This window comes from Leptospira koniambonensis (assembly GCF_004769555.1).
GTDB classification, from domain to species: Bacteria; Spirochaetota; Leptospiria; order Leptospirales; family Leptospiraceae; genus Leptospira_B; species Leptospira_B koniambonensis.
In genome coordinates, this window is the sequence record NZ_RQFY01000004.1 from 1,787,528 (window position 1) to 1,845,198 (window position 57,671).

The 57,671-nt window shown below is 40.0% G+C and carries 52 protein-coding genes (2 of these 52 running past the window's edge); 35 read left to right on the forward strand and 17 right to left on the reverse strand.

Going from position 1 to position 57,671, the window contains the following annotated elements; translation table 11 throughout:
• The 9 genes from EHQ52_RS12440 to EHQ52_RS12480 all read left to right on the forward strand — a co-directional run.
• On the forward strand, window positions 1-2,495 hold the 3' portion of the coding sequence (locus EHQ52_RS12440; RefSeq protein ID WP_135615453.1) for a TAT-variant-translocated molybdopterin oxidoreductase. The gene continues 568 nt to the left of window position 1, outside the view; the window shows 2,495 of its 3,063 coding nt (coding positions 569-3,063); its start codon lies beyond the left edge, outside the window; its stop codon occupies window positions 2,493-2,495.
• Between the two features lie 26 nt (window positions 2,496-2,521).
• Window positions 2,522-3,889, forward strand: coding sequence for an NrfD/PsrC family molybdoenzyme membrane anchor subunit (nrfD, locus tag EHQ52_RS12445; protein ID WP_024863936.1), 1,368 nt, complete (start codon window positions 2,522-2,524; stop codon window positions 3,887-3,889).
• On the forward strand, window positions 3,889-4,440 hold the full coding sequence (locus EHQ52_RS12450; RefSeq protein ID WP_135615454.1) for a DUF3341 domain-containing protein: 552 nt from the start codon (window positions 3,889-3,891) through the stop codon (window positions 4,438-4,440). Before nrfD ends, EHQ52_RS12450 begins: the two co-directional genes overlap by 1 nt.
• Before the next feature lie 10 nt (window positions 4,441-4,450).
• Entirely contained in the window at window positions 4,451-5,047 is a 597-nt protein-coding gene (locus EHQ52_RS12455) for a c-type cytochrome (RefSeq protein ID WP_135615455.1), read from the forward strand.
• On the forward strand, window positions 5,047-6,270 hold the full coding sequence (locus tag EHQ52_RS12460; RefSeq protein WP_135615456.1) for a hypothetical protein: 1,224 nt from the start codon (window positions 5,047-5,049) through the stop codon (window positions 6,268-6,270). Before EHQ52_RS12455 ends, EHQ52_RS12460 begins: the two co-directional genes overlap by 1 nt.
• 11 nt (window positions 6,271-6,281) lie before the next feature.
• Window positions 6,282-6,803 (forward strand): Lsa16 family lipoprotein adhesin, encoded by a 522-nt coding sequence (locus tag EHQ52_RS12465; RefSeq protein WP_135615457.1) that lies wholly within the window; start codon window positions 6,282-6,284, stop codon window positions 6,801-6,803.
• Between the two features lie 97 nt (window positions 6,804-6,900).
• Entirely contained in the window at window positions 6,901-7,320 is a 420-nt protein-coding gene (locus EHQ52_RS12470; protein WP_135615458.1) for a hypothetical protein, read from the forward strand.
• Window positions 7,321-7,375: 55 nt separating this feature from the next.
• Window positions 7,376-8,188 (forward strand): Lp29 family lipoprotein, encoded by an 813-nt coding sequence (locus EHQ52_RS12475; protein WP_135615459.1) that lies wholly within the window; start codon window positions 7,376-7,378, stop codon window positions 8,186-8,188.
• Between the two features lie 70 nt (window positions 8,189-8,258).
• Window positions 8,259-9,071 carry an Lp29 family lipoprotein gene (locus EHQ52_RS12480; protein ID WP_135615460.1) on the forward strand — a complete coding sequence of 271 codons (813 nt, stop codon included), beginning with the start codon at window positions 8,259-8,261 and terminating at the stop codon, window positions 9,069-9,071.
• Between the two features lie 40 nt (window positions 9,072-9,111).
• On the opposite strand, the gene EHQ52_RS12485 is transcribed toward EHQ52_RS12480, so the two are convergent.
• Window positions 9,112-9,411 (reverse strand): hypothetical protein, encoded by a 300-nt coding sequence (locus tag EHQ52_RS12485; RefSeq protein ID WP_135615461.1) that lies wholly within the window; start codon window positions 9,409-9,411, stop codon window positions 9,112-9,114.
• Between the two features lie 371 nt (window positions 9,412-9,782).
• Here EHQ52_RS12485 and EHQ52_RS12490 point away from each other — a divergent pair, with 371 nt between their 5' ends.
• A complete protein-coding gene (locus tag EHQ52_RS12490; RefSeq protein WP_135615462.1) occupies window positions 9,783-10,928 on the forward strand; it encodes a DUF1577 domain-containing protein in 1,146 nt (381 codons plus the stop codon).
• 1 nt (window position 10,929) lies between these two features.
• Here EHQ52_RS12490 and EHQ52_RS12495 read toward each other — a convergent pair whose 3' ends face one another.
• The 3 genes from EHQ52_RS12495 to EHQ52_RS12505 are packed head-to-tail and all read right to left on the reverse strand — an operon-like array spanning window position 10,930 to window position 14,124.
• A complete protein-coding gene (locus tag EHQ52_RS12495) occupies window positions 10,930-13,227 on the reverse strand; it encodes a DNA polymerase domain-containing protein (protein WP_135615463.1) in 2,298 nt (765 codons plus the stop codon).
• Window positions 13,224-13,484, reverse strand: a complete 261-nt coding sequence (locus tag EHQ52_RS12500) for a DUF8156 family protein (RefSeq protein WP_135615464.1) — start codon at window positions 13,482-13,484, stop codon at window positions 13,224-13,226. The genes EHQ52_RS12495 and EHQ52_RS12500 overlap by 4 nt, the downstream gene beginning before the upstream one ends.
• On the reverse strand, window positions 13,477-14,124 hold the full coding sequence (locus tag EHQ52_RS12505) for a hypothetical protein (protein ID WP_135615465.1): 648 nt from the start codon (window positions 14,122-14,124) through the stop codon (window positions 13,477-13,479). Before EHQ52_RS12505 ends, EHQ52_RS12500 begins: the two co-directional genes overlap by 8 nt.
• A gap of 132 nt (window positions 14,125-14,256) precedes the next feature.
• On the opposite strand from EHQ52_RS12505, the gene EHQ52_RS12510 reads away from it, so the two are divergent.
• Entirely contained in the window at window positions 14,257-14,778 is a 522-nt protein-coding gene (locus EHQ52_RS12510) for a Pycsar system effector family protein (RefSeq protein WP_244244858.1), read from the forward strand.
• 12 nt (window positions 14,779-14,790) lie between these two features.
• Window positions 14,791-15,306, forward strand: a complete 516-nt coding sequence (locus tag EHQ52_RS12515) for a GNAT family N-acetyltransferase (protein ID WP_135615467.1) — start codon at window positions 14,791-14,793, stop codon at window positions 15,304-15,306.
• 14 nt (window positions 15,307-15,320) lie between these two features.
• Here EHQ52_RS12515 and EHQ52_RS12520 read toward each other — a convergent pair whose 3' ends face one another.
• The 4 genes from EHQ52_RS12520 to EHQ52_RS12535 all read right to left on the reverse strand — a co-directional run bounded on the left by EHQ52_RS12520 (window position 15,321) and on the right by EHQ52_RS12535 (window position 20,828).
• The gene (locus EHQ52_RS12520) at window positions 15,321-16,490 is read right to left on the reverse strand and encodes an acyltransferase family protein (protein WP_135615468.1); all 1,170 of its coding nucleotides are present in this window, start codon (window positions 16,488-16,490) and stop codon (window positions 15,321-15,323) included.
• A 132-nt stretch (window positions 16,491-16,622) separates the two neighbouring features.
• Window positions 16,623-18,596, reverse strand: a complete 1,974-nt coding sequence (locus tag EHQ52_RS12525) for a hypothetical protein (RefSeq protein ID WP_135615469.1) — start codon at window positions 18,594-18,596, stop codon at window positions 16,623-16,625.
• A 125-nt stretch (window positions 18,597-18,721) separates the two neighbouring features.
• Entirely contained in the window at window positions 18,722-19,969 is a 1,248-nt protein-coding gene (gene glyA / locus EHQ52_RS12530) for a serine hydroxymethyltransferase (RefSeq protein WP_135615470.1), read from the reverse strand.
• Between the two features lie 25 nt (window positions 19,970-19,994).
• On the reverse strand, window positions 19,995-20,828 hold the full coding sequence (locus EHQ52_RS12535; protein WP_135615471.1) for a lipoate--protein ligase family protein: 834 nt from the start codon (window positions 20,826-20,828) through the stop codon (window positions 19,995-19,997).
• 393 nt (window positions 20,829-21,221) lie between these two features.
• On the opposite strand from EHQ52_RS12535, the gene EHQ52_RS12540 reads away from it, so the two are divergent.
• Both EHQ52_RS12540 and EHQ52_RS12545 read left to right on the forward strand, forming a co-directional pair.
• Window positions 21,222-21,809, forward strand: a complete 588-nt coding sequence (locus EHQ52_RS12540; protein ID WP_244244859.1) for an SGNH/GDSL hydrolase family protein — start codon at window positions 21,222-21,224, stop codon at window positions 21,807-21,809.
• Window positions 21,806-22,600, forward strand: a complete 795-nt coding sequence (locus EHQ52_RS12545) for a hypothetical protein (RefSeq protein ID WP_135615473.1) — start codon at window positions 21,806-21,808, stop codon at window positions 22,598-22,600. Before EHQ52_RS12540 ends, EHQ52_RS12545 begins: the two co-directional genes overlap by 4 nt.
• Before the next feature lie 12 nt (window positions 22,601-22,612).
• Here the strand turns inward: EHQ52_RS12545 and EHQ52_RS12550 are convergent, their stop codons facing one another.
• On the reverse strand, window positions 22,613-23,443 hold the full coding sequence (locus EHQ52_RS12550) for a rhomboid family intramembrane serine protease (RefSeq protein WP_135615474.1): 831 nt from the start codon (window positions 23,441-23,443) through the stop codon (window positions 22,613-22,615).
• A gap of 97 nt (window positions 23,444-23,540) precedes the next feature.
• On the opposite strand from EHQ52_RS12550, the gene EHQ52_RS12555 reads away from it, so the two are divergent.
• The 10 genes from EHQ52_RS12555 to EHQ52_RS12600 all read left to right on the forward strand — a co-directional run bounded on the left by EHQ52_RS12555 (window position 23,541) and on the right by EHQ52_RS12600 (window position 39,537).
• Entirely contained in the window at window positions 23,541-24,494 is a 954-nt protein-coding gene (locus EHQ52_RS12555) for an MBL fold metallo-hydrolase (RefSeq protein WP_135615475.1), read from the forward strand.
• Window positions 24,491-26,947, forward strand: coding sequence for a penicillin-binding protein 1A (locus EHQ52_RS12560; protein ID WP_135615476.1), 2,457 nt, complete (start codon window positions 24,491-24,493; stop codon window positions 26,945-26,947). The genes EHQ52_RS12555 and EHQ52_RS12560 overlap by 4 nt, the downstream gene beginning before the upstream one ends.
• Before the next feature lie 139 nt (window positions 26,948-27,086).
• Window positions 27,087-28,334, forward strand: a complete 1,248-nt coding sequence (odhB, locus tag EHQ52_RS12565) for a 2-oxoglutarate dehydrogenase complex dihydrolipoyllysine-residue succinyltransferase (RefSeq protein ID WP_135615477.1) — start codon at window positions 27,087-27,089, stop codon at window positions 28,332-28,334.
• A gap of 15 nt (window positions 28,335-28,349) precedes the next feature.
• Window positions 28,350-29,753 (forward strand): dihydrolipoyl dehydrogenase, encoded by a 1,404-nt coding sequence (lpdA, locus tag EHQ52_RS12570; RefSeq protein WP_135615478.1) that lies wholly within the window; start codon window positions 28,350-28,352, stop codon window positions 29,751-29,753.
• A 16-nt stretch (window positions 29,754-29,769) separates the two neighbouring features.
• Window positions 29,770-32,547, forward strand: coding sequence for a 2-oxoglutarate dehydrogenase E1 component (locus EHQ52_RS12575; protein ID WP_135615479.1), 2,778 nt, complete (start codon window positions 29,770-29,772; stop codon window positions 32,545-32,547).
• 18 nt (window positions 32,548-32,565) lie between these two features.
• On the forward strand, window positions 32,566-32,958 hold the full coding sequence (locus tag EHQ52_RS12580) for a DUF6941 family protein (protein WP_100708161.1): 393 nt from the start codon (window positions 32,566-32,568) through the stop codon (window positions 32,956-32,958).
• 140 nt (window positions 32,959-33,098) lie between these two features.
• A complete protein-coding gene (locus tag EHQ52_RS12585) occupies window positions 33,099-34,646 on the forward strand; it encodes a PAS domain S-box protein (protein ID WP_135615480.1) in 1,548 nt (515 codons plus the stop codon).
• Entirely contained in the window at window positions 34,647-35,024 is a 378-nt protein-coding gene (locus EHQ52_RS12590; protein ID WP_135615481.1) for a response regulator, read from the forward strand.
• 58 nt (window positions 35,025-35,082) lie between these two features.
• Window positions 35,083-37,176 (forward strand): ATP-binding response regulator, encoded by a 2,094-nt coding sequence (locus EHQ52_RS12595; protein WP_135615482.1) that lies wholly within the window; start codon window positions 35,083-35,085, stop codon window positions 37,174-37,176.
• A 138-nt stretch (window positions 37,177-37,314) separates the two neighbouring features.
• Window positions 37,315-39,537, forward strand: coding sequence for a SpoIIE family protein phosphatase (locus EHQ52_RS12600; protein WP_135615483.1), 2,223 nt, complete (start codon window positions 37,315-37,317; stop codon window positions 39,535-39,537).
• A gap of 352 nt (window positions 39,538-39,889) precedes the next feature.
• On the opposite strand, the gene EHQ52_RS12605 is transcribed toward EHQ52_RS12600, so the two are convergent.
• A complete protein-coding gene (locus tag EHQ52_RS12605; RefSeq protein ID WP_135615484.1) occupies window positions 39,890-40,564 on the reverse strand; it encodes a hypothetical protein in 675 nt (224 codons plus the stop codon).
• The gene (locus EHQ52_RS12610) at window positions 40,561-42,117 is read right to left on the reverse strand and encodes a Ppx/GppA phosphatase family protein (RefSeq protein ID WP_135615485.1); all 1,557 of its coding nucleotides are present in this window, start codon (window positions 42,115-42,117) and stop codon (window positions 40,561-40,563) included. The genes EHQ52_RS12605 and EHQ52_RS12610 overlap by 4 nt, the downstream gene beginning before the upstream one ends.
• A 188-nt stretch (window positions 42,118-42,305) precedes the next feature.
• On the opposite strand from EHQ52_RS12610, the gene EHQ52_RS12615 reads away from it, so the two are divergent.
• From EHQ52_RS12615 to EHQ52_RS12645, 7 genes are all read left to right on the forward strand, one after another.
• Window positions 42,306-43,328: a rod shape-determining protein gene (locus tag EHQ52_RS12615; RefSeq protein ID WP_008595388.1), complete on the forward strand. Its 1,023-nt coding sequence runs from the start codon at window positions 42,306-42,308 to the stop codon at window positions 43,326-43,328.
• A gap of 51 nt (window positions 43,329-43,379) precedes the next feature.
• A complete protein-coding gene (gene mreC, locus EHQ52_RS12620; protein WP_135615486.1) occupies window positions 43,380-44,483 on the forward strand; it encodes a rod shape-determining protein MreC in 1,104 nt (367 codons plus the stop codon).
• A complete protein-coding gene (gene mreD / locus EHQ52_RS12625) occupies window positions 44,483-44,986 on the forward strand; it encodes a rod shape-determining protein MreD (RefSeq protein WP_135615487.1) in 504 nt (167 codons plus the stop codon). The genes mreC and mreD overlap by 1 nt, the downstream gene beginning before the upstream one ends.
• 1 nt (window position 44,987) lies before the next feature.
• Window positions 44,988-46,928 (forward strand): penicillin-binding protein 2, encoded by a 1,941-nt coding sequence (gene mrdA / locus EHQ52_RS12630; RefSeq protein WP_135615488.1) that lies wholly within the window; start codon window positions 44,988-44,990, stop codon window positions 46,926-46,928.
• Window positions 46,925-48,445: a rod shape-determining protein RodA gene (rodA, locus tag EHQ52_RS12635; RefSeq protein WP_135615489.1), complete on the forward strand. Its 1,521-nt coding sequence runs from the start codon at window positions 46,925-46,927 to the stop codon at window positions 48,443-48,445. The genes mrdA and rodA overlap by 4 nt, the downstream gene beginning before the upstream one ends.
• Window positions 48,446-48,508: 63 nt before the next feature.
• Window positions 48,509-49,300, forward strand: coding sequence for a hypothetical protein (locus EHQ52_RS12640; protein ID WP_135615490.1), 792 nt, complete (start codon window positions 48,509-48,511; stop codon window positions 49,298-49,300).
• 72 nt (window positions 49,301-49,372) lie between these two features.
• The gene (locus tag EHQ52_RS12645) at window positions 49,373-50,458 is read left to right on the forward strand and encodes a hypothetical protein (protein WP_135615491.1); all 1,086 of its coding nucleotides are present in this window, start codon (window positions 49,373-49,375) and stop codon (window positions 50,456-50,458) included.
• A 46-nt stretch (window positions 50,459-50,504) separates the two neighbouring features.
• Here EHQ52_RS12645 and EHQ52_RS12650 read toward each other — a convergent pair whose 3' ends face one another.
• Entirely contained in the window at window positions 50,505-50,729 is a 225-nt protein-coding gene (locus tag EHQ52_RS12650) for a DUF1858 domain-containing protein (protein WP_008593840.1), read from the reverse strand.
• A 66-nt stretch (window positions 50,730-50,795) separates the two neighbouring features.
• On the opposite strand from EHQ52_RS12650, the gene EHQ52_RS12655 reads away from it, so the two are divergent.
• Window positions 50,796-51,197 carry a 6-carboxytetrahydropterin synthase gene (locus EHQ52_RS12655; RefSeq protein ID WP_135615492.1) on the forward strand — a complete coding sequence of 134 codons (402 nt, stop codon included), beginning with the start codon at window positions 50,796-50,798 and terminating at the stop codon, window positions 51,195-51,197.
• On the opposite strand, the gene EHQ52_RS12660 is transcribed toward EHQ52_RS12655, so the two are convergent.
• The gene (locus EHQ52_RS12660; RefSeq protein WP_135615493.1) at window positions 51,194-51,604 is read right to left on the reverse strand and encodes a hypothetical protein; all 411 of its coding nucleotides are present in this window, start codon (window positions 51,602-51,604) and stop codon (window positions 51,194-51,196) included. The two genes, EHQ52_RS12655 and EHQ52_RS12660, sit on opposite strands and share 4 nt — an antisense overlap.
• A 111-nt stretch (window positions 51,605-51,715) precedes the next feature.
• Between EHQ52_RS12660 and EHQ52_RS12665 the strand changes: the two genes are divergently transcribed.
• Window positions 51,716-53,680, forward strand: coding sequence for an acetoacetate--CoA ligase (locus tag EHQ52_RS12665; protein WP_135615494.1), 1,965 nt, complete (start codon window positions 51,716-51,718; stop codon window positions 53,678-53,680).
• 75 nt (window positions 53,681-53,755) lie between these two features.
• Here the strand turns inward: EHQ52_RS12665 and EHQ52_RS12670 are convergent, their stop codons facing one another.
• The 4 genes from EHQ52_RS12670 to EHQ52_RS12685 are packed head-to-tail and all read right to left on the reverse strand — an operon-like array spanning window position 53,756 to window position 56,033.
• Window positions 53,756-54,091: a hypothetical protein gene (locus EHQ52_RS12670; RefSeq protein ID WP_135615495.1), complete on the reverse strand. Its 336-nt coding sequence runs from the start codon at window positions 54,089-54,091 to the stop codon at window positions 53,756-53,758.
• Window positions 54,088-54,624 (reverse strand): RNA polymerase sigma factor, encoded by a 537-nt coding sequence (locus EHQ52_RS12675; protein ID WP_135615496.1) that lies wholly within the window; start codon window positions 54,622-54,624, stop codon window positions 54,088-54,090. The genes EHQ52_RS12670 and EHQ52_RS12675 overlap by 4 nt, the downstream gene beginning before the upstream one ends.
• Before the next feature lies 1 nt (window position 54,625).
• On the reverse strand, window positions 54,626-55,264 hold the full coding sequence (locus EHQ52_RS12680; RefSeq protein WP_135615497.1) for a Spy/CpxP family protein refolding chaperone: 639 nt from the start codon (window positions 55,262-55,264) through the stop codon (window positions 54,626-54,628).
• 31 nt (window positions 55,265-55,295) lie between these two features.
• The gene (locus EHQ52_RS12685) at window positions 55,296-56,033 is read right to left on the reverse strand and encodes an LIC10920 family plasminogen-binding lipoprotein (RefSeq protein ID WP_135615498.1); all 738 of its coding nucleotides are present in this window, start codon (window positions 56,031-56,033) and stop codon (window positions 55,296-55,298) included.
• Window positions 56,034-56,191: 158 nt separating this feature from the next.
• Between EHQ52_RS12685 and EHQ52_RS12690 the strand changes: the two genes are divergently transcribed.
• Together EHQ52_RS12690 and EHQ52_RS12695 are read left to right on the forward strand one after the other, a co-directional pair.
• A complete protein-coding gene (locus tag EHQ52_RS12690) occupies window positions 56,192-57,031 on the forward strand; it encodes a substrate-binding periplasmic protein (RefSeq protein ID WP_135615499.1) in 840 nt (279 codons plus the stop codon).
• A 16-nt stretch (window positions 57,032-57,047) separates the two neighbouring features.
• Window positions 57,048-57,671, forward strand: the 5' portion of a protein-coding gene (locus EHQ52_RS12695; RefSeq protein WP_135615500.1) for an MBL fold metallo-hydrolase. The gene runs 243 nt beyond the window's last position; only the first 624 of its 867 coding nucleotides appear in the window; the start codon lies at window positions 57,048-57,050; its stop codon lies off the right edge, out of view.

A 57,671-nucleotide genomic window follows, 5' to 3' on the forward strand; every position in this document is an offset into this window, starting at 1 on the left:
TAACAAGACCTCTTGATTCTCCTTCCACCAAAGCGATCATCGCTGACTTCTTAAAAGCAGTAGGTGGGGGACAACATTTAGAGATCTCTATCACTTCTCCAGAAGATGCGATCTCTAAAGCTCAGGCTGCTTCTTACGGAAAGGCACTTGTTCCTAACTATAATTTCGAATTGGCGAACACTATCCTGTCCATCGATTGCGATTTTATGGGTGGATGGTTGTCTCCTGAAGAACACCAAAAGGATTTTGCTAAACGCAGAAACCTAAGAGATGGAGCAAAAGATCTTAACTACTTCATCGCAGCTGAATCCATTCCTACTATGTCTGGATCTAACGCGGATCTTAGGCTTCCTATTCGTCCTGGCGACCAGTCTAAACTGGCTCTTGCAATTGCTGCAGGTTTGGGAGAATTAGGAGCAAACACCAAAGATATTACTGGAGCTTCTACTGTAGAAAGTCTCGCGAGCGATCTTGGTGTTAGCGCAGAAGGTATCCGCAAAACAGCAAAAGCTCTTTGGTCAAACAAAGGTAGATCTCTCGTGGTTGCGGGTGGTCTGGCTGCTTCTACCAAAGAAGCTGTTGATCTTCAGATCCTTGTGAACTTCTTAAACTCTACTTTAGACAACGACGGTAAGACTGTTGATTACGCTTCTCCAAAAAAAGAAGGTTTAGCTGATTATTCAGGTAACCTAAACAAACTTACTGAAGCATTAAAACAAACTAAAGTAGGAGTTCTATTCCTCTACGATACTAACTTGGTTTACCAAGCTGGCGATTCTTGGAAGGACCTTCTTCATAGAGCTGCTTTAACTGTAAGTCTTGCGGACAGAGCGGATGAGACTGCACTTGCTTCCAACTATCTGGCTTCCACTACTCATTTCTTAGAGTCTTGGGGAGATTCAGAAGGAACTAAGGGAATATTCTCTATCCAACAACCTGCGATCCGTCCTCTATTCAATACTCGTTCTTTCGAGGACAGCTTGATCGCTTTCGCAGGCGGATCTCTTAGCGGAGAAAAATCATTTTACGAATACGTAAAGAACTCTTGGACCAAAAAACTTGGTTCTAAACAAAGATGGGAAGACCTTCTTAGAGTTGGAACTACTGTAAAAGCTAAAGACCGCAGAAAAACTGCAAGTGCTACTCGTGGCTTCAATAAAGCAGCCCTGAAAAAGCCTGCAGGTTATCCAGCTGGAATCCGTTTGGCTCTTTATGAGACAAGCTCCATTGGAGACGGTAGAGCAGCGAATAACTCTCTATTACAAGAGCTTCCGGATTCTGTTACCAAGGTTACTTGGGACAACTATGTAATCCTTTCACCAGGACTTGCAAAAGAAAAAGGGATCCAATCTAACGATGTGGTTTCCGTAAAAACTACCAAAGGTTCTATCGAACTTCCTGCTCAGGTTCAGCCTGGAATGCACAAGGATACGATCGGGATCGCGGTTGGTTACGGTAGAACTGCAGCTGGTAAAGTAGGTAACGAAGTAGGTAAGAACGCATATGTTCTGGCAGAAGACGGAGTCTTCTCCGGAATTTCTGTAACTTCTCTTGAGAAGACAGGTAAAACTTACAAGCTTGCTTGCACCCAGCACCACCACGTTTTATCCCCAGGTTTCGGATACGAAGATCGTCCTTTGGTTCAATCTACTTCTTTGGAAGAATGGAAAAAGAATCCAGCTTCCGGAGTTAAAGAATCCGAAATTCCTAAAATCAAAAAAGACGGTAAGATGGTCTATGCAGTCGGAGCAAATCCGGTGCATGAATACCCTGGTTATAAATGGGGTATGGCTATCGATTTGACTGCTTGCACCGGTTGCGGTTCTTGCGTCATCGCTTGCCAAGTAGAGAATAACATTCCAGTTGTAGGAAGAGACGAAGTTAGAGTGGGTCGTGAGATGCATTGGCTTCGTATTGACCGTTACTATATCGGTGATCCTGAAAAACCGGAAGATCTACAGATCGCTCACCAGCCTATGATGTGCCAACAGTGTGATAACGCTCCTTGTGAGACTGTTTGTCCGGTTATGGCAACTGTTCATAGTTCTGAAGGGATCAACGACATGGTTTATAACCGATGCGTTGGAACTCGTTACTGCTCTAACAACTGTCCTTACAAAGTTCGTCGTTATAACTGGGCTCAGCACTGGTATAACGATACCGGAGCCGAAAAAGGATCCAGAACTCCGAGATATCTCGGACTCAATCCTGAAGTTACGGTTCGTGGTAGAGGGGTTATGGAAAAATGTAACTTCTGCGCTCACAAAATCGCAGAGGCTAAAATCCAAGCCAAGAACGAAGGCAGAACTCTTAAAGACGGAGAAGTTCGTTGTGCTTGCGAGCAAAGCTGTGCTGCAGACGCGATCAGCTTCGGTAACACCAACGATAAGACTTCTAAGGTTTCCAAACTTAGTGCGGATCCTAGATCTTTCCGAGTTCTTGAGTATTTAAATGTCGGTCCCCAGGTCGCATATTTGACCAGGGTAAGAGCTTAATCCGGAGTAATTAAAGCGCTATGTCTATACCTAACGCAATCAAAGAAGCCCTGGATATCCAACCCTTAGTCACTGGCGGCAAGTCCGTCCGTGACGTTACCGAGGATATCCTCAAGCCGGTCGAAGCTTTCCCCACTTCTCTGTGGTGGAAGGCCTTTATTCTGGCTCTTACTATTACCGTAATCGATTTAGGTATCATCGGATACTTGGTATACGAAGGTCTTTATATCCTCGGGATTAACAATCCTGTAGGTTGGGGATTTTTCATCGTAAACTTCGTATTCTGGATCGGTATCGGTCACGCTGGAACTCTGATCTCTGCGGTTCTTTATCTGTTCCGCCAAGAGTGGAGAACTGGTATTAACCGTGCCGCAGAAGCGATGACCATCTTCGCGGTATTAACTGCTGCATCCACTTTGATCATCCATATTGGACGTCCTTGGATGGGATTCTGGTTATTCCCTTATCCGAATGAAAGAGGACCTCTTTGGGTGAACTTCAGATCTCCTCTGATCTGGGATACTTTTGCGGTTTCCACTTACTTGAGTATCTCTCTTGTTTTCTGGTATATCGGTTTGATCCCTGATATCGCAGCTGTGAGAGACAGAGCGACGACTCCTCTTCGTAGAAAAGTTTATGATATTCTTTCCTTCGGATGGGTTGGATCTAACAAAGCATGGTCTCACTTAGAGACTGTTGCGATGATCCTCGCTGCATTGTCTACACCTCTGGTTCTTTCGGTGCACACGATCGTATCCTTCGACTTCGCGGTTTCCATCGTTCCTGGATGGCACACTACGATCTTCCCTCCTTACTTCGTTGCCGGTGCGATTTTCTCCGGATTCGCGATGGTGGTTACTCTGATGGTAATCGCAAGGGAAGTCTTCCAACTGAAAGATTATATCACGATGAAACACTTGGAAAACATGAACAAAGTGATCATGGTTACAGGTTTGATCGTTGGTCTTGCTTATTCGACTGAGTTCTTCATGGCTTGGTACTCAGGAAACGAATACGAAGGATTTACCTTCGTAAACAGAGCATTCGGACCTTACGGATGGGCATACTTCATCATGTTCAGCTGTAACGTATTCGCTCCTCAGGTATTCTGGTCTAAAAAGCTTAGAAACAGTATCCCTGTAATGTTCATCGTTTCCATCATCGTAAACATCGGTATGTGGTTCGAACGTTTCGTGATCGTAATGACACTTCACGCGGACTTCTTACCTTCCAGCTGGGATAAATACATTCCAACAGTTTACGACTTCATGATGTTACTCGGAACTTTCGGTATCTTCTTCACTATGTTCCTTCTCTTCTGTAGATTACTTCCAGTAATCGCGATCGCAGAAGTGAAAACAGTAATGCCTCATAAAGATGGAGGTCATCATTAATGTATACTCCTAAGAAAGAACAGTTTCATACTTTCGAAGAAACAGAGAATGGAGTTTTCGGATTATTCGATTCTCCTGCTCAGATCATAGAAGCGGCTCAAAAAGCAAAGGAGAAGGGGTTCACCAATTTCGATTGTTTCACTCCGTACCCTGTTCACGGACTGGATGACGCAATGGGTCTTCCACGTTCCGGACTTCCTTGGGTAACCTTCTTCATGGGAATTTTTGGATGCACTGTTGGTTTCTCCATGCAGTATTTAACTCATAAATACGATTGGCCGATCAATATCTCCGGAAAAAGTTTCAACGCTTGGTTTGCTTATATTCCAATCACATTCGAGTTTACAGTGTTCATGGCTGGACTTTCCACAGCTGCAGCTTTGTTCTTCCTGGCTAAACTTCCAAGAACCGGTCGTAAGGTTTTACATCCGGACATCACTACCGACAAATTCGCACTTTGGATCCCTTCCAACTCTGCGAATTATTCAGAAGGTTCAGTGACCGACTTTATCAAAGGCCTCGGCTCTAAACATGTCGAGACGGTGAAATAGGAGAATTTTGATGATTTCACTGCAAAGAATTTTTGCTCTTTCTCTCGCGGGTCTAATACTTTGGAACTGCGAGTCTAAGACTCCTCCTATGGAATACATGCCGGATATGGCTGACTCTCCAGCAAGAGAGGCTCAGGAAGCGGACTCTAATTTTCCGAAAAATACTTCCTTACGTCTTCCTCCTGTAGGAGCAGTTCCTCAAGGATATTTCCCTTACGAGTACTCTGGTTGGACTCAAAGTTTGGATGCTCTTCCAAACAAGGGACTTGCGAATCCTATCAAAGGAGATCTGGCTACTCTTCAAAAAGGAGAGATCAAATACCAAACGTATTGCAGCCCTTGTCACGGTGTTAGAGGACAAGGAAACGGAACTGTAGTAGGTCCTGCTCCACGTTTGAATATGGCTCAGGCTGACGGAAGTCCAATGGCTGCACTTACATCTGCAATCGCTAAAGGATATTCCGACGGACAGATCTATCATATCATCACTGAAGGAAAGGGAGCTATGAAAAGTTATGCTTCTCAAGTTCCTTCTGAGGATCGTTGGAAAATCATATTATATGTTCGTAAATTACAAGAATACGACAATAGAACGGCTGGTAAATAATGGAAGTTAAAGTAGAACAAAACTTAATCAACTTTAAGTTGGATTCCAAAACCAGAAACGCTCTGGTCGGAATGATTCTAGTAGGATTAGCGAGTATTGGTCTTGCGGCTTTCGGTCTTGGACATCCAGAACTTCGTCATGAAGGTGGTCATTCCAATCCAGCTTGGTCCGCATACTTAGTCGGCGTATTCTTCATTTTGGGAATTACACTTGCAGGGATTTTCTTTACCTCTTTGGCACATATCACAGGTGCTCATTGGCCGGTAACTCTTCGTAGAATTTCCGAAACTTATGGATTATTCGTACCTGTTGCTGCAGTTCTTCTTCTTGTTCTGATCTTGGGAGCTCATGATCTTTATGAGTGGACTCACGCAGAAGCGGTAGAAGCTGATAAACTTCTTAAACACAAAAAGCCACTATTAAACATCGGATTTTTTACCGGGATGGTGATTGTTTTAGGAGTTGCTTGGTCTACATTCGGATATCTTTTCTATAAAAGATCTGTTACCCAAGACAGCGACAAAGATGTGGCACATACTCAGTTTAGCGCGAAGTTAGCCGGAGGATATATCATATTCTTCGCACTTTCATTCTCCTTAGTTTCTATCATGCTGGTCATGTCTCTTACTCCACACTGGTTCTCTACTATGTTCGGAGTTTACTGCTTTGCAGGAGCTTATCAGGCAGGACTTTCTTCTTTCGTGCTTATGGCATATTATCTGAAGAAGAGAGGATTTTTAGGAAATCTGGTGAACGAAAACCATATCCATGACTTAGGAAAATTTATACTCGGTTTCACAGTATTCTGGGCTTATGTTGGTTTCTCTCAGTTCATGTTGATCTGGTATGCTTCCATTCCGGAAGAAACTTTCTTCTATGAGCAAAGACTAACTGGCGGATGGGAATATCTGACTTTAGCATTGCCTGCAATCAAGTTCGCAGTTCCTTTCATGCTCTTGTTAAACCGTCCAAACAAAAGAGATATCGATTTCTTAATGAAAGTTTCTCTTTGGGTGTTGTTTACTCAGGCTACTGAAATTTTCTGGCTGGTATATCCTGCTAATTTCGTGGATTTCTCTTTCGGAGGATACTTAGTATCTTTGGGATCCGTGGTTGGAGTGATCGGATTATTCGGTCTGGTAGTTCTAAAAAGATTGGAGAAAGCTCCTTTGATCCCGGTGGGAGATCCGAGATTGGAAGACGCTTTACACCACCACCAATAAGGAAAAGGATCATGAAAAAATTAGCATTAAATATTACGATCCTCGGAATTGCAGCTCTCTTATTGGGAGCTTGTTCTAACACCGCTCAAATCGTAGGGAATATCAACTGCCCTACATTAGAAAAAGGTAAATTAGATCCTAAAGTTGGGATTCTTTCCGGCGAAGAGACCAATGTTCAGATTGAACTTCTTCCTGTAGGAACTGTAGTAAAGGTTTATGATTACAGAAACCATTACTACATCGCGAAAAAATTGGTTCGTATCAAAACTGAGAAGAACGAAGGTTTCGTGGATCCAGCTTGTTTAGTAGTAGCTCAGAATCCTGACGATTCCGTTTTCAAATGGGGATATCGTTCAGATTATAAACCTTTCTTGGATAGAGAGGATAGAGACAGATATAATCATAAAAACGATCCTAAAGCAGCACCTGACTCAAAAGGAAGATCTGCAGACGGATTTGAATATGATATCTACAAGAACCTTCCCAAAGACAAGGTTCCTCTGGCAGATCTGGCACCTGAGCTGAAAAAGTAAAAGAAGAACGTTCTTTTATCCGTTTCAAAATTCACAAAGCCCCCTCCGAATTTAATTCGTTGGGGGATTTTTTTTGCAATATAGGAAGAGAGAAATTATGAATAAAAAGATACTAATCAGAAAGTTCGCTGCAGGTTTACTCCTTCTGTTCTTTTCTTGTTCTTTAATTTTTCATACGATTATTATATCTGGTGCAGTCCCTTTCTCCATAGTATGGGGAGGGAGATTAGAAACCTGGGAACAGATGATCGTATTTGAATCAATTTCTATTCTTCTAAATTCGCTTTTTCTAATAGTGATAGCGTTAGATTCTCGATATATAAAATTTCGAATTCCCCGGAGAGTTGTAAGGATCGCAATTTGGATCATGGCTGCAGTCTTTTCTTTAAATACTATAGGGAATATCTTCTCTCTGAATTCTACTGAAACTGTAATATTCACTCCAGTTACTTTAGTGATCGCTTTATGCTGCTTGGTCTTAGTGTTGATTCCTTCCAAAGAAGGCCTGGTGGATTAGTAGATTTTAAATTATCCTTGCCGAATTCATTCAATAATTTCACGTTACTCTCCGTATGAAAAATCATCTTAGAAAGTTATTTACTCTTTCTTTAATATTCGTCGTTCTTTCAACGATAGACTGTAGTACTCGAATTTATCCAACATTAGGCGAGCCTTATGTTCGTAAGACCCTTGCTGAAAATCAGAAAAAACCAAAAATCGCTTATATCGGGTTTGCGGGTTTTAAACAAGAGTTAACCGCTTCATACGGCAGAAGACGGACTTATACGGCTAGTTTAGACTATTCGAAAAGGATTTTAACCGATCCTTTATATGGAGATTTCGGTTCCGATGAGCTCGCAAAAGTGAATCAATTCCGACGAGATATTCCTTCGCTAAAAGTTCGCAATTTCGTTTTTAGCTTTTTGGATTCAGTTCGTCAATCCGGTTTGGAGGACATGAAGAAGTATGTTCATGTAGTGCCGCGTGGAAAAGAATACGATTATTTTCTAAGAGATCATGGATTCGATTATTATGTAATAGGGACCCATCTACCTGCTTTTGCTGAAAGTGCAGAAGATGAGAATTTCTTTCATATTATTTCTTTTCCCTTTTCTTTCTTCACTTTAGGAATACTTCCGTTTGTCGGAAAAGGAAAGGCATATACTACGGTGATTATTTTTGATAAAAACCTAAATGAGCTTAAACGTTTTGATTATAATAATAGATTCACTGAAATATCTGCGCTTTGGATGCCTGCATCCAAATCTTGCGAAGTTTTGCGATGCCTCAACGGCGATAATGCGAGAGCCAACATGAATGAGCATATTTACTCGGGCCAAATTCCTGCTATCGAGAAGGACATCGAGTCGGTTATTTTCAAATAAATCCAAAATTTGGTTTTACCCGATAAATTTTTTACTGGTATCTTAGCTGGGAATTGGTTAGAGTTTCTGAATGCGTCTGCTCTTTCTCAGCGTCTTATTTCTATTTTTATTCAATGCTTGTGCTTCCAGATACTCACTTGCTCCAAGCGGCGATGTGGGAACTCCTACAAAACAACTCACTAAAAAATTTAGGATCGCTTATTTAGGATTTAATACTTTTAAATCCACTAAATTAAAAAATCCAGATGGAACGGTTGACTTTGAAGCTCTTTCAGATCCATATTCCCGCACGATCAAAGAACCTATTGGAGGAAGTTTTCCAATTCCGGGAGAAAATAAACCAAACGGAATTAGAAAGGATTTGGTCCAAGAGAAGGTTACTAAATTTGTAAAATCCTTTTTAGAGGTAACAGGTCCAACTGGTATCAAAGAACTAGAAAAGTTTTTAGAGATCTCAAAAACAGGTGAGAATTATACATATTCTTTCAAAAATCTTCCTTATGATTATTATATCGTGGGCCTACATTACCCTGTTTTCGAAAAAACAAGAAATGTTGGTTTGAACTTTGTAACTATTTTCTCCAGTTTATTTAGTGTGGTAACTTTGGGGATACTGCCTTCTTACGAGGCGTATACTGCGAATACAAAAGTTTTAGTATATGATAAAAACTTAAATTTACTCAAAGAACTGGAATACAATAATAATTACTCAGTATGGAGAGCGCTATGGGTTTCTCCCAATCCTAAGGAATGTGGGATTGGAAGTTTGAGCTGTCTTGGAATGTTTACTCCAACACTGGGAACAAATCCACCTATGGTATTTGAAGTAAGTGTTCCTAAGATCAGTGTCGACTTAATTGATTTTATAAATACTTTGAAATAAGAAAAGATACCCGGGGATGGATGGTCCCCGGGAATAGAAGCTATTTAGCGAGAAGGGATGCGAGGAGACTTTTCTTATCGATAGGAGAATCGAAAATAGAAGCAGAACAAACTTTATAATTTACGGCACTAGGACAACTCGCCGTTCCTCCGATCTTACATCCTGACTTCTCACATTTTTTACGACTTTCGGAAGTATCAGAACCTGAATAACTACAATAATCCCTACAATTCGAACTAGAGCCTGAACCACAAATATAACATCCGTCTGCATAAAGGCCAAGTTTTGAATGAGCAGAAAAGATCAGAATGAGAAGTTGTGCGATAAGTAGTTTTTTCATAGATTCCCCAGACTCAAAGTTTAATTAATAATTTATTTCCAAATTTTAAACTAGTCAACCGATTAATTTTAAGAAATTTATTCTTTAAGTACAGATTAGTTCCATATCAAATGAAAACTTCCGCTTCACGAAAACGTAGCTAAAACCCATCTTTTTAGCGAGTTTTCTTAGGTTTTTAAACTCTCCCTAAATCTAGGGATACGTTAGTCGATCCGTGTTCCCTAACGGATAAGATTTGGTAAAAATTTTTTTCCAAAAGAAGGCGATTTTGTCTGAAAAAAATCAAAAACGAAAGACATTCAAAGAATAAATTGTGAGTCGGTTAATTCCAAAAGAGTCAATTCGCTTATTAAAAGCAGCCTAGTTGTATTATGCAATATTTTGAAAAGAATTCCAGAGCTTTAGATTATATCGTTTCTAAGGATCAGAAAAAGCACGTTATTCTGAAATATCTGCTAGACCAGGAACTTTCTCTTAAGATCTATCCTTTCGACCAAAAAGCCGTCATTAAAAAGTATTTGGAAGAGGATGAAAAGGTTCTTATCCGTATGCCCGAGGGCTGGGAAGAAACGGGAGAGAAGAAGGTCTCCTTATTCAAGATCCTCGCAAAGTATATAGAAATTGACTGTCAGTTCCTTCAAAAAGCGGAGAAGGACCTCTATCTATTAAAGGTAGAAAGACTCGCCATCGCAAAATTGAATCGGGAAACTGTTAGGGTTCCTGTTTTAAACGGCAAAGCAGTCGCTACCAATCTAATCACACCTAAAACTGTGATCGAAGCGAATATGTTCAATATTCCGACTTTGATAAAGGTTAATCTAGAAGATTATAAAAATCGTCTTAAAAAGAATAGCTCAGACAATATAGTGATAGAGACATTCAAACCTGGTTTGGATAGAAAGTTCGAGATCGTAAAACGTTCTCGCAAGTCTTTGTTATTAGAAGATACACAAAACACTAATTCTTATTCTGAATCAGGGCCGGATCGTTTGGACTATACTAAAGATATTGACGATGATATCGGAACGATAATCCGAAAATTTAAAGACCAAAAAATTATTTCTGAACTTATTCGCCCTATTATATACAAAAACCATTCTGATCAACCGATCCCTATAGGTTATATTTGGATACAAAGTAAGGATAAAAAACTCAGTTTAGATTATTTGGAAGAGCTTGGCAGACTTTCAGACGAAGTTGTTGGCCGGATCAAAGAATCAAATACTATCAAGACCACCGAAAAATTTACGATCTTAGATGCTTCTGCCCGAGGACTTAGGGTGAAGATCCATGATCCGAATTTAATAGATAGTTTACCCAAACAAGAGGGCTTTATTTTAGATGTACTATTTAAAATGCAGGCTCCTTTGACAGTTTCCGCCGCGATCCGCTGGTGGGGAAAGGATGAGGATGGAAATTTAACTTTGGGTTTAGAGTTTAAGAGTAAATCAGATCATCCCGGAGAAAGGGACAGATATATTAAGAATTTAGAATTAATGCAAAAAGGCGCACTTTAATTTAAAAATCGAATCTTCCTTGTGGGTCTATAAGAGAATCAAAATCCTTAAAAGATGCAAATTCCGCCCACACTTCTCTAAAAACCCCAACTAACATTTTTCTATAATATTCTTTATCAAAACCTGTTCTTTTGATCTTGTTTGGATAGAGTTGTAATTCTTCTTCTGGCATATACCTTGTATCTTTGGTTTTTGCTTTTTGGTTCAATACTAAATATTTTATTTTTTCTCCTGCTTGCACATCCATCCCAAAATCTTTCAGTTTCATCATGGAGAGTGCGGTGGCACCCATTACTTCGTATTCTTCTAATTCTCTGGAGCTGGACTTTACAAGGAGCAGATCTTCCGGCGAGATTAGCTCTTCTCGGATCATAGAATCATATTTATGATATATGGATAAAATTTCTGGTTCAGAATTTTTTAGATCTTTGATTGCCACTTTAGTTCTCATCCATTCTAACATTTCACCTTGAGCTCTTGTGATAAAGTAAGGCAGATCTTTTCTTCTGGCTCCTATCCCTCTACATTTCAATTTTCCTGATTGGAATCTTCCCATGTACCTGTTGGCAACTGGCATTTCGGGATCTTGGCTGGAAGGAGGAAAAAGTAGCCAAGTATAGATCCCATCCACTTCCATTCTGATCCCTGTTCTTTTTTGAATTTCTAAACATAAAAAATCAAGTTCAGCTGAGCTTAAAGGAGAAGAGTTATAATTTTTTATAAATATACTGTCTGTGATTGCATGAACGAATTCATAACCGAATTCTTCTGCAGTTTCTTTTGCTAGTAAAAGTTTTTCTCTTCCAAATGCATTTACACTTTCATGGCTTTCCAATCTTCCGAATTTTGCATTTCTATAACCTAAGTATCCGAAAGAAGTGACTAACATCCATTTTAAACTAGCTTGTTTTGCTTCATAATCCTCTAATTGTTTTCCGGAAGTGATCTTGGATTGTTTTTTATAATAAGCTCTTCTTTCTAACACATGCTCCAGGGCCTCCGATACGACTCCTTTACGTTTATCGCATATACGATATCCTATATCCGGTGCCTTTGGGACTGTCTCGTCGTTTTCACAGCATAGGCAATTTACACATTCTGGAGAAATATTATGCATCGCCATAATACTAGGATACATCTGAGCAAAATCCAATTGGGCTACATTCTCCGCTATTTTTCCAGAACTAACATCTGGCTGGAAAACTAAACCTCCTTTATCTGCGTCTAAAAGTTGAAGTGCAGTTTTTGGGGCTTCTACCGCACTTTTTTGCCAAGGAACTAGGTAACCTCTTCTTAAAGCTACATCCGTTTCGATATAAGTAAGTGCCTTTCCTGTGGATGCTCTTGCCATTTTTTGCATAGGAAGCCTGGACAATCTGGCGAGTTCTACAACTCCCATTAGGTCCGCTTCCTTATACACGAAACTATTCTTGGAATCTATATGCCATCTTCCGAATAAAGGATAAGAAGGTGCCCTAAATACAATATTTCCATAAGTGAAATAGCTGGTTCCCTTAGTGCTGATATTCCTTCGGATAGGAGTGCTCCTATCTCTGTCCAATGCGGGAAGAAATCCCTGCCTTTGGGATTGGTAGAATATATAGGGAAGAATGACCTGATCTCCATATCTGGTCAGAAGGATGTCGGGGTCTTCTGACCTTAGGAGTATATCTAGTTTTTCTAATAATCTTCTTGGATTTGTTCCGGATAATTCATGATAATCGTTGTCTGTTCGAACTATCAAAGGATTGTTTTCTATATTGATCCTATGGCTTTTTTGGAGATCCAAATACATGATCTTAAATTTGGGAACCTCATAATCCATTTCCGAAGGAGAATCTTTTGTCCTAACATTTACGATCCTTTTTGCTCCAGGATCTTCTGTGTAATCTATCTCCATCTTACATAAGGGAAATAGCCCTTTCTGGAACATGTAGCTTGTGGGAAGATCCAGATCTGAATGATAGATCTCGAATTTTCCATATAGAGCAAATAATTTGCGACTGATCTTAGGTAGGATAGAGGGTCTGGTAATGATAATTTTTAGGACCGGAACAGTTTTGTTTTCATAGAATAGATTTCTATTTTCATAAACTGGGATATCTACGATTGCATCTAATTCGAAAAGTCGTTTTACTAATTTTTTAAGTAGATCCGCTTCTCCTCTTGCATATATGATTGGATTAAATTTATCTAAAAAGAGTTGAGATTCACCTTCTTCGTTTTTTAGCCAAAGATATACTATGTCCTCCGCATGATAAACGTCGAACAAATATCCTTTGGCTGTTTGGATGTTCATTCCGGCTTCCGCAGAGCTTCCATTTCTTTTTTTAATTTAAGAATTTCCTTTTTCAGATCTATCATCATCGTAAGAAGCATAATATCGATCGGATAAGGAGAAGAGGCCATCACTCCAGCTTGTACCTGTAATTTTGAAGTTCGGATCAATTCATCAAAAATTTCCTGGTCTGGTTTACGAAGTCCTCTTCTGTATTGCCCAAGACTGGACTCAATGTATTGCATTTGTCTGGAATATGGAATAACTGTCCTACCCATAAATAAACTCCTGTTTTGGATCGGGATCTGTTCCGATCTCGTATATAGATTTTGCTTTCCTGATCTTTAGATAAGAATGACCTTCCACCACGTTTAGCTCCCAGAGATCTTCTGAAAGAGCGACTAACTTAGGGAAAATTTTTTGAAAACTGGGATGAGTGTATTTTGTGGATTCTACAAGTACAATCGGGATCTGTTTGGAACGTATACGCTCCAATAATAATACTAATTTTTCCAAAAGAAAAAGGCCCTCGTCGTCTTGAACATCCCCATCAAAGAATTGTTTGCAAGGAGCCAGAATGAAATAGATCGTATTTTCTTTTGTAGCTGAATAGATCTCTTGGACAGAATCCAAAATCTGATAAGGGGTGAATGCTCTTTGGACCAAGATTTTTTCCAAAAGAGCCTCGGGTGATACTCTTCTTTTTCTGGTCTCTTCTGCAATCGTGAATACGTCGAAACGAATGGCACAGTCCAAATTGAAAACTTGAAATCCTGAAACTGCAAATGCGTATTCCCAGAGGAGGGCCAATTTATAGATTCCCTGTCTTCCTGTTAAAAGACCAACATTGTCCCTGCTCCAGCCAAGGACTGGGCGAAACAACTGGTCTTGGAAACCTTCCAGGGGACCTAAATACATATATACTATATAAATGATATGTTAAAAAATGTAAAGTGATTTGAGATGTGGGAATTCCAAAAAGAGGAATTTGTGCTTTGGACTAGTGCAATTATGTCTTGTCGAAAAAAATTTTCCAAAATCCTTGGAGGTATGGAATCAGATCATTTCAAAACGGTCCGTGCACGCTCTGCAGTAGATTATCTTTTTAGGACCGTCCACCAACATCATTCTCAGCTCAGCCAAATGGCAGACCAGAAAGCAAATATTCTGATCGCAGCATCATTCGTAATACTTTCACTTTCATTGGGATATGTCCAAAGACCTACCTATAGAACTGGCTTACTAACTCTGATGGTATTTATCGTAATTGCGGCAAGTTTAGCTATACTTGCTGTGATGCCTACATTCAAACAAAAGAAGAACGGCAAAGATAATCCTTTGTTCTTCGGACATTTTGCTCCTATGAGCGAAAAAGAATTTATGACTAAGATGGAAGAGATCGCTTCGGAAGATTCTTCTTTATATGAAGCATTGACTCGAGATCTATATCAGCTAGGAAAATCTCTCTACTTTACAAAATATAGATATTTGAGATGGAGTTACCGTTGTCTTTTAGTTGGGGTTACTTCTTCTATGATATTAATATTCCTGGAAATTAAAGGAATTCTTTAATAAAATTTCTCCATGAAAGAATCTGAGATCGTTCTTCGGGTCGCGAATTATGGAGATCTAAAAACTTTAGAAGAATGGGATGAAAAAGAACATGTGATCGAATCCGATCCGAATGATGATTGGGGTTGGGAAACCGAACTCAAAAGATTTCCGGATTGGAGAGAACAATTGATGGCGGAGAAGGACGGGACTCCTATAGGCTTCGTGCAGATCATTGATCCGCAAAAAGAAGATTCTCATTATTGGGGAGAGATCGGATCCGGCTTTATGGCGATTGATATATGGCTCGGTGACGAAAAAAACTTAGGAAAAGGTTACGGGACTCGCATCATGAAGGACGTCTTGGAAAGATGTTTTTCTAAGTCTTCTGTTCATTCTATTTTAGTGGACCCACTTGCCAAAAATTCCAGGGCCCATAAGTTTTACGAAAGATTCGGATTCAAATTTTTAGAAAACCGCAGATTCGGATTGGATGATTGCAAAGTTTATCATTTGATCCGAGAAGATTGGGAAAAATTTAAAAGATAGGTCTTAATTCAAGACTACTGTTCATTTTTCTTTCTCTTCATTCTTTTTATTAAGTAATCTCTTAGAGCCAAGAAAGGTCTTTCCGTTATGTAGAAGATAGGTATGCAGGCTAGAAATACAAATAAGGTAGAATAAATTCCGATAAATAGGAATGTTGCAAACCCTATATCTTTTATCAAAAATATATTTGATAGGGCAAATATTGAAATCGTTATAAAGGCCCCATGCCATAAATACATCGTATAACTTATCCTTGCTATTGGCCTAAAGACCGAAAGGCTAAAGAATTTATTCCAAAAGCTACCTTCAATTAAAGATACTGTAAAGAGAAGAGCGTAACCGATTTGAAATAAGGTAAAAAGAAAGACTAAATTTCCTGCCGTTCGATGTGTTAAGAAGGCAACACTTAAAAATACTAGAGCACCAATACTTAGGGTCAGATTCGTTTTAAATTTGTTTTCTTTAAAAACAGAGGGCTTCCACCTCACAAATTCGGCAATGAGCATGCCGACTAATATTGCATCAAATCTTGTTTCGGTGTGAGTATCTATCCAGAACTTACTTAGTCCGGCAAAATAGTACGCCCCTCTTAATAGAAAGGGTATGAAGAATACGCTTATAATTAAAATTCTTCTAGTGGTATTCGATAGTTTGAAAAGAATAAATAGGCACAGACTGGGAACGATCAAATAAAATTGTTCTTCGATAGATAAGGACCATCCATAATTGAATAATCTATCAGGAAAATAATTAGAAATGTATAGAACATCCCCCCATGAATTTGAAAGTGCTTTTCCTAAGGACTCATGAGCAATTATTTGATCTGGAGTTGGATTTTGTATCTTCTCAAAAAGTTTATAAGTATGACGAGATTGAATGTAACCAACCAATATGCAAAGATAATAGGCCGGCATAATCCTTAAAGTTCGTTTCAGATAAAAAGTTTTTAGATCAATTTTAGAACTTCTTTCATTTTCATCTAAGAGACCTCCATAGATAAGAAAGCCACTTAGCATAAAGAATAAATCTACTCCGGTTCTGAGATTCTGGCAAATCGATTTGATAACATCGTTATCTGTTTTAAGAATCCCTAGATGAAATAAGATAACTAAAAAAATAGAAAGCGCTCGGAGTCCATTTAGGGCGGGGACTTCTGATTCGTTTTTCGAGAATAAAAATTTCAACGGATGATTTCCTTGGATCGATTCAATCTAAAATCATAGGAAAAAGGAAATTCGTATCATGAAAACTATTTTCCTCTCGAATATAAGGATTCTTTTGAGAAGCTGGGACAGGATTAAGTGTGAATAAACCAATTACATCTTAATTTGAATAGGAACAAATCGATTTAAGATTTCCCTGACGGCCCGGTTGAGTCTGGGCTTTCCTTCCGCTTCCAGAAGGATCCAGTAAGCATAGTCTATACTAAACATATCCTTAATGTTCTTTCCGACCTTTATCCATTGCTGCTCTATTCTTTTTTTTGCTTCAATAGTTAGGTTTGGATTTTTCTGGAAATTTTCTAAATAAGAATAATATTCCGAAGTGAGAGAGGCAGGGATGGGATCTTTCCATTTTCTGCCTCTTGTGGTTCTTTCTGTTTCCCAGCGGAATTCGCCTAAGGTTTTAGTAACTACTAATGTAGCGTTCTCGGTCATAACAACAGGAAATAATAATCTACTATAATCCTGGCTGCCTGCACTTGTTTCCTGCCATAACACTCCTCTGTTTCCGCTATAAGGTAGAAGGATACAATCTGCAAAAAATTCTTTTCTATATTGATCTGTTTTACTTGGATCCGTATGAGATATCGTGGTAACTTCTCTATGGAAGATGCTCGTATCTATTTTTAAAACTCTTTCTGCATTTAATAAGATCTTATCCGGGAAAGTTAGATTAGATTCTGTTGCCCCGTAAAATTGATCTTCCGATAGAATTGGATACGCGAAATTTGGATTTAAGGAAACTCCTAAAAGTCCCATATAAAGTATATTTTCCAATTCCCAATCTAGAATATGCAGAAGATATTCTTTATTCATTATATTCTTTGCTTCTGCTTCTTGGTTCCAGCGAAGATTAGATTTTTGGACCTGATCGTAAGTTTGTCCAAAATGATTTTGGGAAGGGTTCTTTTTGCCTGCGAGTATCAGGTTTAACCAGTCAGGAAGAAGGTGAACTGAAAGTTTTACTTCCTGGTATTGGCGATCGTTTACAGAAGATTTTAAGGTGGTGATCGCAAGTTCCAGATCCTGTAATCTTTTTGCGGAAACTAAACCTTCGTCCAGAAAGAAAAAATGTATAAATAGAAGAACAGGTTTAGGGATATGTGCGGCCTGAGAACGGAATTTAATGAAACAAACTTTGTATAATCGTATTAATATTTTATAATCTTCTTGTCTATGTCTTCTGCGTATTAGGCCGGGATGTTCTTTGTATGCGGTTACAAGCCTTGTGATCTCTTCGCAAACGCCTGGGTTTAGTCCTGAATATTCTAAAATTTGGGCTAAGCTGTTTGTATATTCTTCTGGTATTGTGCCAGGATGGGCAGGGCCAGCAGGGCTTGTTTTATGAGCCTCAATCCATTCTTCACTTTTCTTTTCATCTAATTCGGGAGAAGTTTTGATCTGTAAGGTAAGATTTGTTCCTTCTTGAGAGATCAATATTGCTTCTGACTTGAGCCATTGTTTGTTCTCGTCTGGAACTAAGATAAACATTCTTTCGTATCTTGTGAGAGAGAATGTGGCTCCTACTTTTTTGGTATAGATCCTTGCGCGTATTGCTCGATTTAGGGAATTTTCGTCCAGTTCTTGTATTCCTAATAAGGCTGGAAATCTTTCCTCGGAATCTGTTTCTAAAATTGCAGTGATAAAGTTTTTAGCAGTGGCCTTATGATCTTCTATCAAATGATCTAAGGTATGCACGATCAATATATCTTTCCATGCGGGAAGATTACTCTGTTCTGCTAGGAATTGTAAAAACTCAGGAAGGAAATATTTTCGATACCAAGAAGGATCTTCTGCCAATCGTTTTAGATCCGAGTTGTCGACCTGATCCAAGAATGTATGAAAAAGATTGGTGTCCTTAGAATTGAAATGATGGAGTTGAAGTTTGGATACGATCTTAGCTCTGTATTCTAGTCCGAGAAGGTTTTGTCTGCGCAGATAACGCTGTAATAGATAAATTACGGAGAATAAAAGGACTAAAAAGATCCCTCCGCTGATAATTGGAGTCCAAGAGAACTCAGGCCAAATCAGGATAGGGTTTCCGGGATCCTGACCTAATATGAGCATGCAAAAACATTAAATAGAATTATAAACTAGTCAAGATGTTTACTTGGTTTGGAGGCGGAGAAGAGGGAAGAATTCGAGGAAGTGGATAACTTCTCCGGAAAAATCCCGGAGAAGTCTAAAAAATTTTAATCCAATCTGAAATTGGTCATCGGGAATTGTTGGGTGATCTCTTTCACACCTTGTCTAACTTTTTCCTTGGTCTTTTCGTCGTCCGGATTGTCCAAGAAATCGCAGATAAGATTTCCCACTTTTTCAATATCAGCAGGTTTGAGTCCTCTAGTAGTCAAAGCGGGAGTTCCTAAACGAATTCCGGAAGCAACCGCTGGAGGATTTTTGTCGAACGGGATCGCGTTTTTATTTACGGTAACTCCCACTTCGTCCAGTCCATCTGCTGCTTTTGCTCCAGTTAAACCTTTAACAGAAACATCAAGTAGGACCAGGTGGTTATCTGTTCCACCGCTTACTACTCTGAATCCTCTTTTTACAAAAACTTCTGCCAGAACTTTAGCGTTTGCGAGTACTGTTTCAATATACTTTTTATAATCAGGGCTTAAAGCTTCTCCGAATGCTACCGCTTTTGCCGCGATCACATGCATTAAAGGTCCACCTTGGATCCCAGGGAATACTCTTGAGTTTAATACTTTCTCATTTTCTAATTTAGAAAGAATTAATCCACCTCTTGGTCCTCTCAGAGTTTTATGGGTGGTTGTGGTAACATAGTCAAAACTATCGATTGGAGAAGGATGATATCCAGTAGCAACTAGACCGGAGATATGTGCGATATCCGCCATTAGTTTTGCGCCTACAGATTTTGCGATCTCTGCAAACTTATCAAAATCGATGGTTCTGGAATATGCAGAAGCGCCCGCGACGATCAATTTAGGTTTATGCTCTTTTGCAAGAGATGCAAGAGCATCATAATCGATTGTTTCAGTTTTAGGATCTACACCGTAAGGGATCGGTTTATAATATTTTCCGCTGATGTTTACTGGAGAACCATGAGTTAAATGTCCTCCATGAGCCAGGTTCATTCCTAAGAAAGAATCTCCTGGTTCCATGGTAGCCAAGAAGACTGCCATATTTGCTTGAGCCCCAGAGTGAGGCTGAACGTTTGCATATTCTGCTTTGAAGATCTTTTTGGCTCTTTCGATAGCCAGAGATTCAACTGCGTCAGCGTTTACACATCCATTATAATATCTTTTTCCAGGATATCCTTCCGCATATTTATTAGTAAGCGTGGAAGTATAAGCTTCCAGAACTGGTCTGGACACGAAGTTTTCGGAAGCGATCATTTCCAGGTTTTGTTCCTGTCTTTGGTCTTCTGCTTGTAAAGCTTTGAAAATTTCGGGGTCTTGTTGGGGAAGGTATTTCATTTTTTCCTCTGTGGTGCTGCGAGAATCATTCTCCCAGAATATAGCCTAGATCAGAATATTTTTCCTGGAACAGCCGATCTGCCGCCTTGCGAACGTTTCGAAAGAAGGAAGGATCCGCTTCGGTACCTAGGATTTCAACCCCCAGATAATCCGCAAATAAAAGGGAAAGGTCTTGTTTGAATTTTCCGGGCGAAAAAGAGGCGGGCAGGGCGGTCACAAATTCCTCATGTGCTCTGCCTTTTCTGTATTCCGGTTCTTCCGGAGGATGTGGTAGGAGGTCCGACACTAAGGGGATCAGTCTGGGATCCAGGATCAAGGTCCCATGTTGGACAATGCAGTTCTTCTTTCTGAACTGAGCATTGCCTGAAATCTTTTTCCATACATCTGGAGAAAGTTCTAATGCAAGATCAGACTTACCCTTACATTTTGTTTTGAGCCCTTGTTTGTTCAGAGCGGAAGATATTAGACCTAAAAATATATTATAAGAATTGGAGACTGGATATAATTCTGGTTTTGCTTCTAGAGAAACAAAAAGACTGAAGTTCAGATTCCATCCAGGTTCATGCACTACTGTTCCGCCGCCGCTTGCTCTTCTGGCTACATAAACTGGATCCGTTGCAGAAGGTTTTTTAGGAGCTTGTCTTTTTCGGAATGTCGCGAGGAAACCTTCTATATTTTCTTTTCCTGCGCTTAGTTCCGGTTTTTCAGAAAGACCCATTATGATGGATCTGGGTCCTTCCCAGAAACGAACCCCGCCGGAATATCCTCCGGATACTAGTTGGACTGCTATAGATTCTTCTAAGGCTAGATTATAATAAGGTGTCCGAATTGATTTTTGGTCTAGTATAAAAGTCCGCATATCGAGACCAGAGTATAGCTGCCTATAGTTTTCGTCCATGGGTTTTACTACGGACTGTAGTCTTTATTCATCTAATTGAACATCAGTCCTGATCTTCTTTTTAAGTTTCTCACTCAGGGAATAATTTTGAACATTTTGTGCGAATAAAAATGAACCGCGTTCCATTTGTATTATAAAAATATAATATTAAAGTTAACTTTAAGTTTTGTTGGACTATGGTCACCGTTATTCTATTTTTAAGAAAAAGGGAACATTATTCTTTCTTCTGTTGTCCTAATTTATAGAGCATTATGAAAAATGAATATAATTTATTTACAGAAGAAGTTGGGACTTCTTTCTTTCCTTTCGAAAACCAGGGGAGTTTTTAATCGGTTTTCAGTATTTGTTTTGGCCATGTCTCTTTTATTAGGGGCGTGCGTTATAGACCAAGATACAAAATCCAAAACATCTAAATTATACAAACCTAGCTTTGCCCTTTTTGGGGATAGTATCTCTGCCTTCTGGCCTGTAGAAGAACAGTTCCCTGAATTTGAGACTTATAAGAAAGCATTTCCGGGCAGAAGGACTTACGAGATCCAAGAAGCAGCTAGGAATGAAACAGGAAGATATAGATCCTGTATGTTGAACGGTGGTGTAAATGATTTCCTGGATAATCCGGAACCTAGTTGGGAAGAGGTCGATGCTACTGTGCAACGTCAACTCAAGACCTTGGAAATATTGAGCAACCATTGTGACTATATAGTAGTCTTGAACGTCTGGACTGTGCGAGTTCCTTGGCCTGTAAAGGCAGCCTCAATGATCAATTTAGAAATGAAAGAGAAGGTCACCTTCTTACCTAGAATTGATCCTGATGATCTGATCCATAGTGAAATGTTATTAGACGGAGGTCACCTCACTGAAGAAGGGTATGGAATTCTTTCCCAAAGAGTGAGAGAATATTTAAGAGCTAGTTTGCCTGAGTTTTGGTTGGAGTTCTTATGAAATACCGGTTCTTATTACTTCTGATATTCTTGAGTCCAATTGTGGAAATTTTAGGCTCAGATAAAACTGTAATCCCTTATCCTGTATGGGGACAATCAGTCGGAGTATATAATATTTTTGTAATCAGTGCGGATGCGAAAGAGTATAGAAATTCCAAAGATTATGATCGAAACCGCAATATTTCTTTGGATGGGGAACTTAAGTTAGGAGATCATTTTTCTGTTTCTGCGGGTTATGGATATGTAGACCAATATGCTACTCAGGCTACACCTTGGAGTGGTTGGGATAGATGGAAGGCAGGCCTAAAAACATTTTTTACCTTCGGGATATTTTCGATAGGAGGGGGTGTAAACGTTTACGGACCTTCTTCCTCTGAACCTTGGATAGGAGAAAGAAATCCTGATCTTCTTTTGGTTCGTCCTCATCTTGGTTTTGTTTTAGACTTTGGTAGAACTAAGTTCCAAGCATTCGGTCTATATGAAAGAGAAACTGATTCTAGATTTAGAGATCCTGTCCAAGATAAATATTATCGTTATATGGAAGCTGGAGCTACTTTGTCTTATGAAACAAATTCGAATTGGATACTTCTTCTAGAGACTACCTATCGTATGGCAGTGGAAGACACAATCCCAGCTCCTCGTTCTGATTCATTTAATCTTCATCCTGGGGTTCAGTATAAGATTGGAGAAGGAGGAAGAGTTTTCTTCAGCGGTTTGTACGGGATGAGAAAAGATAATACTTATGATCAGGGATTTAAACTAGGTTATCAGCAGATGTTTTCTTTCGAGTGACCTCTGCCGAAATTAATCCTCTACCTTATAATACTTGCTCGAAGCTTCTTTCAGGAATTTTTTCTCTTTTTTGTTCAGAGAGTTCATTCCTTCCTTTGAGATTTTTTCTAAGAGACGATCTACTTCTTCTTTTGCTTCTTCTCTGGTTTTCATCTCTTCTTGCCAGCGGACCATTTTTCTTTTTTGTCTCCATCTGGAAAAAGAGAAGCTTGGAAAATTGATCCTGAATTTATAGCGAAGTTTTGTATAATAAAGGTAGGATAAAAATCCTCCGATTGCGCCGCCCACAGTGATCCCGAAATTATAATTTCCTCGGATCATTTCTCCGTAAAAATCCAAAATGAAAAGTAAAGGGATGATTAACTTTACTTTGATTGGCATTACTCCCCAGAAATTTAATTCTCGGTTTGGCCAATTTACGAGACATACTGCAAGTAGTCCCCAGATTCCTCCGTTAGCTCCCACTGCCTCCGGTCCCGCCCAGCCCAAGCTCCAGAAAATTAATCCTCCGATCGCTCCGGTGAAGGTAAAAAAGAAATAATTTTTAAGAAATGGTTTTGTTTCCCATTGTTTCTCCAGCACAGACCCTATAAAATAAAGATAGAGCATATTGAAGATGAGATGGGGAAGATAATTCGGGCTATGTAAGAATGAATATGTGAAAAGTTGCCAGAAATAATAGAACTTGGTGATTAGGATCGCATTTAAACCGAAAATCGGAGTAATAAAATCGAAACCCGAATAGAATAAGATTAATTGGAGTAAATTGATTACGATGCTGGTCGCCATCAAGAAGGCGATTCCCTGAGGGGTCCTTGTTCCAAAAATTCTTTCTAAGCCCATTGCCTCCCTAGTTTTCTTTTTTCCTTTCGAACGACAACCTAAATCTGGATTTTGTTTCCTTTGACAGTTTTAGGGAAATATAGTAAATGTTCCTAAGATGGAAATCTTCTTGTACGGAGTCCGGGGCTCTATTCCTGCCCCCTTATCAAACGAGGAATACAGGGAGAAAGTAATTTCCATATTGAGACTTGTCGCTAAGTCGGAGGGAAAAGCTTTCTCTTCTCCCGAAGAATGGTTCGACGGATTGCCTGAACCTCTGAATTATGTGGTCGGCGGAAATACCACCTGCGTTCGTATCATTGGTTCTTCCGGTGTTGAGCTGGTTGTGGATCTAGGAACTGGCGCAAGAGTCCTAGGAGAGGACTTAGTCCGAGAAAAATTCGGACAAGGAAAGGGAGAAGCTTCCGTATTTTTTACTCATACTCACTGGGACCATATTCATGGAATCCCGTTTTTCAAACCGCTATACATTCCTGGAAATAAGTTTACCTTCTATTCCCCATTGGAAGATCTTCCGGAGAGATTAAAATACCAACAAGAGCCCAGATTTTTCCCAATCCATTTTGATCATTTTGGTTCAGAAAGAAATTTCCATAGGCTCCAAAAGGAAGAAGTCCTGGAAATCGGTGGTATAAAAATTGAATGGCTGGCTCTCAAACATCCCGGAGGCTCCATCGCTTATAAATTCACCGAAAATGGGAAAAGTTTTATTTTTGCTACCGACGCTGAGTATAATGGGGAGGATTTTCCGTTGATCCAGGAGCAAAAACCATTCTTTAAAGGTGCAGATCTTTTGGTTTTGGACGCTCAATACACACTGGATGAATCCTTCCAAAAATTCGATTGGGGCCATACTGCTTATACTATGGCAGTCAATTGTGCTTCTTCCTGGGAGGTCAAAAAACTGGCTTTGACCCACCACGAGCCCGCCTATTCTGATGAAATTTTAGCCATCATCTTGGATGACGCCAGAACCCATGCTGAAAATCTTGGAGCTAAGGACCTATCCATTGTACTGGCTAGAGAAGGAATGAAATTCAAACTCGTATGAATCTATTTAGCGAAGGAATTCACAGAGCTACAAAAACACTTTTGGTCTTCGCCTTATTGGGCGGTCTATTTTTCGGATACATTATTGCGGAAGTGGACGAGGGGGGAGAGCTTGCAATTCTTGCTTCTTACCAGCCTACCACTCCAACTCGGCTGTATGATATCAATGGTGTGGTGTATGCAGAGTTGTATCGCCATAAGCAGCAACTTCTAAAATACCAAGATATTCCTCCTCATGTGGTCCAAGCATTCCTTTCGGTAGAAGATAATAACTTTTTCAATCACTTCGGGATAGATTTCTCTGCAATCCTTCGCGCGGCAGCAGTCAACGTTATCTCAGGCAGGATTAAACAAGGTGGATCCACTCTTACTCAACAGCTTGCTAAAACAGTTTTGAATAATAGGAAAAAATCTTTTATTCGTAAATTCGTAGAAGCTCTGTTTACTCTTCAGATAGAACAGGAATATTCTAAAGAAGAAATATTAGAAATTTATTTTAACTTAATATACTTAGGACATGGAACCACAGGTCTTGCTTCTGCAGCAGATGTATATTTCCATAAGGATGTTTCAGATCTGGATGTAGCAGAGGCTGCACTTCTTGCAAGACTTCCTAAAGCTCCTGTAGATTATTCTCCTTATAAAAATCCGGCGGCTTCTAAAAGAGCTCATATAGAAGTTCTTAAACTTATGGCTTCCCAGGGATTTGTTCCGAGTGATAAGGTGCAGAGCATCCATGACGAATTCTGGGAAAAATACTGGCCGATCGTAATCACTCAATCTCCTTCTCAATCTACTTGGGGAACCAAGCTGAATAGAGCTCCCCATTTTACTGAGTTCGTAAGACAGAGATTATTAAAGGAATTGGGAGAAGATAGGATCTATAGCGGTGGTCTCAAAATTTACACCACTCTGGATATCCGCAAGCAGGAGATCGCTCAGGACGAACTTCGTAAGGCTCTCAAAAAACACGATGACCTGGTTTCAGGCGTAACCGTAAATTATGCGGGTGGTGCGGACAGAGGTCTTGTTGGTCTTTATAATTTTATTGGTTCCTTATTCCCTGTGGCTCCTCCTTTTGTGAGCCGTTTAGATGATAAGGCTAACTTCAGAGTGGCTCTCGAAAAAGAACTTATTGATTCAGCGGATGTTCTCAGTTTACTTCTTCCTGCGGATAATGAGTCTGCTGCATTCACTGAATTCCAAAAAAGAAGTGCTGTATTTGGCAAAAATCTTCACGTAGAAGGTGCTGCTATCACAATAGATCATACCAACGGCTATATAGAAACTATGGTCGGAGGTTATGAATTCACTCCTAAAAACCAATTCAATCGCGCGGTCCAGGCAAGAAGGCAGACTGGATCTTCTTTTAAACCTTTTGTGTATGGTGCTGCGATCTCTGAGCGTATCGTAGGTTCCGGAACTGGGATCATGGACGCACCTTTGACCACGCTTACGGAAGAAGGAGAAGGTTGGTCTCCTCAGGATTTTGATGGGGACTTCCAGGGTATGGTTCCTCTTTCCAGAGCACTTTCCATGTCATTAAACATCGTTTCTGTGCAGGTGTTCCTACGCACTGGCGCGGATGCAGTTATAGATTTTGCTTCTCGCTTAACAAAAGCTGATAAGAGTAGATTTATGCCAAGCCCTGCGCTTGCATTGGGAATTGCTGAACTTTCTCCTTACGAAATGGCAGTGGGATATTCTATCATCGCAAATAAGGGAAGAAATGTGATCCCACTTTCTGTTCGATATGTGATCGATCAGTCAGGAAATGTAATTTATAATGAAGAAGTAAAAGTCAGAGAAGAATTGGATAAAGAAGCAGAGGATGGTTCTATTCAGATCATCAGCGAAGGTACTGCTTATATTCTTCGTAAAATGTTGACTATGGTCGCGATGGGAGGAACCGCAGCAAACGGACTCCATTCTCCTGACCAAGGAAATTATAGAGGGGTCGCTGCTGGAAAAACAGGATCCACTTCTTCTTTTACAAATGCTTGGTACTGTGGATTCGATCCTAAATTGACTACAGTCATTTGGCTTGGGTTCGATAAGAGTTCTATCTCACTTGGAAGAGGTCAGGCTGCGGGAGTTCTTGCAGTTCCTATTTGGGGAAAAATGTACCGTCGTTTCTATAACGGCGATAATTATCCGACTTTCGAGGATGAGCACGGTATGGATCCGCAGCCGGACGAGGTGCAAGGTGGAGGAACCTGTGCGTATAATGGATTGTCTCCTAAGCCAGGAGTATGTCCTGTTACCCAGAACCTGACCTTAAAACCGATTACTGTGGCTGGTGTGACAAAATCTGTCCAAGCAAACCGCCAATGTGATGGAGACAGAGACCATCATAAGTCAATAGATTTCAGAGAATTCCTGCAATTGGAATACCAGATCAGCGACGAAGAGATCGGAAAAACGGATCGCAAATTTAAACCGCAAGCGGACTAAAAATCCTAGTTCCGCACGCGAAAATTCGTCCAAAACACCGTTTTGACAAGAACGACTTTACAGAATTTTTCCGCTTTCCGAAAGTGAAATGGAGGCGGTCCCGGAACGGGACGTATACACCGACCTCCGTAGGATCAAGATGTCGATAGAGATCAAGGTTCCCGAAATGGGCGAGTCCATTACGGAAGCAACAATAGCAAACTGGGTAAAAAAAGAAGGCGAACGAGTAGAACAGGATGAGGTCCTGGTGGAATTGGAAACCGACAAGGTGACCATGGAGGTGCCAGCCCCCTCAGCGGGAGTTCTCCAAAAGATTAACAAGAAACCGGGGGAGACGGTCAAGATCAAAGAAGTGATCGGAATCATTGACCCTTCTGCCTCTGCAAAAAGCACTCCTACTCCAAGCACTCCTTCCACAACAAATACAGCACCAACTAACACGACTAACGCAGCGCAGAACGATACACTTCCTCCTGCAGTTCGTAAATTGATAGATGATAACGGATTAAATCCTGCTTCTATCTCTGGCTCCGGTAAGAACGGACAGATCACCAAAGAAGACGTGTTAAACGCAATTGCAAATAAACAGTCAGCACCTGCTGCTGCGGTTTCTGCGGCGCCGGCAGCTAAGTCTGCTCCTTCTCCTGAAATTCCTAAAGCGGTTCCTGCTGCTTCTCGTAGTAATCTTCCGAGAGAAAATGTAGTTCCGATGACTAAACTTCGCCAAACAATTGCGAATCGTTTAGTTGCGGCTCAACATAACGCAGCCCTACTCACTACTTTTAACGAAGTGGATATGAGTGCTGTGATGGATCTTCGCTCTAAATACAAGGACAAGTTTAAAGACACACATAGTATCAATTTAGGATTTATGAGTTTCTTTACTAAAGCAGTGATCGGAGCCTTAAAATTTGTTCCTGCAATCAACGCAGAAATTCGCGGTACGGATCTAGTTTATAAAAACTACTTCGATATCGGTGTTGCTGTTGGAGGTCCAAAAGGTCTTGTAGTTCCGATTGTTCGTGACGCAGATCTTTTGAGTTTCGCTCAGGTGGAATCTGAGATCGCTCGCCTCGCCAATAAGGTGAAGGACGGAAAAATTGATCTATCCGATATGGAAGGTGGAACATTCACCATCTCCAACGGAGGGATTTACGGTTCCATGATGTCTACTCCTATCCTGAACCCACCTCAAAGTGGAATTTTAGGACTTCATAATATTGTAAAACGCGCAGTAGTGGTGAATGATCAGATCGTGATCCGACCTATGATGTATGTTGCTCTTTCTTATGACCATAGGGTTGTGGATGGAAAGGAAGCGGTAACCTTCCTCGTAAAAGTAAAAGAAGCGATCGAAGATCCAACACGCCTTCTTTTAGAAGTCTAAGGAATAGAAGGAATCATGGCGGAACAATACGACGTACTCGTGATCGGATCGGGACCCGGAGGTTATGTGGGCGCGATCCGAGCGGCCCAACTCGGGTTCAAAACCGGGATCATCGAAAAAAGAAAAACCTTGGGAGGAACCTGCTTGAACGTAGGTTGTATCCCTTCTAAGGCACTTTTGGATTCTTCTGAAGAATATCATAAAGTTTTACATAAGACTGATATCCATGGGATCGGAGTTGGCAAAGTTACTCTTGATCTAAACAAACTCATGGAACGCAAGAACACTATCGTTAAGGAAGTCACAGATGGTGTAGACTACTTGATGAAAAAGAACAAGATCACTCGTTATGAGGGTTTTGGAAAATTGCTCGGCGGTGGCCAGGTAGAAGTTGCTCTCGCTGATGGCAAAAAAGAAGTCTTAAGCGCAAAACATATCGTTCTGGCGACAGGATCTGTTCCTATAGATATCCCAGGTTTACCTGTGGATGGAAAATCTATCATCACTTCTGACCATGCAATCGATCTAAAAGCAGTTCCTAAAAAGCTGGTGGTGATTGGTGCAGGAGTTATCGGCTTGGAGCTCGGTTCTGTATGGGGAAGACTCGGAGCAGAAGTCACAGTGGTGGAACTACTACCAGGACTTCTCCCTACAGTAGACAGATCTTTCGGTAGTTTACTGCAAAGAAGTCTAGAGTCCCAAGGTTTTAATTTCTTATTCGAACATAAGGTATTAGGAGCGACTGCTTCTAAATCAGGTGCTAAAGTAAAGATTGCTGCACCCGATGGAAAAGAATCTGAACTGGATGCGGACGTAGTACTCGTAGCAGTCGGCCGCAAACCATTTATCGATGGGATCGGATTAGAAGAGACAGGAGTCCAATTAACGGAAAGAAAAAGGATCAAAGTAGATTCTCATTTCCAAACTAGCGCAGCCGGTATCTATGCAATCGGTGATGTAATCGACGGACCAATGCTTGCTCATAAAGCGGAAGAAGAAGGTGTTGCACTTGCTGAATTACTCGCAGGTCAATCCGGACACGTTAATTACGCTGCGGTTCCAAGCATTATCTATACCTGGCCTGAAATGGCTTGGGTTGGAAAAGGTGAAGAAGAACTTAAAGCTGCCGGTGTAGAATACAAAGTTGGTAAGTCATTATTCAAGCCTAATGCAAGAGCTAAGGCTATGAACGAAGCGGAAGGCCAAGTCAAAATTTTAGCAGATAAAAAAACGGATAAGGTATTGGGAGCGTTTGTGTTCGGGCCTAGAGCTTCGGATATGATCGCTGAACTTGCGGTTGCAGTAGAGTTCGGTGCTTCTTCGGAAGATATAGCACGTTCTTTCCACGCACATCCTACATTGTCCGAAGTCGTAAAAGAGGCCGCTATGGCCGTAGACAAGTGGGCAATTCACGCTTAGTGGGGGAGATCCGATCATGAAAATCGAACAATTGATGGCATTATACGGAGAGAACGGGGCATTACTCGAAGAACTTTACGAAAAGTTTAAGAAGGATCCGAACTCTTTGGACAAAGAATGGTCCCTGTTCTTTCAAGAAGTAGAGACTAACGGAGTATATCCTCAGAACGGATCCAACGGAAACGGGAATGGCAACGGAAAATCAGCTGTTGCTACTTCTTTTACCGATGCTCAGGCAGGATCCATCAGAGAGATGGGGATTATCAACCTGTTAAACGCGTATCGTAGACAGGGACACTTAGCTGCTAATGTAGATCCTCTTGGAATTTCTCAACCGAATAGAAAGTTTATCGAATCCAAATTGAGCAATCTAACTGCTGCGGATTTGGATACGGTAGTCGACACACAGAATCCTTCTCTGGGTCGTGCAAAACTGAAAGATGTTGTAGCTTGGTTTGAAAAAGCATATTGCAGCACTGTAGGTTACGAGCAATATTATCTAGTAAACGACGAAGAAAGAGAATGGCTCCAACATCAGATTGAGTCAGCTGAATATCATGCGCCTCTTCCTAAAAGTACACGTTTAAGACTGTTTGAAAAATTATTCCAAGCGGATCATTTAGAGACATTCCTCGCTAAAAAGTACGTAGGTAAAAAACGTTTCTCCTTAGAAGGAGGAGAAAGTATGATCCCTATGCTGGATACCATTGTCGAAGAAGCCGGACGTTTCAAAATGGACGGACTCGTGATCGGTATGGCGCATAGAGGACGTTTAAACGTACTTGTAAACGTGATCGAAAAACCTGCTTCTTTAGTATTTGCCGAATTCGAAGAGAAGGCAGATGCAAAAGCTCAAAATTATGCGGACGTTAAGTATCACTTAGGATATTCCAATAGCAAAATGACTTCGAGCGGAAAAGAAGTTAAACTTTCTCTTGCGTTCAACCCAAGTCACTTGGAAGCAGTGAACCCAGTTGTTACTGGATCTGTCCGTGCCCGCCAAGAACAATATGGTGATGCTGATCGTTCTAAATTTATGCCGATCACCATCCACGGAGATGCTGCGTTTGCAGGCCAGGGAGTTGTGGCAGAAACCATCAACTTAATGAACCTGGACGGTTATACAACTGGTGGAACTTTCCATATTGTGATCAATAACCAGATCGGATTTACAACTTTACCGAATGAATCCAGATCCACGTTATACGCAACTGATCTTGCAAAAGGTTATCAAATCCCAATCGTTCACGTAAATGGGGACGATCCAGAAGCAGTATACCGAGTGACTAAACTCGGAATGGAATACCGCCAAAAGTTCAAAAAAGACTTTATCATAGATTTGATCTGTTACCGCAGATTAGGTCATAATGAAATGGATGAGCCTGCATTCACTCAGCCTAAGATGTATTCCATCATCAAAAATCATCTTCCTACCGCTCAATTATATGAGAAAAAGTTGATAAATGATGGAGATGTAACTGGCGAAGAGTTAGATTTCATTAAGAACGGTTCCGCTCAAGGTTTAGAGGATTCTTTCCAAAGAGCAAAAGAACAAGATATCAAAATGAAAGTGGATACTATGCAGGGTGTTTGGGCGAAATATTCCAAAGAACCTCTGGATAGCGGCACTGCTACTTCTCTACTCGCTGAACAAATCGATCGTATCGTTAAAGCGATCACGACAGTTCCAGATGGTTTCACTCCAAATCCCAAATTAGTAAAACTTCTGCAAAGCCGTAAGGAAATGGCAGAAGGAAAAGCTTCTTTAGATTATGGAATGGCAGAGGCACTTTCATTCGGTTCGATTTTGGAGAACGGATTTAGAGTTCGTCTTTCCGGTCAGGACAGCCAACGTGGAACATTCTCCCATAGACATGCGGTTCTTGTGGATATCAACTCAGGAGCGAAATACATAGGTCTAAATCATATCTCTGAAAAACAAGCTAGGGCTGAAGTTGTGAACTCTTCCTTATCTGAGTTTTCAGTTTTAGGTTTTGAATACGGCTATTCTCTTTCTGATCCGAGTGCACTCGTACTTTGGGAAGCTCAGTTCGGTGACTTTGCAAATAATACACAGGTGATCTTTGACCAATTCCTTTCCAGTTCGGAAGTGAAATGGCAAAGGATGTCCGGTCTTGTGATACTTCTTCCACACGGATATGAAGGACAAGGACCGGAACATAGCTCCGGTAGGATTGAAAGATTCCTGCAACTATGTGCGGACAATAATATGCAAGTGGCGAATTGTACGAATGCCGCTCAGTATTTCCATTTGCTTCGTAGACAGATACTGCGCAATTTCCGCAAACCTCTGATCATCTTCACTCCTAAATCTTTATTACGTTTCCCAGAGGCACTTTCTCCTATAGACGACCTATTAAAAGGTGCGTTTAGAGAAGTTCTTCCTGATCAAGCTGAGATCAAAGCGGATAAAGTGGAGAAGGTAGTATTCAGCTTCGGAAAAGTGTATTATGATCTTCTAAAATATAGAGAAGAGAATAAGATACAGAACACAGCGCTTATCCGAGTTGAACAGGTATATCCTTTTCCTGCAAAAGAAATCCAAGAAGTACTTAAAACTTACAAAAATGCTAAAACTTTTGTTTGGTGCCAAGAAGAGCCTAAAAACCAAGGCGCTTGGACATTTGTAAGAGAGAGATTCGAAGATCTTCTTCCAAGCGGAACAAAACTCATATACGCAGGAAGAAAAGAATCTGCGAGCCCTGCTGCAGGACATATGAAAGTCCATACAAAAGAGCAGGAACAACTAGTTTCAGACGCCTACTCGGTCTGATCTTAGGTGTCGAATAACGTGGGAGAACCCGTCCTATTAGCATTAGTGTTTGCGGATCGGGTTATCTCGGAAGACAACGGGAAAAAAGGTATCATTGGGACTTTTACTAAGTTCTTTACCGGTCAATTTCCCGTAGTCTTTCCTCCTTGGGGAATATATGTGTGTGTCACAAATCTTTCCCCAGGAGACCATGAATTTTCTCTAGAACTTGAACATGCAGATTCTGGCGAAAAAGTAATAGGGGTCGGAGGGAATATCCGAGTTAATAACGGCTCTGAACCTGTTGAAATTGGTATCCCAATCCCACACGCGGTTTTTCCAAAAGAAGGAAGGTATATTCTGCTTTTTAAAGTAGGGGCCGAAATTGTAGGAAGCCGCCCTCTCTGGGTTGATAAATTAAATCCCGCTTAATTTAATCTTTTAGAAAATCCTTCGCTTTCTTGTACGAACGGATAATAATTTTTTTCCAATATTAATCTTTTGAAATCCGCTTGCTTTGGAAATTTTTTCCAAGTATTCTACCTGTCTCTAATATATGAATTTCTAATATTATGAAGAAGCCAGCTGAAAAAGATATTACATTCGAACAAGCTTTGAGGGACGCAAAGTTGATCGAGGCCAAGTTTAAAGGGCTTTTGGAGTCTTTGCCTGATTCTATTGTAATGGTAAACGATTCCGGAAGTATCGTATTTGTTAATGAGCAAGCACTTAGAATGTTCGATTACAAAATGGATGAACTTTTGGGACAACCTGTAGAGATCCTTCTTCCTGATAGATTTAGAAAAAACCATATCTCTCATCGTGATCATTATTTCACACAACCCAGGACAAGATCCATGGGAGCTGGTTCGGAATTATTTGGTAGGAAATCCAACGGAACAGAATTCCCAGTAGAGATCAGTTTAAGCCCTTATAGAACGGAAGAAACAACATTAGTATTGAGTGCCATCCGAGACGTCAGAGAGAGAATTAAAGCAGAAGCAAAGTTCAGAGGACTTTTAGAATCCGCACCAGATGCAGTCGTGATAGTAAATCGGGAAGGAAATATAGTCCTGATCAATTCCCAAGCAGAAAAATTATTCGGATATCCTAGAGAAGAATTATTACACAAACCTGTAGAAGTTTTAGTGCCTGAAAGATTCAGAGCAAATCATCCACAAAATAGAATTAGTTTTTTCAACGATCCAAAAGTCAGGGGGATGGGAAGCGGATTAGAGTTATATGGACTTAAGAAAAACGGACTAGAATTCCCGGTGGAGATCAGCTTAAGTCCTTTAGAAACAGAAGAAGGAATGCTCGTTTCCAGTTCCATTCGTGATATCACCGAAAGAAAACAACAAGAGGAATTCAGAAGAGCTGCATTAGAAGAACAGAATGAAAGGATGAAGGAAACAGCCAGGTTAAAAAGTGAATTTCTGGCAAACATGTCCCATGAATTAAGGACACCGTTAAATGGTATTATAGGATTTTCGGAATTACTTTCTGACGAAAGACCAGGAGCCTTAAACGGAAAACAAAAAGAATACTTAACAGATATATTAAATAGCGCAAATCATCTCTTGAAACTGATAAACGACGTTCTGGATCTTGCAAAAGTAGAATCTGGGAAGATGGAATTATTTTTAGAAACATTCTCCTTGTCCAATGCGATCAAAGAGGTTTCTTCTATCTTACGTCCATTATTAAGAAAGAAGAGGATCAATTTTTTAGTAAAAGTAGATGAGTCTACAGATTCAGTGACATTGGATCCTCAAAAGATAAAACAAATATTGTATAATCTATTATCTAATGCAGTCAAGTTCAGTCATGAAGGAGGAAGTATTAGAGTGAATATGGAAGCGGATGGCAAAGATTGTATTCGAATGAAATTCGAGGATGAAGGGATTGGAATAGATGAAAAAGACCTAAGAAGGATTTTTGAGGAATTCCAACAAATAGATAGTGGAGCAAATAGACAATTTCAAGGAACTGGGCTCGGACTCGCTTTAACTAAAAGGATCGTGGAGCTGATGAACGGATCAATAAATGTAAAAAGTGAGTTGGGAAAAGGATCAGTTTTTACTATAATACTTCCTAGAAAGATCCCGAGCGGTATATAAATGTCTCCTAAGGTTTTGGTAGTGGATGATAATATCGTAAATCTCAAATTGATTTGCGAATTATTGGAATTGGATGAGTATGAAGTTTTAAAAGCGGGGAATGCGGAAGAAGCGCTTCAGATTATAGAAAATCATCCATTGGATCTGATCCTCATGGACATAGAATTACCTGGAATAGACGGACTTACGCTCACTAGGCAATTAAAAGAAAGAGAGAATACAAAAGATATACCGATCATAGCTGTTACTGCCTTTGCAATGAAAGGTGATGCGCAAAAAGCTTATGGAGCGGGCTGCGACGGTTATATCACAAAACCAATCGATACCAGAAAATTTACCGATCAAATTAACGGTTTTATCAAGGGATTGAATCCATGATCCAGGAGATTTTTTTCGTCCCTTATCAATATACAGTCCTTTTTTGGGCTTAAATTTTATGCTCATTCTAGTCGTAGACGACAGTTATCAAAACAGGAAATTAATTTCCGCTCAGTTGGAAAACGGATCTAGGAAAATTTACACTGCTTCTAACGGCTTAGAAGCTTTGGAGATTTTGGAAAATACGGAAGTGGATCTGATCATTTCGGATATCCTGATGCCCCAAATGGACGGATATCAATTTTGTTCTCAGGTAAGACAGAACGAAAAGTTCAAACATATTCCAATTATTATACATAGTGCCACTTACACTTCCGATTCGGATGAAAAACTTTCTTTCGATCTGGGAGCGGACGCATTCTTAAAAAAGCCTGCTAGTCTCAAAGTTTTAGAAGAAACAGTCTCCAAAGTAATTAGCCAACCAAGATCGGAACGTAACGTTAAAAAATTGGTTATAGACTCCGGCCCCCTCCGCCAGTACAATCATAGGTTAGTGGAAAAGTTGGAGGAAAAAAATTTCGAACTCCAAAGAAGAAGCGAGGAGCTTGGTTTCGAAATAGAGGAAAGAAGAAGGGCCGAAAGGCTGAACCGAGAAGGAGAGGAATTATTTAAAGAGCTGACGGAAGCGATCCACGAAGTGTTTTGGATGACCAGTCTTTCTAAAAACGAGATCGTTTATATCAGCCAAGGATACGAACAGATTTGGGGGAGATCCAAACAAAGCCTTTTGGAAAATCCGATCTCCTGGTTGGAATGTATCCATCCGGATGATAGGGAAAGGGTTTTGAATAGTGCGAAGACTAGACAAGTCAGCGGAGAATATAGAGAAGAATATAGGATCGTTCGTCCTGACGGGGAGATCAGATGGATCCGAGATAAGGCATTTCCTGTTAAAAATGAAAAAGGAGACACGATACGAGTTGCAGGAGTCGCAGAAGATATCACAGAACATAAATTGAATGAAGCTCAATTGAAAGAAGTCGAGAAAAAGAGGTCCGAATTAGAACAACAGCTTATACAAGCTCAAAAACTGGAAAGTTTAGGGACTCTCGCAAGCGGAATCGCTCATGATTTTAATAATATACTTTCTATAATCATGGGCCATACATCCGTGATAGAAAATAATAGGACCAATCCTGAAAAATTTTCCCAACATGTATCTGCACTGCATATGGCAACTCAAAGAGGGGCCTCCTTAGTCAGACAACTTCTTACATTTGCCAGAAAGACCGAGTTTAATCTAGAACCGGTACAGATCAACGATATCATATTAGAAATAAGTAAACTGATTTCCCAGACATTTCCTAAAAATATCCGTCTTTTTACTGATTTTCAAGAAAATCTTCCTTTGGTCCAGGTGGATACAAATCAGATACATCAAGTTTTACTAAATTTATGCGTGAACGCTCGGGACGCTATGCAAGATGGGGGCGTATTGAGTTTGGAAACCTTCTTAGCCGATTCCGGAAATTTAAAGATAGGTTATTCCAAAAGTTTAGCGGAGAAGTATGTAATACTTCGGATCTCCGATTCAGGAACCGGGATGAGTGAAAAAACAAAACAGAGGATATTTGAACCGTTCTTCACTACCAAGGATATAGGCAAGGGAACAGGACTTGGGCTCGCATTGGCATATAGTGTGATCGATAATCACAAAGGTTGGATAGAAGTAGATTCTGAATTAGGAAAAGGAACTACATTCTTTGTATATCTACCTGTGCCCAAAGAAAGATCTGCAGTGAATACAAAACCTGTTTACTCTGAATCAGAATCTTTAGGAGGTAATGAAAGTATACTTGTTATAGAAGACGAGGAACTCCTTCGAAATATGTTGGCTGATGTTCTAACCTCCAAAGGATACAAAGTGTATTTGGCAATAGATGGAGAAGATGGTGTGGAACAATTTCTTCTTAAACATTCTGAAATCCAATTGGTACTGACTGATTTGGGGCTTCCGAAGTTTGGAGGAGGAGAAGTCATCAAGAGGATAAGAGCGATTCATAGTTCGGTAAAAATACTTCTTGCAAGCGGGTTTATGGAGCCCGAATTGAAACTTTCCTTAAATGATTTCGGTGTGAGTTATTTTATCCAAAAACCTTATTTGGGTTCTGAAATCCTTTCCTGCATTCGATCCGCCTTGGATCAAAAATAATATTAATATAGGTTCGTTAGGCGCTTTTCTTAAATATATGATTTCACTTAATTTTATCTTATATTAGAAATAAAATATTGATCTGTGTATCGATTGCTACAGCGTTGGTTTTAATTTAAGTGAAAAAGAGAAACGAAAATGAGCCAAGCACGTCTTTTGCCAGTTCTCACCTGGAGGTTGGAGCTATTTACTCACACTGTTCCTGTACCATTCGCAGTATATTTTTCTGCTGTAACAGGTTCTTTATATTCCTTGGAAGAATATCTTTCCATGGGAGTGGCCGCAACGATAGCCGCTACAGCTATGCTTTTAGGTGCCTTCTATCTTAGGTATATCAGATTAAAGAAAGCATCTTATTTAGAAGATAGAAGTTCTGTAGATCCGAACCTTCTTTCTTCTGCAAAATCCATTTATATTACTCAGCCTATCTACGAATCCATTGTGATCGCAGGCCGTTGGTTTTTTGGTGTGTTACTCGCTCATCTAATCGTTTATTTGATCGTGGGTTATAGACCCAATCTGATTGCCACAATTCCTGCATTGTATTTAGGGATTATTCCAATTTCGTTTATTAGTTATCTATTTATTACTGAATACTCTATTCGTCCGGCTCTGAGTAAAAATAAGTTCAGAGAAGTAGAGGCTAAGACCAGATTATTTTTTCCATATTCCAAACGATTACTTGTGGTGGTTATGGCAATGATCTCCATGCCGTTCAGCCTTTTAGGTTATATGTTGTATGCAACTGTGGATGGAAGGATCCGTTTGGAGAATCCACTTCTACATTTAGCGATCATGGCTTTCTTATTTTCTGTTCCACTTATCTTTACTGCGTGGATAGTTACTGAAGCGATAAGATCCAGACTTTCTTCAGTAACAGGATTTTTGGAAGAAGTTGGAGAAGGTAATTTTGGTCTGAAAATTTCTCCTTCTTCCTTGGATGAATTCGGTAAACAGGAACAACGGATAGGAAAGGTTGTAGAAAGATTGAGAGGTCTTTACGAGGAGATCCAATCTTTGAACGAAGGTTTGGAATCCAAGGTAGAAGAAAGGACCAAACAGTTAAAGGAAACGGCAGATGAACTTGGAAAAAGTCTGGAAGAGATACAAAAATTAAAACTAAGCCAGGATGGAGACTATTTTCTCACTTCTCTTTTGACAGAGCCTCTTCATTCCATTCAATTGCAGGATTCTGAATATTCTTTTCGCTCCTTGACAGTTCAGAAGAAAAAATTCAATTATAAACAGAAAGAAAGACAGATCGGTGGAGATATTTCACTCGCACATTCTATTCGACTAAGAGGTAAACCTTATATTGCATTTGTGAATGCAGATGCAATGGGTAAATCTTTGCAAGGTGCGGTGGGTGCTATCATCTTAGGTTCTATTTCCAGATCTATGATAGAAAGAACTCCTGCATTATATAGAAATGTCTGGCCGGAAAGATGGCTCAAGAACTGGTTTATAGAATTACAAAAAGTTTTTGAAGCATTCGACGGTTCCTTAATGGCTTCTGCCTTTTTAGGATTACTAGATGAGTCCAGAGGAGTTCTATATTATATAAATTGTGAACATCCTTCTCCCGTTTTGTATCGCGATGAGACCACTATGTTCTTGGAACCTAAAGAAAAATATTTTAAGATAGGTCATTCGGGCATAGGCCGTAATGTTCATATTGAAGTATTTCAGTTAAAACCTGGAGATGTTCTGTTTTCCGGATCAGATGGAAGAGATGATCTATTGATCCAATCAGAAATTGATCCTGATGATTCCAGATTTTTAGAAATTGTAGGAAAAGCAAAAGGAGATCTGGATCTCACATATGAATTCATTTTACGAGAAGGTGAGATCACTGATGACCTTTCTCTTCTTCGGATAGAAGCACCAAGGAAAAATTTAGCTTCTTCTGAAATTCAACTTAAAGAATCCAATCCCGAAAAGAAAACAGAGATCCAAAAGATGATTTCAGTTCAGGAATGCAGAAGACTTGCTTTGGAATATTCTTCCGGCAAAAAATATACAAAGGCGGGAGAACTTGGTCTGAAATATGTACAAAGAAGACCTACTGACACTGAATTTCTTTTTACTGTAAGTAAACTTCTCCGCAAGTCTGGTAAGATAGTATTGTCTATCGACTTAGGAGAAAGATATAGGATGAGAAATCCTGTAGATTCTGATAATCTTCTTCATCTTGCGGAAATGTATGCTTCTAAAAGTAGATTGGAAAGATCTTTTCAACTTTTGGCAGAAGCAACTGCGATCACTCCGGAACATCCAAGAGCTAAAAAACTTTCAGAATTTTTAATAGAAAAAACAGGACAGATCTCTGAGTCCAGCGAAGACAGAAGGATATTAAGATGAAATAATTTCTTGATTTTTCGTTTTTGCCTGTTAGATTGAGGGTCGCTATATTGGCCTTATTAAGAGGCCGGCCAATCCGAATCCTGAAGAAAAATGAAACGAGTTATCTTTTTTATTCTTTGTATAAGTCTTTTATCTGGATGTCTGGATAACTATGTTTTGCTTAATTTAGGCGGAGATAATTCTAATAGTGAAGAGTGTTACAGCAGTAGGTTTGCTGTTGCATTTGGAATTTGTAATATAGATGAGAATGCGACTAAGGAAGAGCAAGACCGCCAGCTTTTATTTTGTCTGTTTTCAATAGATAGTTCGAATAAAACATGCAGCGGTAAGACCGATTGAATCACAATAATTATCTCAATTTCATTTTGCGAATTTCTTCTGCGACTGGAATATTTTGGTATTCTATCCTTTCTTCTTTGTGATAGAGTAAAGCCTCGATTGAATTTGTTTTAGGGAAATATTTTTGTATCTCTGAGAGTTTGATCCGAATGGTATTTGATTGCAGGATTTGATTTACGAATTCCGTATTTTCCGCTCTTAATATAAGTTGTAGCTCTTTCGATTCGAAAGTTTTAATTTTTTCGGATTTTATAATATTCTCAGAGATTTTCTCTTCTTCTTTTTTTCTGGAAATAGTACGAAATGGGATCGTGGTCCATTCGAATAGAGCTCCTAGATCTGCGAACATTCCTAGGATATATCTGTTCCAAGGTTTTTCATCGTTATCCAGTTGTCTATATCCGTCTGTTTTCTTGTAATCGTATTGAACGATCTTGGTCTCCAAGGTTTTCCTTTTTTCTAATGTTTCTTGGAAAGAAGCGCCTTCTATCTTTAATACCAACTCGAAGTTTTGGAATTCGTAGTCTATTCTTCCCTTATTGGAAAGGATCACTTCTTCTTTTTTATCCAGTAAACGAGAGTCAATTGTTTCCTGTTTATAAGGAAACACTGTAAAACAGTTTAGAAAAGCAGAATGGACCAAAACTAATGCGGTAAAATAGCTGAAAGATCTAAATCTATTCACTGAAATAAAGGTACCATTCCATAAGCAGACTCGAATGCATCTGCTTGTTCTTCGCAGGCCCAAAGTTCTAGACTTTTATCGTAGTTCTGGTTAGTTACCAGTGTGAAGATTGCCTGATTTTTTCGAACCTGGCATTTTACAGTTTCGATCAGCCCTTGTCTGTTTCGATTGCATGCACTTGCGATCCTTAAAATTGCAGAAAGTTTTTCGACTGTCTCTTGTTCTTTTGGACCAACTCTTTGGAATTCCCTATGTTTAGACTTAGGAGCGCTCTTACGGTGATATCTTGCAGTGAGAGCGATGATTTCAATTTCTCCCCAGGTAAATCCGAGCATTGCTTCCGAGTTTCGGATCAGATAATAACTATGTTTATGATAGGCAGAATGAGAAATGAATAACCCAACTTCATGGAGCAAAGAAGAAGCTTCCAAATATTCTCTTTCTTCTTTTCCTAATCTATGCACCGGTTGTAGTTGATCAAATATATCCAATGAAAGTTTAGCTACATGTCGGGCATATTCTTGGTCTCTTGTGTAAGAAACTAAAAGATTCAAGATGGACTTTTGACGAATATCATCCAGGTGTTTGGAATGTTCCAAGTCCTGGAAATGTTCCCATTTTCGGATTGTATCGTAGATAATTCCTTCTCTAAGTGCGAACTCAGATACTGTCATATCAGGAAGGTCCAATAATTGGAATAATTCATCCAAGATCAACATTCCACCTACGATGATATCAGAACGTTTGGAATCGAATCCAGGGACCTTACTTCTCTTTTTAGAAGTGTCCGCATCTAAGATCATATTCCTTGCTCTTTTAAACTCGGAAGATTGGAATGTATAATGATTCAGAGGTCTTTCTTCAGTTTCTTCTCCCTCGAATGCTCGAATGATACCCGCAGTTGCCTGGATTGTTCCGGATGAACCTATGATTATTTCCGGTTTTAGATCTCGGATGATCTTTCGGAAGGGAAGAATTGTCTCTTCTACATAGAGCTTACATTTACGTATCTGAGAAGAATCCAGGGTTTCTGATTTCAGGAATTTTTCGGTGAGTCTGATCGCTCCCAATTTGAAACTTTTGGAGAATAAAATGTCCCCTCTATAACCCACTAAAACTTCGGTGCTTCCTCCACCTATATCTACAAGCAGGACCTTTTTATCGAATACAGGTAGTCCTTGTAGGACCCCAAAATAGATGAGTCGGGCTTCTTCATATCCGCTGATCACATCGATCTTAATGCCTGCTTCTTTTAAGGCGGCTGCCTGGAATTCCGCACGATTGGAAGCTTCTCTCATTGCAGATGTAGCGACTGCTCTGATCTCTGCTTTAGAGTTATCAGCAAGCATCTTAAAACGCTTTAAACACTCAATTGCACGCCTAAATGCGGGAGGATCGATCTCTCCTCCTTCTTCTAAACCGCTTCCGAGACGAACGTTCTCCTTCTCTCTGGCGATAGCTTCAAAGGTCCCGTTTTCTCGGACCCGGACGATAATCATGTGAAAGGAGTTTGTGCCTAGATCAATGGCAGCTAGGGTGTTTTCCCGGACCATAAGTTCCCCAATATTCTTGAGGTAGCAATGGGTTCCAATTTGTTTTTCGTTTTTTTTGTTTTGGAATTGCCCGTAAGGATCGGGCAGGAAATATTGAATTGGATCACGCCCGTAAAATCCTAGAGATTTTCACGGATGTTGCAGATAATAAATAAGATCAACCAGCCTTCTGGCAGCAAAGGATAGAAATGATATTCGATAAGCTATACGGATTATTTTCCAACGATATGGGAATCGACCTCGGAACCGCAAACACTCTCGTCCATGTAAAAGGGCAAGGTATCGTTCTTTCCGAGCCTTCCGTAGTAGCGGTCCACGCGGCTACGGGCAAAGTGCTCGCAGTAGGCCAGGAAGCTAAAAGAATGTTGGGACGTACTCCCGGCGAGATCGTAGCAATCCGTCCTATGAAAGACGGGGTGATCGCGGACTTCGAAACAGTCGAAAAAATGATCCGCTACTTCATTGCAAAAGTCCATAATAGAACTACTTTCGTAAAACCTAGGATCGTGATCGGAGTTCCTTCCGGGATCACTGAGGTGGAAAGACGTGCGGTTCGTGAATCCGCAGAACAAGCAGGCGCGCGCGAGATCTTCTTGATCGACGAAGCATTGGCTGCTGCGATCGGTGCAAATATTCCGATCAATGAACCTGCTGGTAATATGATCGTGGATATCGGTGGTGGAACTACTGAGATCGCTGTGATCTCTCTTGGCGGTATGGTTATCGCTGAGTCTATCAGAACTGGTGGCGATGAGTTCGACGATGCAATCATCAAATATTTAAGAAACCAATACAACCTGGTTGTTGGGGAAAGAACTGCAGAAGATATCAAACTTACTATCGGTAACGCTTACCCTGAAAAGAAAACCGAGACCATGGAAGTAAAAGGTAGAGATGCAATTTCCGGATTACCTCGTACTCTTGAATTAGAATCCAATGAGATCCGTAAGGCTCTTAAAGAACCAACCGACGAAATTTTAGACGGGATCAAAAGAGTTCTGGAAAGAACTCCTCCTGAACTTGCTTCGGATATTGTAGAAAGAGGGATCGTTCTTACTGGAGGAGGATGTCTTCTTCGCGGATTAGAAACCTATCTTTCTAAAGAAACCGGTGTGCCTGTGTTCAGAGCCGAAAACCCTCTGACTTGTGTGGTACTTGGAACCGGAAAATTCTTGGACGAAGTTAAGTATCTAAAACCAGGGATCCGTTAATTCGGATCTCGAACTCTGGCCTGATCACCAGAGTCCGATACGGAATTTTTTATGCTTTGGCTTCAAGTTAATAAAAGTAAGGAAACTGTTTCCCTTTTATTCTGCGTTGTATTCTCTCTTCTATCCCTGACTTTTAAAAGTAATGTTTTAGTCAGAGGGATTGCAAGTTTCCAGAGAGTGGGGGACTCCGTTTCTGGTTCGATCGACGGAGTTGGCTCCTTTTTTAAAGGAGCTTATACTAAATTAGAATCTTTTGAAGCGGTTCGTCAGGAAAGAGATGCCTGCGTAGCTGCAATTGATGATTATAAAATTCTTCCCCAAGATCTGGAAAGAGTAAGCAGAGAGAACGAAAGTCTCAGAAAAGAATTACGTTTTAATACTAAACAAAAATATTCTACAGTCAAAGCGGAAGTTCTTTCCGTTCGTTTGAATTCAATTTATCGAACAATCATTATAGACAAAGGTTCAGAAGCAGGGATCAAACCTTATATGCCTGTCACTGCAAGAGCGGTGAACCAAAAAGGTGAAATTATAGAAGCACTCGTCGGAAAGGTGATCGCGGTCACAGGTGGATCAGCAGTGGTCCAACCTATCATCAATTCCAATTATAATATGGGTGTTTCCATTCCCGAAAGTAATCTTTGGGCCACTCTTTCTGGAAACTCCGGAAGAGGAATGGAAGCATTGATGAATTATATAGATAGTGGTATCATCATTGATCCAAGGATTTTCGGAGATTATCCAATGGGTCCAAGTGAGATGATCCAATACACTGAATCTTTAAGTAAGATAGGAAAACCTGTATATAGTTCAGGTTCTTCCGGAATGTTCCCACCAGGAATTCCTGTGGGTATAATTACTGAAGAAGGTCCGCGCAACGGAAGTTTTAAAACTGCATTCTTAAAACCTTTTGTTCGTTTTGATATGTTGGAGTCTGTTACTATCTTAATGAAACTTCCTGAAAAATGGGCGGAGACTTGGCCTGAAGGACAGAATATCAATATCGAAAATCCTTACTTTGGTGAATTAAATTATCCTAAAGAAGAAAGAGAGCCTAAGGCTCCTGCTCCAGTAGGAAACAAACCTGCGGAAACTCCTAAACCTCAAAAACCGGAAGGTACTGGCTCCGGATTTTCAGACGAGGAAACAAACTAATGATCTTAGAATATATAGTCATTGGTGCCGGGATTTTGATCTCCCACTTCTTGAATGGAACAAATCTATTCGAGATTTCTGGATTTAAGCCAGACTTTATGGTGATCTTCGTTCTATTCTTTGCTCTCCGTAGGGGAACAATGGCTGGGATTTGGATCGGATTTTTTGGCGGATTACTTTCTGATTCAGGATTAGGCGGAGAAATCGTAGATAATATTGTTACCTACAAGATAGGACTTCACTCACTTACATTTTGTATCATGGGTTATATCGTAGGAAAGTTCGCAAGACCTGCCTATCACGAAAATCAGATTTCCATAATGTTGTATTCTCTTGTTGTAACTTTGGTTTCCAGGATTGCTTCTTCTCTTTTATTCTCCGCATTCTTTCATGAAAATCTAAACTATTCCATTATTAGTACCTCTATCTTTAACGGAGCGATCGCTCCTATGTTCTTCTGGATATTGGGAAAATTGTACAGATTGGAGCAGGCGGAAGGCTAAAATGTTGGGGGGAGGAGGATCTTCTTCAGCCACAGAGTTTAGACTGGAGCGCAGTTTCAGGCTAAGACTGTATATGTTCTCTGGGCTTGTTGCATTTGCTTTAATAGCATTCGTAATCCAGTTATTCAATCTTCAGATCGTACAAGGAACTGATAACTCTTTAAAGGCGGAGAAGTTCGTTAGAAAAAGTGAAACTATTCCTGCTGCTCGGGGAGAAATGTTCGACAGAAACTTTCTCACTCCTGAAACATCTATGGCACTTGTTTCCAATTATTCCAGTTTGGATGCAGTATTAAACACTTCTTTACTCAAATACGATCCGACTAAGGTTAAAAATTTCCTGCAGGAATTCGCGAGAACTCTTTCGATACCAATGTCTTATTACGAAGAAGACTTGCTTGAGCCTAAATTTTCTAAAAAGATCAAAACCAAAAAGCCATTCGTACTTTTAGAAGCTATTTCCAAGGCCCAGCAGGAACGTATATCAGTTTTTGATAATATATCTAAGTATGTGATCTTGGTTCCTTCTCCTAGAAGGATCTATAAAATGGGTCCTGCACTTGCACATGTTACAGGATATATAGGAAAACCGAGTAAAACGGATCTTCTTACCCGGGAAATAAAATCTTACCAATGGCTTGGAAAAGATGGGCTGGAGCTCCAATACGATTCAAGGCTTCGAGGAACCGACGGATTCCGTATCCAAAAAAGAAGTTCCGAAGGAAATATCGAAGAAGAAAGGGTAGTAGAACATTCTACTCCTGGAAATAACCTTGTACTCACTATAGATAAAGACATTCAACTTGCTGCGTATAAGGCGCTAAAAGGTGCCAGAGGAACTGCGATTGCAATGCGTCCTTCCACTGGGGAAATTTTAGCAATGGCTTCTAATCCGAGCTATGATCCGAATGTCCTCTCTGGAAAAAGTAGATCTGAAAGAACTGCACATTATAAGAGAGTGGATGCAAACGGCGGATTTTTAAATCTTGCGATCCAATCTAAATTTCCACCAGCTTCCACATACAAGACGTTAGTTGCACTTGCTGCTTTAGAAAGTGGGCATAAGGTGGATTATACTCCTGAAACCAGTTACCAATGTAATGGTAGCTACACGCTTAAATCCACATTTGCTGGAGTTCCCGACCAAGTTTTCTATTGTTGGGAGAAGGGAGGGCATGGTACGAATGACCTGGCTCATGCTCTTCAAAAATCATGTTCCGTGTATTTTTATAATCTGGGATATAAATTAGGTTCTGATCCTATCTTGACCTATTCTCGTTTATTCTTATTGGATCAAAAATCCAAAGTGGATCTTCCGGGAGAAATTGCGGGTCAGGTTCCTTCTCCTGCTTGGAAAAAAAGAATTTATGGAACCAGATGGTTTGATGGAGATACGATCAACCTTTCTATCGGACAAGGATTCATGTCGGTTACTCCTCTTTCTATGACATTGTTTTACGCAGGGCTATTGAATAGAGGACAGATCTACCAGCCTTATATAGTCAACGAGATCAGAGATCCATTAGATAATTCTATTATCAATCGTACAGATCCTCAGAGACTAAGCGACATTCCGATCCAATCTTCTACAGTAGAGGCTATTAAAGCTGGGCTTAGATTAGTTGTGAAGAATGGAACAGCTGCATTTGTATTAAACAAACCTGGGCTTCCTGATATAGCAGGGAAAACAGGAACTGCCCAAACAAGAAGAAGAGGATCTTCCGGATCCAACCACGCTTGGTTCATAGGATATGCGCCTGCAAATGCACCTGTCAGCGAACAAGTAGTAGTCGCTGTATTCGTAGAATATGGAGTGGGTGGAGCGGCCGGAGCAGCACCTGTCGCAAGAGAAATGTTTAGAGCTGCTTTCCCTCCTGGAAGTTTCAAAAGAACTGCAGAGATACCTGAAACTGCTCCTGCAGCACCGGAGAATATACAATGATGTCGGATCGTTCCATAGACAGGATTGACTACTTTTTAGTAGGCTCGGTCATCATAGTAGTAATCTGCAGCGTTCTTACTTTATATTCTCAAGAATATAATTTTGATGATCCTAGTGTTGGGCTCATGAGCCATAAATGGTTCAAACAGTTTTTGTTCTTTCTCGGTGGACTCTTGATCATGTGGTTCGTGTCTAGGGTCAATTACCAATTGATCGGGGCATACGCGTTATTTGTATATGGGTTTGCTATCTTATTATTAGCGCTCACACTCGTAAAATGGATCGGTTATCTTCCTTCCAGTCGAGGTGCAAGATCTTGGATCAAGGTCGGACCATTTCTTTTACAAGCCTCGGAGTTTGCAAAACTAGCCACTGTGATATTACTTGGTCAGTATCTAGTTTTAAAAGAAAAAGAAATGAAGAAGTTAGTGGTACTAGTCATCCCATTCGGGATCGTACTTCTTCCAATGGCTTTGATACTATTACAACCGGACTTCGGAACTGCAGTTTCCTTCTTGCCGATCTTATTTACAATGTTGTTCTTAGGAGGAGCCGATTATTTTCACATCGGTTCCTTTATCACATTTGGAGGGATCTCACTTGTTCTTCCGATGTATGTAGAATATTCCAAACTTACATTACTAAATGATATTTTGGCATTCTTACAAAGAACAGGGAAAACGGACCTTCTATCCGTAGTGAATAGATTGGGTGGAAAAACCTGGCAGGTCTTAGACGGTAAAGAAGTCGCCGGAGCAAATCTCACGCCCAAAACAATCTCAGCATTGAGAGAAGTATTCGATCAAGTAATCGATTTAGAAGGTAGTTTTATATTTAAGTTACTTTCTAACCAAGGATTACTGATCGGAGTAGGCGCAACACTTATCATATTCAGTATTATAATGATCTTACTCAGGGTTGCTCGAGGAAGTAAAACATTACGTTCTTATTATATTCCTCTCGGGATCTTAGGTATCAGTTTGATCTCCGCAGTAGTTGTAATGAAAACTGTTCCTTTCCGGGAAAACCAGGTGATCCGATTGACTGCATTCTTAAATCCTGATGAATTTAAACAGGATGCTGGATATCAATTAAGAGCTTCCAAACCTGCAGTTGGTTCCGGAAAATTAGTCGGAAAAGGATTTTTGAACGCAGAAATGACGGAAGGAAAAATTCCTCATGTTCCTGAATCTAGTACTGACTTTATATTTGCATCTTGGGCCGAACAAACTGGCTTTATAGGTTCTGTGTTCTTACTCTTCTTTTTATTTTCTATTCCACTTAGAGGATTGCAGATCAGTTACGAAAGTAAGGATAGATTCGGATCCTTGCTCGCGTCAGGGATCGTTGCGATGTTATTCTATCATATGGCGATCAATATAGGGATAGTACTCGGGTTATTGCCAGTGACAGGGATCCCACTTTCCTTCATGAGTTACGGTGGTTCTCACTTACTTATGTCCATGGCAGCGGTCGGGATCATTCTTTCTATCAAGATGAGAAAACACGCAAACTAAATTTTAGATACTTAAAATGGCATGACTTTGCAAAAAAGCATGCCGATATTCTAACTAGCCGGCATGGAAAGAGTAAAAGATTCCAGATTTCTATTCGATCTGAAAAGAAAATTTCGCTATATCTTGGAAGAGGTGGAGAAGAATACCTATGACCAAGATTCGGAAGTCAGAGAATTAGAAACGGTCTGGGAAGAAATGTTCGATGTGGCTTCCCGCAATGATACTCCTTATTTTAAAGCAAGACTTTCTAATCTAAAAAGACAATTAGATGGTTTTGTAAGAACCAAGGCTTACGAAAAACAAGAGTTTGATCGCATCTATAGACAATTAGAGAAGATCCGCAAAGACGATACTGTAGAATTTTTAGATGAGTCTATGCGTTCCACATTGGGAAGGATTTCGGAAAATACGAATAAAGTTACTGCCAATGTATCTGGTTCCGGGATAGAGCCAGGCTCTTTGGGAGGAATTCCTCTACTTCTCACTTTTAGATGTGGCACTGTTCATTTTATAGTTAAATCCGGACCCAAAAAGATATTCAGGAACGTACATAGAAACAAAGACAAGGTCCTTTACGAAGGAAAAAAATATCCTATCTTCCCTAGTAGATCCATTTATTTTTCTTGGGAAGGAGAAGGTAGAGCCTGGGAAACTGAGCCCGGTTCCTTACTCATGATCCGTTATCCGGAAGGAATTAGATTTTTTAGGTGTGACGCTTTAGGAGATACATTCCGTATTCCTGAAGATACTTTTAAAAGAAGATTACAACCTACTGACAAACAATCCACTGAGATCCGCTATTATTTCCGCAAGGCCGGAGTTCGGTATTATTATATTCCCCAAAAAGGGGAGTGATCACCTAACATCATAACAACGTAATTTGGTTTGCAATTTTAAGGATATAGGAGAAAATCCGAGGCCTTTACGATGTTATACAATACTTCTTTCTGGGACAATTGGACATTCGAAAGCCTATTCGATCTATATTCAAAAGGTCCCGATTTTTCGAATTCCAAAGAATTAAAAATAAATAAAGAGACAAATTCTTATGATTGGACTGAGATCTGCACTGCTTGTGTCCAAATAGAAAGTCTATTTCATTTAATTAATGAACTTGTTCTAAGAGAAAAAATATTCTATGACCATAAATTCTCTGCTGGTTGGAATTCCTTCGAAAGCCTAGATTCCTTGGATGGAAGTCTGCTCATTTCGGTAGATATACCTACCTATAACCCAGAGGTTGCAGATTCCAGGAACAAAGCCCTAGAATTATTATGTGTTACCGATCTGATGAAAAAACATCAGGAAGAAAATTTAGAAGGTTATAGAAAGAATAAACAATCACCTCATGAGTATTTTGGCCAAGTGGTCTGGGGAGCTGCGGGAAATCTGGGGCGAAGTTCTTTTCTAGGAGCGCATTACGTGGCTCATCCAATTCGTGCTTCCTTATTAGAGCAAGTCCCTTTATTCGAACCTCATACAGATATAAATTCAGAAGTTAAAGAATGGATCGATAACGAAAGGATGAAGATGTTCACAAGTCTGACTCCTGTTGGAAAGATGAATAATTTCCAGTTAGTTCTTCCACCTATAGTTGCGGAAGTGATCGAATCTGCCTCTAAATTTTCTGAGATCATTCCATCTGCAATAGAGACTAGAGAAAAATATACAAAGATCAGAGAATGGATCGGAGAATACCAAACTGCAGTAGAGCGTGAAAATCCTGCTTCACTTTCTAAGTTCAGAAAAACACTGGATTCAGTGGCTCAAGATTTGGAAAAAATGAGAAAAGGAACAGATATGGGAAATACTAAAGTGGGACTTTCTTTTATCAGTTTGGATTTTCCAATGCCAAAAATGCCTGATTACAGAAGGTATTGGGGGATTAGAGGAGCTTTAAACAAACTTTCCTTGAATCAAAAAGGAGATAAGTCTCTTACTAAACTTTTAGATTGGTTAGATTGTCCAAAGGGAACTAAGTCAGAAAAGATCAGAGAATATTTTCGTTTCTGATCTCAAGTTTAGGGATTGTAGATTAGGAGAGCCGAAGGCGGAGAGATTACTCTCCGTCCTCGAGTAGGTTATTCAAACTGTCTAGTAGAACATCCACTTCTACACCGTAACCCATACAAACTTGCTCGATAGTTTCGAGTTCGTTGATAGAACAATGAGAGCATCCGCCCAAATGATAACTTGAAAATACCAATCCTGCTTCAGGATGAAGACCGATCGCTTCGCCTACTGTCATTTCTTTAAAAAATCTTGGCTTGACCGCTTCCGACATGGGGAAAATCTCCTAAGTACTGGTTTAAGTTCCAGTATATAGACTCCCTAGGCCAAAGTCAATTCCATGTTTTTTCAAGAAACCGGCAAATTCTATATTCGTATCGAAGAAAGGTTCGAATCTTCTCATTATCTTTACAAATACTTCCCAGATGGCTCCGATGAGCCAATCCACGGGCATTCCTTTAAGGTAGAAGTTTATCTCTCCGGCCAAAAGAATATTGGAGAAGACGGGATCAGTTTCGACTTTTTAACCTCTAAGCGTAAGCTTAAGGAACTTGTAGCTGAGTTAGACCACATTCTGATCAATGATCATTCTGATTTTAAGAAGACCAATCCAACTTCTGAAAACATGGCGCGTTGGTTTTACTATGGCTTAAAGGACAGTGTAGCTGAGGCGAAAGGTAAAGTAGATCGGATCGTAATCCATGAAGGTCCGGAAAACTTGGCTTATTACGAGCCAAACTAAACTTTACCGTACGTAAAAAGAAAAACTAAGTTCGCCACCGCATAAGAGATCGTGAAATAAAAACCGATGCGTAAAGGCCTAGGCAGTCTCATCACTCCGCAAAGAACAAAGTGCACTGCTAAAAAACAAAGAGCTAAAGTGTTTGTCCAAAGAACGGCTTTCACTGGTTCTGAGTCTGCTCCGTATAAAAGTAGAAGGACCGTAGGCAATAGTCCCAGAAAACTCATGAACCCGCCAGTTGCGATCCAAACCATTAGGATCATCCTGGACTGTCTTTCATCTGGATGTTGGAAGACTGAGATTGCACCCCCAACTACTAACTGGTGTAAAAAACCGTGGAATGCGTAGACCAAACTTACGCATAAAAATAGGATCGTAGGCAGGTTGAGATGGTTCAGGTCTGACAACTGGAAAACTCCGACTTCTTATCGACTCACAAATCTTACGGGAAGGCTTCCACTTCACAACTAATTTACTGTTGACCTTCGATTGAAAAAAACGAAGATAACAGGCCGGACATGAATCAAACCCTTTGGACTCCCAGTCCCGAACTCATTCAAAACTCAAGACTTACTGAATTCCAAAATTTTGCCGAACGAAAGATCGGTAAAAAATTTCAGAATTATACGGAGCTACATTCCTGGTCTGCAGAATTTCCCGAAAAATTTTGGGGACTACTTTGGGAATTTGCGCATGTTCTCCATTCCAAAACTTACGATGAAGTAATCCGGGCTGGAAAAACTTTTAGAGAGGCCCAATTCTTTCCTGGAGCAAAACTGAACTTCGCACAAAACTTACTTCGAAAAAAAGACGATACAATCGCTATCTTTTACAGGGGAGAAAGTGGAGCGGAGAAGAGCCTGACCTATTCTGAACTTTATAAAAATGTAGGAGCACTTGCGGCTTATTTCAGATCGGAAGGTGTGGCACCCGGAGATAGAATCGCGGGACTCATGCCGAATGTTCCTGATACTGTTCTTGCGATGTTAGCAGCTACAAGTATTGGAGCTGTTTGGACATCTTGTTCTCCTGATTTCGGAGTCAAAGGTGTTTTAGATAGATTTGGTCAGATCAAACCTAAAATTTTGATCACCACAGATAGATATGAATTTAAAGGTAAATCACTTCCACTTGCGGCGATTGTCCAGGAGATATCTACTAGTCTTCCTGATCTAAAAAAGATCTTAGTTTCTGAATATCCCAGTTTAGGATCAGGCGATCAGAAGAATATCACTGATGGATTTCCTAAAAATGCAATTCCATTAGGAGAATCTTATAAATCTTTTTTAGGCCAGGACCCTGAATTTTACCAAACATCTTTTGATCATCCTGTTTATATCATGTATTCTTCCGGAACAACAGGACTTCCAAAATGTATGGTCCAAGGCTCCGGAGTTTTTCTAAATCACTGGAAAGAACTCGCACTACATACTGATCTGAGAGAAGGAGATGGGATCTTCTATTATACCACCTGCGGATGGATGATGTGGAACTGGCTTGTAAGTTCTCTTTCTATTGGAGCTACAATACATCTATTTGATGGGAATCCATTCTATCCTGATCCTGGAGTGTTATTCCGTTTTGTTTCCGACCGTAAGGTGAAAGTATTTGGAGTAGGAGCTAAATATATTCTTAGCTTGGAGAAGGAAAAATACAAACCGAGTATGGATCTATCTTCTGTAAAGGCTGTATTATCAACAGGATCTCCTTTGCCGGGATATGGATTTGATTATGTTTACGGATCTTGGAAGAAGGATCTAAGACTTTCCTCTATTTCAGGAGGCACAGACCTGAATGGATGTTTTGCATTAGGAAATCCTAATTTACCCGTTCATTCAGGAGAATTACAATCTTTAGGTCTCGGAATGGCGGTCCAAATTTTTGATGATTCTGGAAAACCAGTCCAAGGACAAAAGGGAGAACTAGTTTGTACAAAACCATTTCCTTCTATGCCATTAGAATTTTGGAATGATCCGGACGGCAAAAAATACCTAGGCGCCTATTTCGACACATATTCTAATATTTGGAGACATGGTGACTTTGCAGAAATTCTTCCTAATGGGGGAATGGTAGTATATGGAAGATCAGATGCTACCTTGAATCCAGGTGGAGTCCGTATTGGAACCGCTGATCTATATAGTTTACTCGAAACCATTTCCGAAATTGCAGATTCGGTGGTGATTGGCCAAGAATGGAAGGATGATGTAAGAGTGATCCTATTCTTAAAGATGGCTCCAGGTGCAGTCTTAGATCCAACATTTGAATCTAAGATCAAAAAGGAAATTAAGGACAAGGTTTCTCCTCGCCACGTTCCATCCAAGATCATTCAAGTTGCAGATATTCCTTATACTCGAAACATGAAGAAGGTAGAGATCGCTGTTAAAAAAACAGTGCAGGGAGAGGTAGTGACAAACCAAGATGCTCTTATCAATCCTGAATCATTAGAATATTATAAAAATATACCACAGTTACAAACAGACTGATTTCAACACTGGTCGATCTTGCTTTTGCGGACCTTCTTCGTCCCTTTTAAGGATAAGAAATAAGGTCCGGACCTTCTATCTTTGTGAAAAAGAAGTTTCTATGATTAGATCTGTATCTTCCCATAGATATTCTGTTTCTATAGGAGAGGCCAGATATTGTGCAGAATTTTGCGAATTAGAATAAGAATTTTCGGATTCTTTCATGCTGCGAGTGTAGAAAGTCGCAAGTCCCACTAATCCTAAAATTAGGACTGCAGCTATTGCTGCCTGCCACATGAACTTATTATTAGAAGCTTCTTGGATTTCTGCTTTGGCAATTATATTGCCTGCTATCCTTTTTGCAAGATCTGGATCATTGAGTAGAGATCCAATTTTTTGATCTAGATCGGAATCGTTATATGGTTCTTTCATTTTTTTTCTCTTCCTTTCTGATTCGATGCGAATCGAGATAACCATTCTTTTGCTCTAGAGATCCTGGACTTGACTGTTCCTTCGGAGATATCCAGTTTTTTAGCGATCGATTCCATCTTCTCGCCACCCAACCTAAGTATCATAGTTTCTTTATATGGAGAAGGCAAGAGATTAATTTGAGATTCCATCCATTTACGTTTGTCTGGATCTGGCTCTATCGCTGCTAAATCTTGAGATTCTTTCTTTTCGGAAACTTTTATCTCTGCTTGTAATTTTGAATAAGCTCTTCCTTCTCTATTCCATTTCCGAATCGCTCTTCTACATTCGTTTCTGGCAGCTACATACAACCAGCGATTTGCTTCTTGATGATCCAGACTAGGCTTATTCTTGAACTTAAGATAATATCTTAAATATGTATCTTGGACCAGGTCCTCAACTAAAGAAGCCATCCCAGGCAAAATATGCCTGCGGATGGACTTAAGGACAGTCTCCTTGCTGGATTCTATGATCCGGATTAATTCGGATTCCGTCATTCTATCTATAGTCCGGTCCAAAACTTAAGTCGCTGATAAAGATTTGGTCTCGGGCTTCAAGAACCTGGTCATTTATGGACAGGTTCTTACAGTCTCTATCTCCAGGAGGAGGGCCGGGAGGTGGACCATGGTGATGAGGAGGAAAGTCTCTTCTCTCTTTGAGTCTATTTAATCTTTCCTTATGGAGTTGGTTTAGTTTTTGTTTTTGATCAGGAGTCAAAATGGACTCAAATTCCAGTCTGCCTTTTATGTGCAAAAATCTTAATTCGAGTTGAATATCGCTGATCTCTTTTAATTTAGATTTTACTGCTACCAGATCTACTTTAGGAGATTCTAATAGTTTACGCAAAGATTCATGGAGAGCAGGTAACTTCTCTCCCATAGTTCGGCTAATATTCTGTCTTTTGTCAGTTGCTGATTTTGCTTTTTCGATCTGCTCAGGAGTCAGAGAAAGTTCTTTGGAAAATCTTTCAAAATTTTTCTCTTCTCTATCTCTTGGGCCTGGTCCTCCTCCTGGTATAAAAAAATCGAATGGTTCTGGGCCGAATGGAGGCGGTGGAGGAGGCTCAGCAAATATGAAACTTTCTGATCCTGAAACCAATAGAATAAGAACAAATAATTTGAGTTTATTAAAATCCAAGTGATCACCTACTATTTCTGACGAATTATTTTTATTGTGTACTAGTACTAGAAGAACTTCCTGAAGAAATTGTACTACTTGTACAATTCACTTCTCCTTTTATACTTACAGAAGGACCTGAAACATTCTGAGTATTATAACATGTCTCCCCGTCTTGTGTATAACACATACTTGTAGAAGTTGCGGAAGTACAATTGATATTGTCCACAGTATAACATTGGGTGAGAGAAAGAGCTACACTTCCACTTGAGACTGCTGTCCCTACCAGGTCTAAATCCACAGTGAGATAAGAAAGTGCCTGAGAACTAGAAACACTTGTATCCACAGGCACGCCACTTCCTCCCCAATAAATTTTACCGTAATTGGAAACCACTGCAGAGGTTCCGATTCCTCCTGAATAAGAAAAACCTTGGGTGGAATCAATCGATCCTTGGTTCTGGGTAGCATCATATAAAAACTTGAGATAAAGATATTCTCCGGTTTTAAAATATAATCTGGTGATTACTGTAAATAGATTCGTGGTGCTTGTACTTGTAGTAGTGGTGGTTGTGGTCGTACTAGTGCTGGAAGAACTATAAGGAGTTGCCGTTCCGCAACTTGCGGTCTTATCCATATCCAATTCTCCGTCTATATTGAACGCAACTCCGTCCCCAAAAACGGTTAAGCTTACCTTATCCGCATCTCGATTCTCGCAGGATAAAAAACAAAGTAAGAAGAATACTAAGTATGTACGCGGACTATATAAACTGGTTTGTACGAAAGGACTCAAAATTAGATTCCAGGATTCTCTTTGTATATATAAGTAAACCCGGAGAAGGAAAAACGTTCCCTGATTCTTACTAAAATTATCTATTTATCCAATCGACTGAAGTATGATAGATCACTGTTTTTTCCCTTGATCCATAAGGGCTAAGAAAATATAAAAGAATGGTGTTTCGAATATTCGGACTTCTATTTTCTTTTTTGATCCTTTCTTCTTCGTATGCTCAAGGTATCTCAAATTCTCGTTTGGATGAGATCCAAAAAAGAGGAGAATTAAGAGTTACAGGAAACCGTAACTTCGACCCATTTTATATCTCTGATCCGAAAGAAGGATTTCCAGGATTCGATGCTGAACTTGGAAAAAAATACGCAGAGTTCTTAGGTGTAAAATACACATTCACAAACCGTCCAGAATTCGAAGATTACGCGGAAGCAATCAAAAACGGGGAAGCAGATATTGCATTTTCTGGTTTAAGTTCTACATTAGAAAGATCTAAAAAAGGAAGTTTCAGTTCTCCTTATTTAGTTTCTACAACAGGGGCGCTCGTGAATAAGAATGCACTTCCTCCTCCTCCAGAAGGGAATATTATCTCTACAGTATATTTCAGAAGTGTAAAGGATCTGGATAGTGTAATCGGACTTAGCTTTTCTGTTAGGGCATTTTCTGCCAGTCATGAATACCTTTTGAGTATTTTTCCGAATTCCAGAATATTCACTTACGGTTCTATGGAAAGCGCTTGGAATTCAGTGAAAGAAGGACAGGCAAATTGTTTTGTAGGAGATTCTCTTTATATCAAGGGTTTGCTTCTCAAACAAAGAAGTATTTTATCCAATTTTAGAGCTCTCATTGAGCCAGTTCAAGAAAATCATGTGAGTGCTTTACTTCCTAAAGGAGATATTTATTTCTCCCGTAATTTTGAATTTTTTCTGTCGGAGCTCAAACGTACAGGAGAATTAAAAAGTTTAGAGGATAAGTATTTTAACAGAAGTGACTGGGTGAAATAAAAACAGTCTAATCCGTATGGCGACTTTGGCAAAAAGAAAAGCCCAAAATTCTCCCGGACAGATCTATGTGGATTCCAGTTGTATAGATTGTGAAACCTGTAGGATATTGGCGGGAGACGTTTTTGGAGAAGACCAAACTGGTTCCTTTGTCAAAAAACAACCTGAATCAGAATCCGAAAAATTCCAAGCCTTACAAGCATTAGTTGCCTGTCCCACAGCTTCTATCGGAACAGAAGATCGAATTGATCTTACAGAAGCAAAATTATCTTTTCCAAGACAGATCCAAGATGAGGTCTATCATTGTGGTTTCCATTCAAAGGATTCATTTGGTGCCTTCTCCTATTTAATTGTCCGGGAAGAAGGTAACGTACTCGTAGATTCTCCCAGGTATATTCCATCACTTTCCGAAAAAATAAAAAACCTGGGTGGGATCAAATACCATTTCCTAACTCATAGAGATGATGTAGCAGATCACGAAAAATTTCATGCTGACTTTGGAACCCAAAGGATCATCCACGAAGGAGATCTATCTGCGGTCCCGAATGCAGAAATCGTGATTAAAGAAAGGGACCCATTCTCACTCGAGCAGGACCTATTGATAATACCTGGGCCTGGACATACAAGAGGACATTCTACTCTA

Excerpts from the sequence above, each read along its gene's own strand:
- EHQ52_RS12450 (WP_135615454.1), top strand. The coding sequence starts at position 3,889 with ATGTATACTCCTAAGAAAGAACAGTTTCATACTTTCGAAGAAACAGAG.
- EHQ52_RS12455 (WP_135615455.1), top strand. The coding sequence starts at position 4,451 with ATGATTTCACTGCAAAGAATTTTTGCTCTTTCTCTCGCGGGTCTAATA.
- EHQ52_RS12460 (WP_135615456.1), top strand. The coding sequence starts at position 5,047 with ATGGAAGTTAAAGTAGAACAAAACTTAATCAACTTTAAGTTGGATTCC.
- EHQ52_RS12465 (WP_135615457.1), top strand. The coding sequence starts at position 6,282 with ATGAAAAAATTAGCATTAAATATTACGATCCTCGGAATTGCAGCTCTC.
- EHQ52_RS12470 (WP_135615458.1), top strand. The coding sequence starts at position 6,901 with ATGAATAAAAAGATACTAATCAGAAAGTTCGCTGCAGGTTTACTCCTT.
- EHQ52_RS12475 (WP_135615459.1), top strand. The coding sequence starts at position 7,376 with ATGAAAAATCATCTTAGAAAGTTATTTACTCTTTCTTTAATATTCGTC.
- EHQ52_RS12480 (WP_135615460.1), top strand. The coding sequence starts at position 8,259 with ATGCGTCTGCTCTTTCTCAGCGTCTTATTTCTATTTTTATTCAATGCT.
- EHQ52_RS12485 (WP_135615461.1), bottom strand. The coding sequence starts at position 9,411 with ATGAAAAAACTACTTATCGCACAACTTCTCATTCTGATCTTTTCTGCT.
- EHQ52_RS12490 (WP_135615462.1), top strand. The coding sequence starts at position 9,783 with ATGCAATATTTTGAAAAGAATTCCAGAGCTTTAGATTATATCGTTTCT.
- EHQ52_RS12495 (WP_135615463.1), bottom strand. The coding sequence starts at position 13,227 with ATGAACATCCAAACAGCCAAAGGATATTTGTTCGACGTTTATCATGCG.
- EHQ52_RS12500 (WP_135615464.1), bottom strand. The coding sequence starts at position 13,484 with ATGGGTAGGACAGTTATTCCATATTCCAGACAAATGCAATACATTGAG.
- EHQ52_RS12505 (WP_135615465.1), bottom strand. The coding sequence starts at position 14,124 with ATGTATTTAGGTCCCCTGGAAGGTTTCCAAGACCAGTTGTTTCGCCCA.
- EHQ52_RS12510 (WP_244244858.1), top strand. The coding sequence starts at position 14,257 with ATGGAATCAGATCATTTCAAAACGGTCCGTGCACGCTCTGCAGTAGAT.
- EHQ52_RS12515 (WP_135615467.1), top strand. The coding sequence starts at position 14,791 with ATGAAAGAATCTGAGATCGTTCTTCGGGTCGCGAATTATGGAGATCTA.
- EHQ52_RS12525 (WP_135615469.1), bottom strand. The coding sequence starts at position 18,596 with ATGCTCATATTAGGTCAGGATCCCGGAAACCCTATCCTGATTTGGCCT.
- glyA (WP_135615470.1), bottom strand. The coding sequence starts at position 19,969 with ATGAAATACCTTCCCCAACAAGACCCCGAAATTTTCAAAGCTTTACAA.
- EHQ52_RS12535 (WP_135615471.1), bottom strand. The coding sequence starts at position 20,828 with ATGCGGACTTTTATACTAGACCAAAAATCAATTCGGACACCTTATTAT.
- EHQ52_RS12540 (WP_244244859.1), top strand. The coding sequence starts at position 21,222 with ATGTCTCTTTTATTAGGGGCGTGCGTTATAGACCAAGATACAAAATCC.
- EHQ52_RS12545 (WP_135615473.1), top strand. The coding sequence starts at position 21,806 with ATGAAATACCGGTTCTTATTACTTCTGATATTCTTGAGTCCAATTGTG.
- EHQ52_RS12550 (WP_135615474.1), bottom strand. The coding sequence starts at position 23,443 with ATGGGCTTAGAAAGAATTTTTGGAACAAGGACCCCTCAGGGAATCGCC.
- EHQ52_RS12555 (WP_135615475.1), top strand. The coding sequence starts at position 23,541 with ATGGAAATCTTCTTGTACGGAGTCCGGGGCTCTATTCCTGCCCCCTTA.
- EHQ52_RS12560 (WP_135615476.1), top strand. The coding sequence starts at position 24,491 with ATGAATCTATTTAGCGAAGGAATTCACAGAGCTACAAAAACACTTTTG.
- odhB (WP_135615477.1), top strand. The coding sequence starts at position 27,087 with ATGTCGATAGAGATCAAGGTTCCCGAAATGGGCGAGTCCATTACGGAA.
- lpdA (WP_135615478.1), top strand. The coding sequence starts at position 28,350 with ATGGCGGAACAATACGACGTACTCGTGATCGGATCGGGACCCGGAGGT.
- EHQ52_RS12575 (WP_135615479.1), top strand. The coding sequence starts at position 29,770 with ATGAAAATCGAACAATTGATGGCATTATACGGAGAGAACGGGGCATTA.
- EHQ52_RS12585 (WP_135615480.1), top strand. The coding sequence starts at position 33,099 with ATGAAGAAGCCAGCTGAAAAAGATATTACATTCGAACAAGCTTTGAGG.
- EHQ52_RS12590 (WP_135615481.1), top strand. The coding sequence starts at position 34,647 with ATGTCTCCTAAGGTTTTGGTAGTGGATGATAATATCGTAAATCTCAAA.
- EHQ52_RS12595 (WP_135615482.1), top strand. The coding sequence starts at position 35,083 with ATGCTCATTCTAGTCGTAGACGACAGTTATCAAAACAGGAAATTAATT.
- EHQ52_RS12600 (WP_135615483.1), top strand. The coding sequence starts at position 37,315 with ATGAGCCAAGCACGTCTTTTGCCAGTTCTCACCTGGAGGTTGGAGCTA.
- EHQ52_RS12610 (WP_135615485.1), bottom strand. The coding sequence starts at position 42,117 with ATGGTCCGGGAAAACACCCTAGCTGCCATTGATCTAGGCACAAACTCC.
- EHQ52_RS12615 (WP_008595388.1), top strand. The coding sequence starts at position 42,306 with ATGATATTCGATAAGCTATACGGATTATTTTCCAACGATATGGGAATC.
- mreC (WP_135615486.1), top strand. The coding sequence starts at position 43,380 with ATGCTTTGGCTTCAAGTTAATAAAAGTAAGGAAACTGTTTCCCTTTTA.
- mreD (WP_135615487.1), top strand. The coding sequence starts at position 44,483 with ATGATCTTAGAATATATAGTCATTGGTGCCGGGATTTTGATCTCCCAC.
- mrdA (WP_135615488.1), top strand. The coding sequence starts at position 44,988 with ATGTTGGGGGGAGGAGGATCTTCTTCAGCCACAGAGTTTAGACTGGAG.
- rodA (WP_135615489.1), top strand. The coding sequence starts at position 46,925 with ATGATGTCGGATCGTTCCATAGACAGGATTGACTACTTTTTAGTAGGC.
- EHQ52_RS12640 (WP_135615490.1), top strand. The coding sequence starts at position 48,509 with ATGGAAAGAGTAAAAGATTCCAGATTTCTATTCGATCTGAAAAGAAAA.
- EHQ52_RS12645 (WP_135615491.1), top strand. The coding sequence starts at position 49,373 with ATGTTATACAATACTTCTTTCTGGGACAATTGGACATTCGAAAGCCTA.
- EHQ52_RS12650 (WP_008593840.1), bottom strand. The coding sequence starts at position 50,729 with ATGTCGGAAGCGGTCAAGCCAAGATTTTTTAAAGAAATGACAGTAGGC.
- EHQ52_RS12655 (WP_135615492.1), top strand. The coding sequence starts at position 50,796 with ATGTTTTTTCAAGAAACCGGCAAATTCTATATTCGTATCGAAGAAAGG.
- EHQ52_RS12665 (WP_135615494.1), top strand. The coding sequence starts at position 51,716 with ATGAATCAAACCCTTTGGACTCCCAGTCCCGAACTCATTCAAAACTCA.
- EHQ52_RS12670 (WP_135615495.1), bottom strand. The coding sequence starts at position 54,091 with ATGAAAGAACCATATAACGATTCCGATCTAGATCAAAAAATTGGATCT.
- EHQ52_RS12675 (WP_135615496.1), bottom strand. The coding sequence starts at position 54,624 with ATGACGGAATCCGAATTAATCCGGATCATAGAATCCAGCAAGGAGACT.
- EHQ52_RS12690 (WP_135615499.1), top strand. The coding sequence starts at position 56,192 with ATGGTGTTTCGAATATTCGGACTTCTATTTTCTTTTTTGATCCTTTCT.